Raw genomic sequence first — 57,671 nt, 5'->3', positions numbered from 1 at the left:
CGCTATCCGCCAGCAGCAGGGTCTTTCGCTGCACGGCGTCGAGCAGAAGTCAGGCGGGCGGTGGAAGGCCGTGGTCGTCGGGTCTTATGAACGAGGTGACCGCGCGGTCACCGTGCAGAAACTCGCCGAACTGGCCGACTTCTACGGAGTTCCGGTAGCCGAACTACTTCCGGAAGGCCGCGTCCCCTCCACCGCGGAACCGGCGACGAAGGTCGTCATCAATCTGGAGCGGCTGCAGCAGCTCCCCGCCGAAAAGGTCGGGCCGTTGGCGCGCTACGCGGCCACGATCCAGAGCCAGCGGGGTGACTACAACGGCAAGGTCCTGTCCATCCGGACCGAGGACCTGCGTTCCCTGGCCATCATCTACGACATGTCACCGGGCGAACTCACCGAGCAGCTCATCGACTGGGGAGTCCTTCCGCCGGAGGCCCGCCCGTCGCACGAGGAGTGAAGACCCGGTACCCGCATCCGCCCCGGCGGATGCGGGTCCACGCGGGAGAGGCGCCCGCCGTGAACCGCTCGCAGCACGTCCACGGACGGCCCGGCACCGGCGGACACGGCCTCGGGATCCGAGCGGGAGCAGCACCGCTTCGGCCCCGGACCCGGCGCGCAGCGGCAGAAACCCGCCGAAACGTTTCGGTCCCGCCTCCCGACGATCGGGAGGCGGGACCGAAACGTTTCCCCGCCACCGTGTCCGGACCCCGAGCGCGAACACGCGGGCGCGCGGCGCGGAGGGGCGTGAACGGAGGTCCGGGCGCGAAACGACGCCCCCGGACTCAGTCCTCCTCCTGGCCGCCACGCCCCGCTTCAGCACGGCGCTGACCGGATCCGTCCGCGGCGTCCTCGACGTCGGCGGAGTCGTCCGCGGCGGTCCCACCGTCGTGTTCCCGCTCCGCGGAGTCGTCCCGCGAACCGCGCATCGATTCGCGCTCGTTCTCGTCGATGCCGGACAGCCTGCCCAGCACACCGTTGATGAACCGGGGGGAGTCGTCCGTGGATAACGCCTTGCCGAGCTGAACGGCCTCGTCGATCACCACGGCGGGCGGGACTCCGTCCCCCCACAGCATCTCGAAGAAACCGAGGCGCAGTACCGACCGGTCCACGATCGGCATCCGCGACAGCGCCCAGCCCTCCGAATAATCGACGATCAGCTCGTCGATGCGCTCCCTGTGCTCGGCGACCCCCGAGACGAGCGTCACGGCGTAGTCGCTGACGGCGGGAGCCTCCGTCGAACCCACACGCTCCTTGAGCAGGGTCTCGGGATCCAGCTCCCTCAGGTCGGACTCGTACAGCACTTCCACCGCGCGTTTGCGGGCCTTACTACGTTCGCCCAACTCATACCCTCTTTCCGGCGCGCGGTCCTCGACGGAACGGCCGAACCGACGAGCTGTTCGAACTGCGGGACCCGGTCACTTGACACGCCCCAGGTAGCGACCGTCCCGCGGATCCACCTTGATCTTCTCGCCGGACTCGATGAACAGCGGCACCTGGACGGTGGCCCCCGTCTCGAGCTCCGCGGGCTTGCTTCCCCCTGTGGAGCGGTCCCCCTGCACCCCGGGATCGGTGTGCGCGATGCGCAGCTCGACGGAAGCGGGCAGTTCCACGTAGAGCGGCTCGCCCTCGTGACGGGCCAGCGTCACGGTGCTGTTCTCCAGCATGTATCCGGCGGAGTCGCCCACCGTCTCCGGCGAGACGCTGATCTGTTCGTAGGTATCGGGTTCCATGAACACGTAGTCGACGCCGTCGTTGTAGAGATAGGTCATCTCACTGCGGTCGACATTCGCGGTTTCCACTTTGACGCCGGCGTTGAAGGTCTTGTCCACGACCTTGCCGGAAAGCACGTTCTTCAGGGTGGTGCGCACGAAGGCGCTGCCCTTGCCCGGCTTCACGTGTTGGAAACTGGTGACGGTCCAGAGCTGACCGTCGATGTTGAGCACGATTCCGTTCTTCAGGTCGTTCGTGGTGGCCACGGTCGGAGTCTCTCCTGTGGTGCAGGCTGCAGATGTTTCGCCGATTCGAGCTGGCGCGCGACCGAGAAGCGGGTTCGAGCGCGCGTTGCCTCACCTAGAGAACGACGAGTTCCTTCGTCGTCAAGGTGAGCAACTCCGGCGTGTCCGCACGCGCGACCAGCGTGTCCTCGATGCGGACGCCGCCCCACCCCGGCAGATACACACCGGGCTCGGCGGTGACCGCCATTCCGGCCCCGATGGTACCTTCTCCTCTTTGGGACAAGGCCGGTGCCTCATGGATCTCCAGGCCAACACCGTGGCCGAGACCGTGCAGGAACTGTTCGCCGTACCCAGCCCCGGTGATCACGTCACGCGCCGCCGAATCGACGTCGCGCACGTCGGCGCCGGCCCGGATCGCCTCGCGCCCGGCCGCTTGCGCGGTCGCCACGAGATCGTAGATCTCGCGTTGCCAGCTCGCGGGCTCACCGAGCACGACGGTGCGCGTCATGTCCGAGTGGTACCCGTCGACGAGCGCTCCGAAATCCATCTTCACGAAGTCGCCCGCGGAAAGCCGGGTCGGTGTCGGCCGGTGGTGCGGCACGGCCGAGTTCGCACCGGCGGCCACGATCGTCTCGAAGGACGGCCCCGTGGCGCCGTTGTCCAGCATCCGGCTCTCGAGTTCCCGGGCCACTTCCAGTTCGGTCCGCCCCGGACGCAGCCCCCCGTGCTCGATCAGCTCCGCGAGTGCCCGATCCGCTGCCGCACAGGCCATCCGCAGCGCTTCGATCTCGCTCTCGTCCTTGACCAGACGCTCCCGCTCGACCCGGCCGGGAGTGCGGACCAGCTCGGCGGAGGGTGCCGCGTGCTCCAGGGCGTCCCTGCCGTCCACCGTGACGTGCTGGCTCTCGAAACCGACACGGCGGTACGAACCGACACGGGACTCGACGCGCTCGGCGAGCCGCTGCGCGCTGGCCCTGTCTATGAGGTGCTCCAGCTCGGGCACCTGCTCGGCGGCCTGGGTCTGGTAGCGGCCGTCGGTGCAGAACAGCGTGTTCCGCTCGGCCTCGACCGAGTCGGCTGCGTGCACCAGCAGGGCCGCGTTGGATCCCGTGAAGCCGGTGAGGTACCTGATGTTGAGCAGGTCGGTCACCAGCATCGCGTCCACCTCGCTGTCGCGCAGGTGGGCACGCAGGGCATCCCGGCGATGTACGTGCGTTTCGGGCATGCCTGGCAGCTTAAAACCCCGGCCCCCGGCCCCACCAATTCGGTCGACGCCCGAGCGGTGCTCCCGCCCTCGCCCCGCCGATCACGCAAAGTCCCGCCGCGGCTCCAGCGGGCGTTTCCACCTGCGCCACGGCGGTCCGGGGCAGGAACGAGCCCGCCGCGGCCGGAGCCAACGCGACCAGAGCACCACCCCCCTCTCGCCCGTGGCCCCTTCGTTCCGATCTCACGAAATCACGGACACGTGCCCGCCATCGCCCGTCTCCGGCCCCGAAGCCTCCTCTTCGACGATCCAGTTCGGCCCGGATCGACTCGGCCCCGAAGCGCCGAGCACGTGTTCTCCGGTCGCCATGCGAATTTCCTTCTCACCCGGTGAGCACCCGAAGAGCGAGAGTGCCGCGCTCCGTTCCGCGCGAACGGAGACGAACCGAATTCGTGCTCACAAAACCCGCGGTGCGCGTCGGTCGACCCCGTGCCGAATCCACCCGTCGATTTCCGGCCGATCGGCTCGATCGATCGACGGAAGCGCCGACCGGAGCGAGTGATCCGTGTCAGCGGTCGTTGGCGCTCCCCCGGATGACCGGAAGGGGAGAAGCGGGAAACCGCCCGTTCAGTCGCCCAGCCGCTCCCCCGTCAGGGCCGAGAAGGCGTGCACCTCGTCCGTGCGGAAACCGACCCGCACCCGCTCCCCCGCCCGCGGCGGGGTGCGGGAGTCGACGCGCACCACGAGCCGTTCCTCGTCGCCGTCCCCGGTGTCGACCACCCCGTGGCACAGCGCCTCGGCACCGAGTTCCTCGACCAGCTCCACCGTCAGCGGGATCCCCTCGGTGTCCAGGTACAGCGCTTCGGGGCGCAACCCCACCCGCAGGATTTCGGCCCCCTCCGCCTCGGCGGCCCGCAGCACCTCGCGCGGCAGCGGAACGGTCGTTCCTCCGAGCGAGGCCCCGTCCGCGTCGAAGGCGGCCGTGGGCAGGTTCATCGCGGGGGAACCGGTGAAACCCGCGACGAACGCGTTCGCCGGGCGATCGTAGAGCGCGCGGGGGGTGTCGCACTGCTGCAGCACACCCTCGTCCAGCACGGCTACGCGGTCGCCCATCGTCATCGCCTCGACCTGGTCGTGGGTGACGTAGACGGTGGTCACTCCGAGGCGGCGTTGCAGCGCGGCGATCTGGGCCCGGGTGGAGGAGCGCAGCTTCGCGTCCAGGTTCGACAGCGGCTCGTCCATCAGGAAGACCTGGGGCTCGCGCACGATGGCTCTCCCCATCGCGACACGCTGCCGCTGCCCCCCGGACAGCTCCTTCGGCTTGCGGTCCAGGAACTCCTCGATGCGCAGCAGTCGCGCCGCGTTGCGCACCCGGTCCGCGATCTCCGTCCTGTCCATCCCGGCCATGCGCAGCGCGAAACCCATGTTGCCCGCCACCGACATGTGCGGGTACAGCGCGTAGTTCTGGAAGACCATCGCGATGTCCCTGTCCCGCGGCGCCAGGTGCGTCACCTCGCGCGAGCCGATGTGTATGGCGCCGTCGTCGACGTCCTCCAGGCCGGCCAGCATTCGCAGGCTGGTGGACTTCCCGCATCCGGAGGGACCGACGAGCACCAGGAACTCCCCGTCGGCCACGTCGAGCCGTAAACCGTCCACGGCGGGGTGCTCGGCTCCCGGGTAGTGGCGGGTCGTCCGGTCGTAGGTGATCGTTGCCATCGTCGACTCCTCTCTCGTGCCTTTCCGAAGATCTCCGGTCGTGTTGACGACCGACGCGGTCCTTCCGGCGCCGCCGAACCCCCGTCCGGGCAGCCCGAGCCGCCCAAACCCCAGGCAGGAACTCCCGATCAAGAGGCCCGCTCCAGCGCAAGCGCTCTGAGCCCGAGCAGTCGGCACCGCCGACTCTCGCTCAACTCCCCGGAAGCACCTGGATCTTGCGGCCACTTCCCGCGCGGAATCCGCTGACGGCCTGCTCGTAGGATTCGAGCCCGAAGGCGTGGGTGATCATGGTGTCGGCGTCCACCACCCCCGCGCCCATGAGTTCGACCGCTCGCGCGTAGCTGTGCAGCACCGCCATGCTGCCGACGATGGTGATCTCGTCGTTGTAGACCCGGAAGGGGGAGAACGAGGCGGTGGCCTCGCCGGGGGCCACGCCGAACTGCTGGAAGGTCCCCCCGCGGCGCACCCGGGTGAGCCCGTCCTCGATGGCCGGGATCGCGCCGGTGCAGTCCACCACCACTTCCCAACCGTCCGAACGGTGCAGCCGGGCCGCGTCCGTGCTCGTCGCGTCGGCACCGAGCCGCTCGGCCACCCGGAGCCGCTCCTCGTTGAGGTCCACGACCGAGACCGAGACGGCACCGTTGCGTTTCGCGAGCTGGAGCATCAGCAGCCCCATCGTGCCCGCTCCGTAGACGAGGTAGTGCTCACCGAGCTCGCGGGGAAGCCGGTCGAAACCGCGCACCGCGCAGGAGAGCGGCTCGATCAGCGCGGCGTGCGCGGTGGTGACCCCTTCCGGCAACCGGTGGCAGTTGGCGGCCGGAGCCAGCGCGTACTGGGCGCAGGCACCGTCGCGGGTGACCCCGATGGCGTTCCAGTTCTCGCACAGGTTGCCGCGTCCCACCTCGCACTGGCGGCAGGATCCGCAGAACAGCGAGGGGTCCACGGCCACCTGGTCGCCGACCCGGGGGCCGGAGACCGCGCCGCCGGTCGCCACGACCGTTCCGGCGAACTCGTGGCCGGGAACGATCGGGTAAGGCGCCGGGGCGAAGTCCCCGTCGAGTATGTGGATGTCGGTGCCGCAGATACCGCAGGCGCCCACTTCGACGACGACCTGCTCGGCGCCGGGGGTCGGGTCCTCGACGGTGGTTACCGACAACTCGCCCGGCTTCTCGATGACTACCGCGCGCATGAGTTCAATCGCTCCTCTGGGACTGGGGGACGTCACCGGGAAAGTCCTCGGCCGCGGGCACGGGGGTGACCCGCACCTCGGTGCCGTGTTCCCGGATGGCCGCTATCTCCTCGGCCGGGGTGGCCTCGTCGGTCACCACCAGGTCGTAGGCGTCGACGCCACCGTGCGCGTAGGTGGCCGTCTTGCCGAACTTGGAGTGGTCGACCAGCAGCACCCTGCGTTCCGCTGCCGCGCACATGGCCTCTTTGATCTCGGCGAACTCCTGTATCGGGTGAAAGAGCCGCCCCTGCGCGACCGCGGTCGCCGAGGTCACGGCCAGGTCGGCGCGCAACCGCGAGAGCCCGCGCAGCACGTCCGGGCCGGTGCACGAGTCGAACTCCTCGCGGAAGCGCCCACCGATCATCAGCACCTCTCGCCTGCCTCCGGACAGGGCGCGGGCCACCCCGAACGAGTTGGTGGCAGCGGTCAGCCGCTCGATTCCCGTGAGTCTGCGGGCGAACGGCAGCAGCGTGCTGGAGTCGTCCAGGATCACCGTGCTGTCCGAACGCACCTCCCCCACGGACGCCGCTGCCATGGCCTCCTTCTCGGCCACGTGCAGCCCCACCCTGAACCGGGTGGCGGTCTCCATCGTCAGCGAGGGGAACGACTCCACCCGGCCGCGGAACTTGCGCAGCAGGTGTCTGGCGGCGAGATCGTCCAGATCGCGGTGCATCGTCATGAGACTCACCCCGAAGCGCGCTGCCAGTTCGTCTATGCGGGCTCGTCCGCTGTCGACGACGAAGCGCAGGACCTCCTGCCTGCGCTGTTCCACTGCTGCTTCCGACGGCCGGGCGGCGACCATGGGACCTCTGCCTTTCGCTCGCGGCTACTCCTGCGGATACACCACGGCCTTGACCACCGTCTCGTCCCGCGCGGACGCGGTGAGGGCCTCGGGAACCCCGTCCAGTCCGAAACGGTGCGTGACGAGCCTGTCCAGCTCCACCGCACCGGAGGCGGCGAGCGCTATGGCGGTCGGCCAGGTATTGGCGTACCGGAAGGTACCCGTCACCTCGATCTCCCTGGTCTGCACGTGGGACAACGGCAGCGGGAGCTCGTCACCGCCCATGCCGACGAAGACCACCCGTCCGGCACGACCGACGGTGCGCACCGCCTCCGCCGCCGCGGTGGGGTTGCCGGAGCACTCCAGCAGCACGTCGGGTTCGTAGCCGAACTCGGAGAGCGGGCGATGCCGGACGTTCACGGCCGTGCAGCAGACCAGCTCCTCGGCCGTGCGCAGCCTGTGGTCGACGACGTCGGTGACCACGATCTCGGTGGCTCCGAACGCGCGAGCGGCCTGGGCCGCGAGCAGCCCGACGGGTCCAGCTCCGGTGACCAGCACCCGCGCGCCCGGCGCTATTCGCGCCTTGCGGCAGGCCCACACGGCCACCGAGAGCGGTTCGATCAGCGCGGCGGCCTCGTCGGACAGGTCCTCGGGAACCGGGTGGACGAACTGCTCGTGCAGCGTGACGTACTCGCTGAAGGCCCCGTCCACCGGCGGGGTCGCGAAGAACCGCACCCCGGGGCACAGGTTGTAGCGCCCCGAACGGCACTCGTGGCAGGCCAGACAGGGCACCCCCGGTTCGAGGGACACCCTGGTCCCCGGCTCCCGCCCGGTGACCTCGGAACCGCGGGCCACGATCGTCCCGGAGGCCTCGTGCCCCAGGACCAACGGCTCGCGGACCACGAACTCACCGACCCTGCCCCGCTCGTAGTAGTGCGTGTCCGAACCGCAGGTCCCCACCGCCGACACCCGCACCAGCACCTCGTGCGGGCCCGGTTCCGGGACCGGACGCCGCTCGACGACGACGTCCTCGACCGCGCGCAGCACGGAGACACGCATCGATTCCGTTGATTCGGTCATTCTCCAGTCACCGCTCCAAGAGTCAGGCCGGTTACCAACCACCGGCGAACTGCCAGTCCCGCCAACATCATCGGGACCACGACGAAGGTGCCGATCGCGCAGAGCTGGCCCCAGTCGATTCCGGCCTGGGTGACCAGCTGGCTGGCCGCTATCGGCAGGGTTTGCGAGTCCGGACCGCTGAACACGAGGGCGAAGGCGTAGTCGTTCCACGCGAACACGAGGCAGAGCACGAAGGTGGTGACCAGGCCGGGTTTGGTCAGCGGCAGGGCGACGTGCCGGAACGCCTGCCACCTGGTGCAGCCCTCGACCAGCGCGGACTCCTCCAGGGCCGGGGGCAGGTCGGAGAAGAACGAGCTCAGCAGCCAGATCGCGAACGGGAGGTTGAACGTCATGTAGGCGAGCACCAGCCCGGGGATCGTGTCGATCAGCCCGAGCTGGCGGAACATCAGGAACAGCGGCAGCACCACGGCGGCGATGGGGGCCATTCGCGTGGAGATGATCCAGAAGGACAGGTGCCTCTTGCCGCGCATCTCGCTGCGGGCCAGCCCGTATCCCGCCGGTGCTCCCAGAACCACGGACAGCACGGCGGACAGCCCGGCCGCGGCCACGCTGTGCCACAGGTACGGGATCAGCTCGTTTCCCCCGGTGAACAGCCCCGCGTAGTGCTCTCCGGTCGGGGTGAACAACCAGCTCGGTTCGGCCGAGGTGATGGCCGTGGCCGGTTTGAACGAGGAAAGCACCATCCACACGAGCGGCACCAGGGTCCACAGCAGCGCGAGGCCGAGCACCACGAGGATCACGACCCGGGTGCCCGTGCCGGTCCGGTCCAGCGGGCTCGACCGCGAGCCCTCGCGGGGCGACCGCTTCGTGCTCGCGTGTCGTCTCTCCTGCTCAACGGCTTCCTGCTGCCCCGCCGATTCCGCCCGGCGGGGGTTCGGAGTGTCCAGCACGCTCATCTGGCGAGTCCCTTCCGGTCCAGCATCCGCACGAACAGCCGAGCCACCACTATGGACGCGAACAGCATCGCCAACCCGACGACGGCGGCGTAGCCGAAGTCGAAGAACCGGAAGGCCGTCTCGTACAACCGAACCGGGACGATCTTGGTCGCGTTGGCCGGACCGCCGTTGGTGGTGACCCAGATGATGTCGAAGTAGCGGATCGCGTCCATCGCGCGGATCAGCAGCGCGACCAGCAGCACGTTGGATATCGAGGGCAGCACTATGTGCCGCAGCGTCTGCCAGCGCCCGGCGCCGTCCAGCGCCGCCGCTTCGCGCAGGGTGGGCGGCACGGCGGAGAGCCCGGCCAGGGTGATCAGCGCGATCAGCGGTGTCCACTCCCAGACGTCCATGGCCACCACGGCGGCGAAAGCCGTGAAGGTGCCTCCCAACAGGTCACCGTCGTAACCGACCCGCTCCAGCAGCCAGGTGTAGAGCCCGAACGTCGGATCGGTGAGGAACCTGCCCAGCAGCCCCACTATCACCGGGGCGACGAACATGGGCAGCAGCAGCAGGCTCAGCACGAGATTGCGCCCGCGGACGAGACGCCACACGCACAGCGCCAGCACCACGCCGAGCACCATTTCCAGCCCCAGCGTCAGCGCGAAGTAGCCCGCCGTCCGCAGCCAGAACCACCCCATCTCGGGGTCGGTGAAGAAGCGCCCCCAGTTCTTCAGCCCGGCGAAGTCCAAGCGCATCCCGCCGAGCAGCCGGACATCGCTGAAGCTCATCACCACGATGGTGAGAAACGGCAGCACGGTCAGCGCGGCCAGCGGAACGATCCCGGGAAGCATCATGCGCCCGGTGAATCCGACACGACGCGGCGCCGCCCCCTTCCTCCTGCGCCTCACCGGCTCTCGCACGTCCTCGGAAGTGCTCATTCCGCTGCCACCCACCCTCGGGAGACGATGCGGTCGATGTGATCGCGCGCGTCACGCATCGCCCGGCGTGGCGCGGCGTCCCCGGCCAGCATCCTCGACAGTTCGGTGTATATCGCGGTGTCGCACTCGTTCCACATCGGAATCTTCGGGCGCAGGCCCGAGTACTCGGGTTTCCAGGCCTGCTGCACGGCGGGCGCGGTCAGCATGGTGGGCATCCCGGTCGGGCGCTGCTGCGCGCGCCGGATCTCGGGGGCCCGGTAGATGGAGCTCCGCGTCGGGGTGGCCCCTCCGACCTCTCCGGTGAGGTTGCGCAGCTGGGTTTTGCGGGAGGTGGCCCACTTCAGGAACAGCCAGGCCGCGTCCCGCTCGTTGGGGGCGGTGTTGCCGTTGATCGCGATCCCGGCCCCGCCGTACATGTTCGCCGACTTCGCCGGGCCGCTCGGCAACGTGGTGTAGCCGACCCTGCCGGGCAGGGACCGTTCGTTGTCCGCGGCGAACTCGTGCCAGTTCGGGCACATCGCGACTCTGCCCGCCGCGAACGCAGCGCCGAGACCCGTCCAGTCCCACGTGGTGGAGGCGGGGTCGGCCACGGAGAGCAGCCTGCGGTAGAACTCGGCTCCGGCCAGGGCCTCCTCCGAGCCGAGCGTGCTCGGCCCCGGATCGACCGCACCGAAGCGCCCGATGTGCTCCCCGTTCTCGAAGTACTGCCCACCGTGGGCGAACAGCACGTTGGAGAAGTCGCACATCAGGGAGTCGTGCTGCTTGGCCTGGTGTCCGGTGCCGTAGGAGACCTCGTCGACGTTGTCGTTGAACCACTCGGCGATCCGGTAGTACTCCTCCCAGCTCCGCTGTGGCCCCGGGGTCGGATCGAAGCCGAGATCGTTCGCCATCCGCTCGTGGTGGGCCTCGAACAGGTCCTCGCGGTACTGCCAGATCATCGTCGCGCAGTCGTAGGGCAGCGCGAGCACCCGGTCGCCCCGGCCGAACCGTCCCGAGACGTCCATCTGCAGCGGGAAGAAGTCGGCCAGGTCCGAGTCGTCACCCGGCAGCGAGTCGTCGGAGGCCGGTTCCCGCAGGTCGACCAACCCGTCCGCGTAGGGTGCCAGCACCTGGTAGGAGTCGGCGTAGATGATCTGGTACTGGGACTGCCCCGAGGCCAGGTCGAGCGCGACCTTCTGCACCAGCGCGGACAGTTCCAGGGTCACGATGTTGACGTGGATCCCGGTCAGCGCGGTGAAGCGTTCCGCGTCGGCCGCTATGGCACTGGTCGGGGCGGTGTTCTCGGAGACGAAGTTGAGCGTGCACCCCGCGAACCGCCTCCACGGATCGGCGGTGTCGCGTCGTCGCACGTCGCCGCGTGTGGCACAACCGTTCAGCAAACCTCCGGCCGCGAAGGCGGCTCCGCCCGCGAGCGCACCCCCGAGGGTGCGTCTCCTGCTGATCACGGACGGTTCCTGATCGACCATCAGCCCTCCCGACACTCACTCGTACGTGTGATGCGAGTCATTATTATCAAAGAAGAATCACTTTGTTAACACTTTCTGCGATATCTATTCGCCGACCACGGGAGGACCGATACCTGGCCGCACCTCCCTCCGCGACGCGGCACGCCCGGCACGTACCCGGGAGATGAGGCATCGTCACGGACGGGGAGGAGGGGGAATGGCACCGAGCCCGGCCTCGCGAGGAGGCGACGAAGCCGAGGCGGCGATCGTCGGAACGGGACCGAACGGGCTGGCCGCGGGCGTGCTGCTGGCCCGCAGCGGTCTGCGGGTTCATCTCCACGAGGCGGCGGACCAACCGGGCGGCGGACTGCGCTCGGCACAGCTCTTCGACAGCTCGGTGACCCACGACATCTGCTCGGCGGTGCACCCGATGACCGCCTCCCCCTTCTTCCACCGCTTCGGGCCGGTCCGGGACGGAGTCCGGATGCACACCCCCGCCCTCAGCTACGCGCACCCCCTGGAGGGGGGCGGCGCCGCACTGGCCTACCGCGATCTGTCCGCAACCAGCGCACGTCTGGGGACGGACGGACACAGGTGGGATCGACTCATGCGGCCGCTGCTGGAACACACCGGAGGAGTCACCGAAACCATGCTGTCCGACCTGCGGAGACCGCCGTCTCCCCGCGCGGCCCTGCTGATCGCGGAGCGGCTGCTGCGCCACGGCACTCCGCTGCCCTCCGGGTTCCGCGGGACGAAAGCACCGGCGCTCTTCGCCGGGGTGGCCGCGCACGCGGGCAGCCCACCGCCCGACCCCGCGGGAGCCGGCGTGGGACTGCTGCTGGGCCATCTCGCGCACACGAAGGGCTGGCCGGTCCCCGAGGGGGGAAGCCACCGCATAGCCGAAGCCATGCTCGACGACCTGCTGGCACACGGCGCCCGCGTGCACACCGGAGATCCGGTCGAGGACCTGCGGCGACTGCGCTCGGCGCGCGCGATCCTGCTCGACGTGGCCCCGCGCGGACTGCTGGCCTTGGCGGGAACGCTTCTTCCGGACGGCTATCGCAGGCGGCTGGAGCGCTACCGCTACGGAACGGCGGCGGCCAAGGCCGACTTCCTGGTCTCCGAACCGGTCCCGTGGCGGAACCCCGAGATCAAGCGGGCAGGCACAGTGCACCTCGGCGGGACCGCCGACAGGATTCGCGCGGTCGAGGGGTCCACCGCGCGCGGTGAACCGGTGCCGGACCCGTTCGTGCTGGTCTCCGAGCCGGGCAATGTGGACCCGACCAGGGCAGCCCCCGGCAAGTACCCGGTCTGGGCCTACTGCCACGTGCCCAACGGCGACACGCGCGACCCGGTGGAACTGATCCGGGGCCGGATCGAGCACTACGCTCCCGGATTCTCCGAAACCGTCCTGGAAAGCAGTGGAACCTCGGCGGCGCGGCTCGCGGAGTACGACGCGAACTACCCCGGAGGCGACATAAGCACCGGAGCCGTGGACCTGCTCCAGACCCTGGCCCGCCCGACGTTGCGGATCGTCCCCCACAGCACACCGCTGAGGGGGGTCTACCTGTGCTCCTCCGCCACCCCGCCGGGCCCCGGGGTGCACGGCATGTGCGGCTACTGGGCGGCCAGGGCCGCGCTGCGCCGGGAGTTCGGAGTCAAGGTCCCCCCACCACTCGACTGAGGCTTCCGGCGGCTCGGTTTGCCCGGGTGGTCACTTGGCGAAGCCTCTCGCGGTCCCTCGCTGCGCGACCTCCGCGGTAGCCCCGAACGAGCGGAGGGCGTCCCCGGCGCAGCCCTGCCGGGGGCTCCGGCGGGAACTGTTCAGCTCTGTTGCTCGGCCAGCCAGCGCAGGGACATCGCGTAGCCGAACACGCCGAAACCGGCGAGCACACCGGTGGCGATGTCCGAGAGGTAGCTGTGCCCCCGGAACTCCTCGCGGCGGTGGACGTTGGACAGGTGCACCTCGACCAGCGGGGCCCGCAGCTGGGCGCAGGCGTCCCGCACGGCCACCGAGTAGTGCGTCCAGGCCGCGGCGTTGAGCACGACGGGGCGCTGCTCGTCGGCCGCCTCGTGCAGCCAACCGACCATCTCTCCCTCGTGGTCGGTCTGGCGAACCTCGGCACCGATCCCGAGCTCGGCGGCCGTGCGCTCGCACAGGTCCACCAGATCGGCGTAGGTGGCGCGTCCGTACTTGTCCGGTTCGCGTTTGCCCAACCTGCCGAGGTTGGGCCCGTTGAGCACCAGCACGTTCAAAGGAACACCCCCCGGTCCGACGACTTGGCCCCGCCCTCGGCCAACGCGGAGTAGGCCGCCGCGAGCAGGGAGGGGTCGGGGGCCTCGAGCCTGCCCGGCTTGGCCAAGCCGTCCAGCACGACGAAGCGCAGCATCCCGGAACGGGTCTTCTTGTCCACCTTCATGAGTTCGAGCAGGTCGTTGAGCGCGTCCGGGTCGTAGGAGGTCGGCAGCCCCAACCGGTCCAGGACCGCGCGGTGCCGGTCGGCCGTCTCGTCGTCCAGCCTGCCCGCGAGACGCGCGAGCTCGGCCGCGAACACCAGACCGATGCTCACCGCGGCTCCGTGCCTCCAGCGGTAGCGCTCCCGGCGCTCTATCGCGTGCGCGAGGGTGTGCCCGTAGTTGAGGATCTCGCGGTGGTGCGACTCCCTCAGGTCCGCCCCGACCGCATCGGCCTTCACCTTGATCGCCCGCGCGACGAGGTCGGGCAGCACCGAACCGGTCGGGTCGAGCGCGGCCTCGACGTCCTGCTCGATGAGCCGCAGGATCTCCGGATCGCCCACGAACCCGCACTTGACGACCTCGGCCATCCCGGCGAGCAGTTCGTTGCCGTTGAGCTCCTCCAGCGTGGCCAGGTCCACGATCACCTTCGACGGCTCGTGGAACAGGCCGACCAGGTTCTTGCCCGCCTCGGTGTTGATCCCCGTCTTACCGCCGATCGCGGCGTCGACCATGCTCAGCATCGTGGTGGGCACGTGCACCACACGCACCCCGCGCATCCAGGTGGCCGCGACGAAGCCCGCCAGATCGTTGACCGCGCCTCCGCCGAAGGAGACCACGATGCCCTCGCGGTCCATGCCGACCTTGCCGAGCACCTCCCAGCAGAACCCCGCGACGGCCAGGGTCTTGCCGTCCTCCGCGTCGGGAACCTCCACCCGGTGGGCGTCCAGGCCCGCCTCGGCCAGTTCCTCGCGGACCGTCTCGACGGTCTCGGTGAGGGTCGGCTGGTGCACCAGGGCCACCACGGAGGCGTCTCCGAGGACTTCGACGAGCTCACCGAGAAGACCGCGCCCGACCAACACTTCGTAGGGTGTTTCGGCGTTGACTGGAATCCGGTCCGGCTCGCTCATCGTGTCCTCTCACTGAAGTGTTCCGTTCGGGCCCTCGGAGCTTCGCCGGAGCGGAACCACCCGCCGGGCCCCGCCGCGGGAGATCCGGCATCGAGCGGTCGCAGCGCTCAGCCTCCGAATAGTCTTCATATTGTCGCGCCGTCGCTCCGGGGAGCGGAGGGTGGGTGATCGACAGGAGCGCCGTCGCGGGCACCCCGCTACTCGGCGGGCACGCCGCCAGGGGCCGCGTCCTCCATGCGCAGGACGACCCGCTCGACCACCGTTTCCGGAGCGAGCTCGTCGGTGTCGACCTCCCAGTCCGCGACCTCGCGGTACAGCGGCAGCCTGTCCCGCAGCAGCGCCTGGAACGTCGCCCGCGGGTTCACTCCGGTCAGCAGCGGCCGCGGAGCGGACAAACCGGTCCTGCGCACCCCCTCGGCGAACCCGACGGACAGGAAGAGGACCGGACGATCGGCCAGCAGCTTCCGGGTGCCTTCCGCCACGACGGCGCCGCCTCCCAGGGCCAGCACTCCGGTGTGCTCCCCGAGCGCCTCGGCCACCGCGCGCTCCTCGATCTCGCGGAAGACGGACTCGCCGTCCACGGTGAAGATCTCCGGTATCGGTCTCCCGGCCAGCCGTTCCACGTCCGAGTCGGTGTCGCGGAACCCGACGCCGAACCGTTCCGCCAGCAGACGTCCGACAACCGTTTTGCCCGCCCCCGGAGGGCCGGCGATCACGAGCCGAGGGTTCATGCCTGTTCCTTCCAGCTCTCGGCGCGCCGACTCAGTGCCGCGAAGTACCCTTCCACGTTACGCCTGGTCTCGCCGAGGGAGTCGCCGCCGAACTTCTCGAGCGCCGCCTGGGCCAGCACCAGCGCCACCATGGTCTCGGCGACCACGGCCGCGCGCGGGACGGCGGTGACGTCCGAGCGCTGGTGCATCGCCTGGGCCCGCTCGCCGGTACGCACGTCCACCGTGGAGAGGGCACGCGGCAGGCTGGATATCGGTTTCTTGGCCGCGCGCACGATCAGGGGTTCACCGTTGGTGATGCCGCCTTCCAGGCCGCCCGCCCTGTTGCTGGAACGGCGCACCCACTCCGGCCCCGCCGTCGGGTGGAGCTCGTCGTGCGCGGCACTGCCGCGGCGCCGGGCGTTGGTGAACGCCTCGCCGATCTCCACCCCCTTGACCGCCTGGACGCTCATCAGGGCCTGGGCCAGCCGCGAGTCGAGCTTGCGGTCCCAGTGCACGTGCGATCCCAACCCCGGAGGAACTCCGTGGGCGATCACCTCGACCACCCCGCCCAGCGTGTCGCCGGAGGACTTGGCCGCCTCCACCTCCGCCATCATCCGCTCGGTGGCGCCGTCCCCGAAGGCGCGGACCGGGTTCTCGTCGATGGTGGGCAGATCCGCGGCGGTCGGGAGCGCGTCGCTCGCGGCGTCCACGTCCCCGAGCGAGACGACGTGGCTGACCAGCTCCACCCCCAGCAGCTGGCGCAGGAAGCACCGCGCCACCGTGCCGACCGCCACCCTGGCGGCCGTCTCCCGGGCGCTGGCCCGTTCCAGCACCGGCCGGGACTCGTCGAAGTCGTACTTCTGCATACCGGGCAGATCGGCGTGACCGGGTCGCGGACGGGTCAGCGGCTCGTTCCTGGCGAGCGAGGCCAGCACCTCCGGGTCCACGGGATCGGCGGCCATGACCTGCTCCCACTTGGGCCACTCCGTGTTGCCGATCCGCACGGCCACCGGGCTCCCCTGAGTGAGTCCGTGGCGAATCCCTCCGACGATTTCCAGCTCGTCGGACTCGAAATTCATCCGGGGGCTACGGCCGAACCCCAACTTCCGACGTTCGAGCTCGGCGAGGATGTCGGACGTGGTGACCTCCACTCCGGCCACCATCCCCTCCAGCACCCCCACCAAGGCAGGACCGTGTGATTCCCCGGCGGTCATCCAGCGCAGCACGCCTGTGATCCTGCCACGAAACGCCCCGCACCGAGTACCTCGGGGGCGAATCGGGCAGCGTACTTCGTCAGGACGGCCACCCGGGCACACCGACCACCAGCCACGCCGACAGCGCCATCGCCGGGCCGTGCGGCACCGTCCGCCTGCGGAGGATCCCGGCCGTCACGAGCGTCCCCACGGCGGCGCCGAGCATCACCACCGGGACGAGCAGCGGCGTCACCCCTCCGATCGCGAGTCCGAGCAGCACGGCGAACTTCACGTCACCCGGACCGAGCGAAGACGGCCCGATCAGGCGCACCGTCGCGTAGGCTCCCCCGAACACCGCCGCCCCGACCAGCCCCCACAACGGCAACCGGGCGGGGGCTCCGAGCACGGGGGCGACGAGCAGCGCACCGAGGACGAGCGCGCAACCGCCCAGGGTGAACACGTCCGGAAGCCGCCGGTGCCAGAGATCGCACCCGGTGAGCAGCACGATCAGCCATCCCGTGATCAACTGCGTCGGAAGCCACCACGGTGGGAAACCCCCGAACGACACCGACGACACCGCGCAGGCCCACACCACCGCCACCGCGAGGTGGCACCAGCGGGCCGGCACATCCAGCTCCGGGCACCGACGTCGTAGGATCCACCGCCCCATCCGACCGCAGGCCGGACCGGGCAACACCGCCATCGCGGCGGGAACCAGCACGGAAAGGATCATGCTCCGAGGGTTCCCGCCCCACTCCGACGACGCTGTCCAGCACACCCCTCCGCAGGGCGTGTCGGACACGGTGGAGCGCCGAGCACCCGGTTCCGGGCACCCGCCCCCGGGACCGGGCGGGAGGTTCCTCCGGAACGAGCGCCCGGCGACCGAAGCGGAAACCCCCGGTCAGGAATCCACCGTGAACAGCGGGTCCCCGCCGGAGACCTGCGCGTCCTCGGTCATGTCCGACAGCTCGTCCTGGCCGACCTCGAGCGCCACGACCGGGCACACCGCGGAGTACCCCTGTTCCTCGACCTCGGTCGGATTCCAGGTGACGATCTCCTGACCGGCCCGCACCCGGTCTCCCTTCGCCGCGTGCAGGGTGAACCCCGCGCCCTCGAGCTTGACGGTGTCGATCCCGAGGTGGACCAGTATCGCCCTGCCGTCCCCGGTGGACACCACGAAAGCGTGCGGATGCAGGGTGGAAAGCGTGCCGTCCACCGGGGCGACCGCCGCGGCGCTTCCCCCGTTCGGCTTGACGGCCACCCCCGGTCCCACCATCGCCTGGGAGAACACCGGGTCGGGCACCTCACCGAGCGGAGCCGCGAGCCCGGCCACCGGACTGACTACTCGAATGCTCACAACAAGTCCTCGATATCGCTCGCGATGGTGTCCGCCTCCGGGCCGACCACGACCTGCACGACGGTGCCCTGCTGCATGACACCGTGCGCGCCCGCGGTCTTCAGGGCGGCCTCGTCGACCTTGGAGCCGTCCTCGATCTCGCAACGCAGCCGTGTGATGCACGGTTCTATCTCGACGATGTTCCCCTGACCGCCCAGGGCGGCCAGAATCGCCGCTGCCTTGTCCTCGGCCACCGAACTCCTCCAATTCCGATCCTGCTCGCGCCGGAGCGCTCCCGCTCAGCCAACCATGCCGCCCCGCCTTCTTCCGATGTCGAACCGGCAACGAATCGACCATCCGCTTGACACTCGTTCGACCGGAGGCGCAAGGTTCCCTCCAACTGGTTTAGACCTTACCGTACCAATCTCGGGATACGGTACGAGCGACTCGACGGACGGTCGGTCCGCGGTGCCCTCCACCCCGAGGAGGAACACCGCGGCGAACCGTCCGCACATCAACGAAACCCGTCCCCCCAAAGCACCGGTGTGTCCAGGAGGTACTCGATGAGCACCAGCGCCAGCCCGTCCTCGGGCGGCAGTAAGACCTTCGCCCAGTTGCAGCGGCTGGGCAAGAGCCTGATGTTGCCGATCGCCGTGCTGCCTGCGGCGGCGCTGCTGCTGCGCCTCGGCCAGGACGACCTGATCGGCGCCATCCCCGGCATGGCCGACATCGGAGCCGTGATCAGCTCCGCCGGCGGGGCGCTGTTCGACAACCTGCCGCTGCTGTTCGCCATCGGTGTCGCGATCGGCTTCGCCAAGAAGGCCGACGGTTCCACGGCGCTGGCCGGGGCCGTCGGTTACCTGGTGCTCTCCGGAGTTCTCTGGGGGATGACCGACACCGAGGCCTCCACCGTCTACAACAAGGGCCCCTACGGGGTGCTCGGCGGAATCATCGCCGGTCTGGTCGCCGCGGGCCTGTGGCAGCGCTACCACCGGATCAAGCTCCCCTCCTACCTGGGCTTCTTCGGCGGGCGCCGCTTCGTCCCCATCGCCACCTCGGTCGCCATGCTGATCATCGGCGTGGTGCTCGGCCTGATATTCCCCTACTTCGACATGGTGCTCACCGGATTCGGCGAGGCGGTCACCGGAAGCGCCGTGGCGGGCGGTGGCATCTACGGGGTGGTCAACCGGATGCTGCTGCCCTTCGGGCTGCACCACATCCCCAACTCGGTGGTCTGGTTCCTCACCGGGAACTACCAGGGCGAACGAGGAGACATCAACCGCTTCTTCGCCGGCGACCCGACGGCGGGGACGTTCATGGCCGGTTTCTTCCCGATCTTCATGTTCGCCCTGCCCGCGGCCGCGCTGGCGATCTACCACTGCGCCAAACCGTCACAGCGCAAGGTCGTCGGGGGTATCATGTTCTCGACGGCGCTGACCGCCTTTCTGACCGGCGTCACCGAACCGCTGGAATTCTCGTTCATCTTCGTGGCCTGGCCACTGCTCATCGTGCACGCGGTCCTGACCGGAACCTCGATGGCACTGGTCAACTTGCTCGACATCCACCACGGATTCGGTTTCTCCGCCGGAGCCATCGACTACCTGCTCAACTTCGGGATCGCGCAGAAACCGCTGTGGCTGATCCCCATCGGGCTCGGCTACGCGGTCATCTACTACTTCCTCTTCCGCTTCATCATCACGAGAATGAACCTACCGACTCCCGGCCGGGAGGAGGACGAGGACACCGAAGGAGCCGATTCCGAGCCGAGCGCCACCCCCTCGGGCAGCAGCGGTGATTCCGGCACCCCGAAGACGGGCGGGACCTGAAGCACCGTCAGCGCACGGCCCGCGACATCGGAACAAGAGAACGGAAACGAACGGATGCCAGAACGACACGTCACCGTCGCGAGCAAGGTGGGGCTGCACGCACGCCCGGCCGCCATGCTGGCGAAGGCCGCTGCCGCTCAATCGGTGAAGATCACCATCCGCAAGCAGGAGACCGACCCCGTCGAAGCGGCCAGCATCCTGGGGCTGATGACACTGGGCGCCGCCCACGGCGACGAAGTCGTGCTGGCCGCCGACGGTGAAGGCGCCGAGGACGCGCTGGACCACATCGCGGAACTGGTCGGAAGCGAGCTCGACGGTTCCTGACCGAGCGCGGGGACCGGTTCGCGGTGAGCCGGTCCCCGCACGGCTCACTCCCCGAGCTCCCCGACCAGCGGCAACGGCAGCTCGCCTCCCGTCGCCGCGGAGAGCGCATCACGCATCACCGCTCTGGGCGCTCTCTCCCCGGTGAACTGCTCCACCTGGCCGAACGACTGGTGCAGCAGCATGTCCAGCCCGGTGGCCAGTCTTCCTCCCCCCTCGTGCACGGCGGTGGCCAGCGGGGTAGGCCACGGGTGGTAAACGACGTCGAGCACGAGACGGGCCCGGGCCAGCTCGTGCGCACGCTCGTCAACGGCCCCCGCGGGCAGGGTGGCGACCACGACATCCGACTCCGCGGCCGTGCGCGCCAGGTCCGTGGAGTCCAACCGCCGCGTGGTAACCCGCACGCCCAGCCGCTCGGCAGTGGCCAGCGCGTCCTCGGCCCGGGCCGGCTCACGGACGGCGAGGATCACCTCGGTGATCCCCAGTTCCGCGAACGCGGCCAGCGCGGCCAGCGCGGTGCCCCCCGCCCCCAGCAGCAGAGCACTACCACCTCCCGCGAAACCGCCCGCCGCGCGCAGCGCCCCGACGATCCCGTCCACATCGGTGCAGTCCGCCGCCCAACCGGCGTCCCGCGTCCGAACCAGCGTGTTGGCCGCCCCCACGGCACGTGCCCGTTCCGTGGCGCTGTCCGCCAGAGCCAGTGCCGCCTGCTTGCCCGGCATCGTCACGGAGAGACCGACCCAGTCCTCCTCCAGTTCCCCGGCCAGCCGGCCCAGTCCCTCCGCGTCCCGTTCGACGCGCTCGTACGACCAGTGGTCCAGCCCCAGCGCGCGGTAGGCGGCTCCGTGCAGCACGGGGGACAGGGAGTGTTCGACAGGGGAACCGACCACTCCCGCGCGGCGGGGCCGTGGTTCCTCGTCCCGCGAGACCCTCTCAGTCATCCTCACCACCTCGTTCCTCCTCTTCCCCGGAACCGCCCGCGTGGTCGGCGCCTCCGCTGAGTTCCGCTCATCAGAACCCGCCGAGCAAATCGAGTCCCCGGAAAATCCTCCACTCCGACGCGGGCGCTCTGAGCCCATGCAGGATGCTCGACCGCGGGTTCTCCCGCGGTGCTCTCGCGAGGAAGGCCCGACGTCGTGCAGGCCGCCACCCGATGTCGGCCCTCCCCGGAGCGAGAGCCCGCGAGAGGTTCCGCCACGAACCACCCACGCAGACCGGGGTGTCGCACTCTCCTGCTCAGTAGGCGCCGTTGCGTTTGGCCTTCTCCTTGGCCTTCTCGTGCTCCTCGATCGTCTTCGAAAAGCACGAGGTGCCGTCCTTCTGGCACTTGACGAAGTACATCCACTCCCCCGGAGGTGGATCGGCAGCCGCCTCGACGGCATCCGCGCTCGGCGCGGAGATCGGGGTCGGTGGCAACCCCTTGGTCCGGTAGGTGTTGTACGGTCCCTCCTCGGCCCGGTTCTCGTCCTCGGTCAGCAGCGAGGGCTCCTCCAGCAGGTAGTTGATCGTCGAGTCGAACTGCAGCCTCATGTCGATGTCCAGCCGGTTCTCGACGACCCTGGCCACCTTGCCGAAGTCCTTCCCGATGCCTTCGCTCTGCACCAACGAGGCCACTTTGACCAGCTCGTAGGGGGAGTGCTTCGTCCCGTCCGCGATCTCGGGGAAACCGATGGAGCGCATCTTCTCGAAGGAAGTGCTCAACACCGAACGCAGCACCTGGGGAGCGTCGGCCGAAGGCTCCACGTGGTAGATGCCGGGCAGGATCAGCCCTTCCAGCCTGCGCTTCGGGTCCGGCGCCTCGGCCGCTCCGGAGGCGGCCCACTCGGGAACGCCGAGCTCGGGCAACGGCGTCTCGGCGGCCGCCCTGGTCATGTCCTCCTCGCCCGCGCAGTCGGCGGAGTCCTCGCTCCCGCCGCAGGCGGCCTTCCCCAGCAGGGAGAGGACGCCGGGCACGACCTCGTCGTCCGGACCCACGTGGTCCGCGAGCCGCATCCCGCCGCGGATCTCCACCCGGCCCTCTCTGGCCTCGTCCGAGACGATCCGGCCCACGGCAGCCTCTCCGGACATCCTGGAGCGCATCGAGTAGAAGCCCGGCTGAATCCCGGTGATCTTCTTGTTCTCCTTGGCCGCTTCGACGAAGGCGGCGGGCGAGGCCACCACGTCCTTCTCCGCGAGCGTCCGTCCGATGGCGCTGGTGGTGTCCCCCTTCTCGACCCGGATGACCACCTCGCCGCTGCCGGAGCCCTCGTAGTCCTCGTAACCGCCGAGGCTCAGCAACTGCGACGTGCCGTAGACAGCGCCGCTGACGACGATCAGCAACACGAGCAACCCCGCCACTGCCGTGACGATCCTGCGCCGTCGTCGTCTGCGGAACCGTTCGCTTTCGGCGTCCTCCTGCCTGCGCAGCTCCGATTCGTCACCGGCTTCATCGGTGAACAGGCCGAGATCGTCGTTCACGCCAGCGTCCTCCCAGCGAGCCTTCCGAAAAGCCCCGTTTCCGTCGCTCGGTCGATCGGCCCGAGCGGAGCGCTCCGCCCCGGTGTTTCCGGTTCGACGGGTCGCACCGCGACGACCCGTTCGACCGGGCCCGTCAACCGCCTCCTCCCGCAGCACGACGGAACGCGCACCACGAAGCCGACTCGGCGGGCACGCCCCCGGTCATACCGAGAGCACCCCTCACTCGCCTCGGCCACGCGCGTCCAGCCAGGACTGCAGGATCTCCACCGCGGCGGCCTGATCCACCACGGCACGCTGACGCTTACCACGAATCCCGCGGTCGGAAAGCATCCGTGTGGCCGTCACGGTAGTGAGTCGCTCGTCACTCAAACGCACCGGCACCCCGCCTGCACGTGCTTCCAGGGCATCGGCGTAGGAGCGTGCGATGTCCGCCGACTGCCCGTGCCGCCCAGCCAGGGTGACCGGCAGGCCGACCACGATCTCGACGACCTCGTACTCGTTCACCAGCTCGACGAGCCTGCTCAGGTCGGTCTTACCGGACCGGTCCCTTTTGAGGGTGCTGAGCGGAGTGGCCAGCAGGGGCGCCGGGTCGCTCACCGCGACGCCCACTCTGGCCTCGCCCACATCCACACCGATGCGCCTGCCCGGACCGGGGTCGGCACGCCCCTTCTCCCCGCCGGCGCTCGTTTCGGACTCGGGTTGCTCGGCGCTCACGCCCGTGCCACCACCTGCTCCAGCTCTTTGCGCAGCGCGGCGACGGCGGTGTCGATCCCGGAGGGGTCGGACCCGCCTCCCTGGGCCATCTCGGCCTTGCCGCCACCGCGTCCACCGATGTGCGCGGCGAAGGAGGGCACCAGCTCTCCCGCGGCCACACCCCTGTCCTGCGCCTCCCGGTTCGCCGCGACGACGAAACCGACCTTGGAGGTCTCCGGGTCGCCGGAGAACAACGCCACGACGGAGGGGCGGGAACCGAGTTTGCCGCGCACCTCACCCGCCAGGGCCCGCAGGGAGTTGCCGTCCACACCGTCGGCGACCCGCTCGGCGGCCAGGCTCACACCGTCGATGTCGACGGCTCGCCCGGCGATCTCGCCGGCGGACTGCAGCACCTTGGAGATGCGGAGCTGCTTGAGCTCCTTCTCCGCGTCACGCAGCCGGGTGAGCACGCTGTCGATGCGGTCCGGCAGGTCCTCGGCCTTGACCTTGAACCTGTCGGCCAGCTCGTTGACGAGCATGTGCTCCTTGTTGATGTAGCGCATCGCGTCCATGCCCACCAGCGCCTCGACCCGGTGCACTCCCGAGCCGACGGAGGTGTCGTTGACGAGCTTGACGACGCCGAGCTGACCGATGGACCCCACGTGCGTCCCCCCGCACAGTTCCCTCGAGTAATCGCCCATGTCGATGACGCGGACCTGGTCGCCGTACTTCTCCCCGAACAGGGCGACGGCCCCCATTTCCATGGCCCGGTCCATCGAGGTGGTGTAGGAGCGCACCTCGACGTCGCTCTGCAGGTAGTCGTTGACCTCCTCCTCGACCCCCCCGAGCACCGAGCCGGAAACGGCGGAGGGCGCGGTGAAGTCGAAACGCATCCGTCCGGGCGAGTTCAACGAGCCCGCCTGGGCGGCACGTTTCCCGTAGGCGTTGCGCACCGCCGCGTGCACCAGGTGGGTGGCCGAGTGCGAGCGGGCGATCGCGTGCCTGCGTTCCGCGTCGACGCTGGCCTCCAGCCTGGTGTCCACCCCGACCTCGCCGCCGAGGACCTTGGCGCGGTGCACGAACAGCCCGGGCACGGCCTGCTGCACGTCGGTGATCTCCAGTTCGACGCCGGGACCGACGAGCCGCCCCGTGTCGGCTATCTGCCCACCGCCCTCGGCGTAGAACGGAGTGCGGTCGAGAACCAGCTCGACCTGGCTGCCCTCTCCCGCGGCCGGAACGGGGGCACCGTTCCGCAGCAGCCCGAGCACACGGCTGGTCCCCTGCAGGTCCGTGTAGCCGATGAACTCGGTGGATCCGTTCTCGTCCAGCAGGTTGCGGTAGGTGGACAGGTCCCCGTGGGCGGTCTTGCGCGACCGCGCGTCCTCCTTGGCGCGCTGACGCTGCTGCTCCATCAGGTCCCGGAAGCCCTGCTCGTCGACGGACAGCCCCTTCTCGGCCGCCATCTCCAGAGTGAGGTCGATCGGGAACCCGTAGGTGTCGTGCAGCTGGAACGCCTTCGTGCCGGGCAGCTGCTCGGAACCGGACTTGCGGGTCTGCTCCACCGCCGTGTCGAAGATCTTGGAACCGGCGGACAGCGTGGCCAGGAAGGCCTCTTCCTCGTTGCGGACCACCGAGTCGATCCGGTCGAAGTCGGAGTCGAGCTCGGGATAGCCCGGCGACATGGACTCCCGGACGACCTTGGTGAACTCCCCGAGCACCGGCTCGTGCACACCGAGCAGCCGCGTGGAGCGCACGACCCGGCGCAGCAGCCTGCGCAGCACGTAGCCGCGCGTCTCGTTGCTCGGGGTGACCCCGTCCGAGACCAGCATCATGCCGGAGCGCATGTGGTCGGCGATCACCCTGAACCGGACGTCGTCGGAGTGGTTGTCCCCGTAGCGCTTTCCGGAGAACTCCTCGGCCTTGGCGATCACGGGACGGACCAGGTCGGTCTCGTAGACGTTGTCCACTCCCTGCAGCAGGCAGGCGACCCGTTCCACTCCCATACCGGTGTCGATGTTCTTCGTCGGGAGCTCGCCGAGCACCGGGTGCCCGTCCTTGGGGCTGCCCTCGCCCCTGATGTCCTGCATGAACACCAGGTTCCAGATCTCGATGTAGCGGTCCTCGTCGACGACGGGGCCGCCCTCACGGCCGTACTCGGGACCGCGGTCGTAGTAGATCTCCGAGCACGGTCCTCCCGGGCCGGGCACCCCCATGTCCCAGTAGTTGTCGTGCGCGTCCCTGCGCTGGATGCGCTCCGGGGGCAGGCCGCTGACTTTCTGCCACAGCCGCTCCGCCTCCGCGTCGTGCTCGTAGACGGTGACCCAGATCCGGTCCGGGTCGAATCCGAAACCGCCGGAGTCCTGCGAGTTGGTGACCAGGCTCCAGGCGTGCTCGATGGCCCCCTCCTTGAAGTAGTCCCCGAAGGAGAAGTTGCCCGCCATCTGGAAGAACGTGTTGTGCCTCGTGGTCTTGCCCACCTCGTCGATGTCACCGGTGCGCACGCACTTCTGGATGCTCGTGGCACGCGGGTGGGGGGCGGGTGCGTCGCCGATGAAGTACGGCTTGAACTGCACCATCCCCGCGTTGACGAACAGCAGGTTCGGGTCGTCGAGGATCAGCGAGGCGCTGGGGACCACGGTATGGCCCCTACCTCGGAAGTGTTCGGTGAAACGTTTGTTGATCTCGTGGGTCTGCACGGTGAAGTCCTTCTACGCGGATGCGGCTGCCGGCGCGGAGCAGGCGGGGCGCCTGGTCGACGTGAGCACGACGGGCTCGCGTCGAGGGTCAACGCCCCGCCCGACGAGCTCGGCGCGCCCGCGAGTCCGCACCGTCGATGGTTCCGGCCATCCTGGTGACGGGCCTGGCCCCATTGTCGGGGCCGTCGACGGTCCGCTGTTCGCGGCCGCCGGTCACGATCCCGGTCCGCTCGCTCACGCTCTCGTGGAGTTCGTGTTCGCGCTCGGTCATTCCGGCGCGTACGTCCGCGCCGAACGAACCGACCGCTCCGGCCAGTTCCCGTACCGCGTCACCGAGTTGATCGGCCACACCGACCGGCGTGGCCTTGCGCGCGGTCTGGCCGACCTTGCGACTCAGCGCGACGCCCGCGGCGACACCGGCACCGAACAACAACAGACGACTCACTTACGCCCCCTTTTGCGCCTGCGGGAGTGCCTGCCCACGGGCTCTTCGCCGCGTTTGCGACGGGCGCGCAGGGCCTTGCTCACGCCGTAGGTGAAAGCGGCTGATTTCACCAGCGGGCTTCCCAGTGTAGCGGTGAACAGCGAGGACAGTGCGGACACGTTGCTGGAGACCGACTGGGCGTTGGCCGTTATGCCGTCGACGCGGTCCAGTTGGGTGTTCACATGGTCCAGAGTCGTGTTCGCGCCGGTGAACAGCGGATCGGAATTCTCCTGCGCCTTGCGGATCGCGTTGGTCGCCTCGTCCAACGTGCGGCCGAGCTTGACCAACGGGATCGCCAGCAGCACGACCAGCAGCACGAAAGCGCCTGCTGCGATCAGCGCGGCGATCTCGGTGGGCGTCACGTGTCCTCCCGGGTTCCAGCTGACTCGTGCGGCCGCCCCGCCGAAGAGCTCGGCACGGCGGCTGTGATCGCGGTCAGGCTATCGCGCCCGTCGTGCTGACACGCGCACGGCATTCCGCACACGTCGTTTTCGGCGAATCGCGACGGGTTCCGCGAGCAGCTCGGTTCCGGCCGGGCGAGGTCGCGTCCCGCAGGGTCCCCAGGGCACCCGAACAGCGGTGTGCCGGAACGGCGCCGTCCGCGCGGTTCACGCCCCCGGTTCCGAGCCGGTGATCCGCGGAGAGCCCCGGTGCCAGGTGGCAGGCGCAGGATCGGCCACCGCCACACGATAGATTGCACTGTCGTCCACACTTCCGGCGGCGACGGAACATCAAGGGGGAGCGCTCCGAATGGGCGGAGGGGCCGGTTCGGCCGGATCACCGAGAGAACTCATCAACCGCGGCACGCTGGCGGTCGTGCTGGTGTTCACCTTCCTGCTGAGCACCATCACCGGGGTCAGCTCGGGAATGCGGGCCGCCACCGAACGCGACGTGCTGCGCGCCGACGGCGCGGACCGCATCGTGGTCTCCTCGCTGCCGAGCATGACCACCAGGGGCAACCTCAACGCCCGGAAGCTGAACCTGATCGAGGCCGTCGCCGGGGTCGAGCAGGTCGTCCCCGACTATCCTTCCTCGCTGCGGGCTCCGGAGGGGGACAGCGCGCTTCCGGAGTTCTCGCTGGCGGTGCGCTCCTGGGGCAGTTACGTGCCGCCGCCGCTGACCGAGGGAACCGTGCAGGGCCCCCTGCCTCCGGACGCGATAGTGGTGCCTGCTCGTTCCCAGGGGACCGACTTCACCCGGTACCTCGGCCGGACGATCCGGATGAGCTACACCGTCGCCTCGCCCGATCCGCGGAAGCCACCTCGCGACGAGGGCGCCGACGAGAAGAGCGCGGCGGAGCAGGAGGCAGCCGAGCAGGAGGGCGACGCCCAGGAGGAGGGGGCTCAGGAAGAGGAGGCCCCGGCCGGGGGAGCTCCGGACGAGACGGCTCCGAGCTCTCCGCCCAGCTTCAGCGAGACCATCGAGCTCCGCGTCGCCGCGACCTACGATCCCCGCTGGCACGCGGACGGGTCCGACACGGCCTACGTCGCCCCGCGCACGGCCGCGATGCTCGCCGCCGCGGACACGGGGCAAACGCCGGAGGCACTGCACGGCGGTTCGGGGGCCGAGCGAGTCGGTGTCCTGGTCGACGAGGCGAGCGACGTGAACTCCGTCGCGGCGCGGCTGCGGGAGATGGGCATCGGCGCTTTCCCGCTGGTCGAGCGTGAGAAGAACCTGATCAGGACGGTCGAGCTCTGGCGCTACGTGGCCCTGTTCGGGGTGCTGATCAGCGCGGCCCTGCTCGGCGCCTCCGGAGTGCGGCGACTCACCCTCGGTGAACTCGACGGGCGCGGCGTGCTCGGCCGGGCTGCCGGCATCGGACTGGTTGCCGGGGTGCTGGCCACCGGACTGGGAGTGCTGGCCGCCCTGGCACTGCGCGCCCCGATGGAGGCGTTCCTGGGACTGCGGATCCAGTGGTTCACGCTGGTGCCCGGGGGTGTGCGGACCACGGTGTCCGTGCTCGCGCCCGCCCTGGCCGCGGTCGCGGGAGCCGCGATCGGCTCGATGCGCAAACCACGGACCGGGTGATCTCCGAGCGGCCGTGGCCCGGGGCGCCCCGGGCCACGGCCGTCGAGCCGCCCGGAGAGCTCCTCCACGGTGACCGTGCCGTGAAGGAGCTCCGAGGGCTCACCTCACCCGTTGACCGGGCTGACCGGCCCGCTGCCGTCGAGCACCCCGACCACGTTGCGGGCGGCCAGCATCGCCATGGCCGTCCTCGTCTCCGTGGTGGCCGATCCGAGGTGCGGCGCGAGCGCCACGTTGTCCAGCTCGAGCAGTTCCGGGTCCACCACGGGTTCGTTCTCGAAAACGTCCAGCCCGGCCCCGGCTATCGAACCTTCCCGCAGTGCCAGCGCCAGCGCGTGCTCGTCGACCACGGGACCGCGGCTGGTGTTGAGCAGCACAGCCGAGGGCTTCATCCGCGCCAGCGCCGAGCCGTCGATCAGATGACGGGTCTCCGCGGTGAGCGGGCAGTGCAGGGAAACCACGTCGGAACGCTCCAGCAGCTCCGACATGGGCAGGTACTCGGCGCCGACCTCGTTCTCCGCTTCCTCCGCGGCCCTGTGCCGCGCGGTGTAGACGATCTCCACGCCGAAGGCCCGCGCCCTGCGGGCCACCGCCCGGCCGATCTGGCCGAACCCCACGATCCCCAGCCTCTTGCCCTGCAACCCGGAACCGAGCATGAAGGAGAAGTGCCACGCCCAGGGCGTCCTGGAACGGAGCAGCCGCTCCCCCTCCCCCAGCCTGCGCGTGCACATCAGCAGAAGTCCGAAGGTCAGGTCCGCCGTGGCGTCGGTGAGCACGCCCGGGGTGTTCGTCAGCAGCACCCCGCGCGAGTCCAGCGCGGGCACGTCCACGTTGTCGTAGCCGACGGCGACGTTGGCCACCACGCGCAACGAGGGGCCGGCCGCGTCGAGCATCGCCCCGTCCACGCGGTCGTGCAGCATCGAGACGACCGCGTCAGCGCCGCTGACCGCCTCCGCCAGCTCGTCCGGAGTCATGGCCCGGTTCTGACTGCACAACCGGACCTCACCGACCGACTCCAGCAGCCGCACGGCCGAGTCGGGTATCCACCTGGTCACCACTGTTCGGGCGTTCACTCACTCGTCCCTTCAAGAGAGATCGGTCGCCATGCCCCGGAGGGGCCTCTCAGGAAGCGGCCAAGCCGCTCCGCGTCCGTGGTTCCGCACGGAGTCCGTGCAGGCAAGCCGATCCGCCGCGCAGCGCAGCCCGCGCGAAGCATCAGTCGTCGGGTTCTCCGCGCACTATCCCGCGCAGCTTCGGAAGCCGTTCGGCCAGCGTGCGCTCGCCGCCCCGTCCGCTCGGTTCGTAGTAGTCCGTTCCGACCAACCGGTCCGGCGGGTACTGCTGCGCCAGCACCCCCTCGGACCTGTCGTGCGGGTAGCGATACCCGACGGCATTGCCCTGCCGGTTCGCTCCCGCGTAGTGCCCGTCCCGCAGATGAGCCGGAACCGTACCCGCCTTCCCCGCGCGCACGTCGGCCAACGCGGCGTCCACGGCCGTGATGATCGCGTTGGACTTGGGGGCCGTGGCCAGATGCACGGTCGCCTGGGCCAGCGGGAGCCGCCCCTCCGGCATCCCGATGAACTGAACCGCCTGACTCGCGGCGACGGCGCTCTGCAGCGCCGTGGGGTCGGCCATCCCGACGTCCTCGCTCGCGTGCACCACGAGACGACGCGCTATGAAACGCGGATCCTCCCCCGCCTCGACCATGCGGGCCAGGTAGTGCAGCGCGGCGTCCACGTCCGAGCCGCGGATCGACTTGATGAAAGCGCTGATCACGTCGTAGTGCTGGTCACCGTCCCTGTCGTAGCGCACGGCGGCCTTGTCCACCGTGGTCTCGACGGTGTTCAGGTCGATCGTCGTCGCCCCGTTGGTCTCCGCGGCCTCGGCAGCGGCCTCGAGAGCGGTCAACGCCCTGCGGGCGTCCCCGTTGGCGAGCGCGACCAGGTGCTCCTCGGCCTCCTCCACGAGCCGGTACACCCCGGCCAGGCCACGCTGCTCGGACACGGCCCGGCGCACCAGATCCCGCACGGCCGCGTCGTCGAGCGGTTGCAGCCCCAGCACCAGGGAGCGGGACAGCAACGGCGACACCACGGAGAACGACGGGTTCTCGGTGGTGGCCGCCACCAGCAGCACGGTGCGGTCCTCCACGGCCGAGAGCAGCGCGTCCTGCTGGGTCTTGGAGAAGCGGTGCACCTCGTCGATGAACAGGACGGTGGCCTCCCCGGAGTGCCCCAGTCTGCGACGTGCCTCCTCGATCACGCCGCGGACTTCCTTCACACCCGCGGAGAGGGCGGAGAGCGCGACGAACCTGCGTCCGGTGGCCTGCGAGACCAGGCCGGCCAGCGTGGTCTTGCCCGTTCCGGGCGGCCCGTGCAGCAGCACGGACGCCGGGGCGGCCCCCTCCACCAGACGCCGCAGCGGAGCTCCCGGCCCGAGCAGGTGGTCCTGCCCGATCACCTCGTCCAGGCTCCGCGGACGCATCCGCACGGCCAGCGGTGCGTTGTCGGCAAGCCGTTGTTCCGCGCGCTCCTCGGCGTCGTTTCCGAACAACCCGTCATCGAGAAGCCGGTTGTCGAACGAACCGGTGTCGAACAGCCCCTCACTCACGCCTTCGACGCTACCCGCGTCCCCCCGCACCGGTGTCGCGGGACGACCGGCGCGGAGCTTCCGGATCCCGCGGAACACGGGAAGGCCCCGGACCGGCCCCGGCAGGAAGGCCCTCCTCGGGTGTCGTCCGTCCGGTCGTCCGAGCTCGGGCGTCCTTCGGCGCGGGCAGCGCCGAAGGACACCCGAGCGGCTGGTGCCGCCGCGGGAGGACCCGCCGTCCGAACACCTCCGACAATCGGGGCGAGGAAGTCCTACCGGGGCTCGGGGATCACTTGGCGTTCGGCATGGCGAGCTCGACGTCGCAGGCGCTCTTGCGTCGCTGCTCCGCCCAGTTCTCCACCGCCTGGTGGCAAGCCAGGTCGAGGTGCCGCACCGGGGTCAGGTCCACGTGCGCGCTGCGCGTTACCGGCAACTGCTCCAACCTGTCCTGCAGCTGGGGCAGCCGCAGGAAGGTCGCGTTGCCGTGCAGGCGGACCTGCGCGTGGTCCTCCTCGTGCTCGACCTCGACCGAAAGCCGGGAAACCTCCCAGGCGGTCTTGATCACGGCTGCCACCAGACCGGTCAGCGTGCCGATCATCAGGTCGGTGCCCACGATCATGCCCGCCGTCAGCACCAGGACGAACGCCTCGGCCCGCTGCTCACGAACCAGCTTGGCCACCTGGCGCACCCCGAGCAGTTTCCAACCCGCGTGCACGAGCAGCGCTCCGAGGGTCGCCAGGGGAATGTAGGAGAGCACCCCGGGAAGCAGCATCACGAACAGCAGCAGCCAGATCCCGTGCATCACCCGCGAGAACTTGGTCCGCGCCCCCGCGTGCAGGTTGGCCGTGCTGCGCACGATGACGGCGGTCATCGGCAGGGCACCGAGCAGTCCGCAGATCGTGTTCCCGACTCCCTGGGCCATCAACTCGGTGTTGAAGCGGGTCTTGGGACCGTCGTGCATCCGGTCGACAGCGGCCGCGCTGAACAGGCTCTCGGCCGAGGCGATCAACGCGAAGGTCAGTATCGACCCGAGCACGGCGAAACTGGTCGCGGCACCGAAGGCGTCCGGGGTGACGATGTTGACCGTTTCCAGCAGCGAGCCCACCTGGATCGTCTCCAGCGGCAGCCCGAGCACGGAAGTGAGCAGGGCCGCTATGCCGACACCGACCAGCGGGGCCGGAACGATGCGCAGCCGCTGGGGCAGCCTGCCCCACAACGCCATGGTCAGCAGGGTGACCACGGCGATGGCCAGCCCGGACCTACCGGTGGAAGTGGTCAGCACCGAGTTGAGCAGTTCCGGGAGCCCGGAGAACTTGGCGCTCGTCTCGGAGGGTTGTTCCATCCCTCCGACCGGGTAGATCTGGCCGAGGATGATCACGAGACCGATCCCGGCGAGCATCCCCTGCACCACGGAGGGGGATATCGCCCGGAACCACGTCCCTATGCCGATCAGCCCCAGCAGGATCTGCAGCAGGCCCGCGCCGAGCACGACCACACCGAGCACGGCCAGCCCGTGATCGGCGACGGTGGAGGCCACCAGCACGGTCAGGCCCGCGGCCGGGCCACTCACCTGCATGGTGCTCCCCGGCATGCAGCCGACCACGATCCCGCCGACGACACCGGTGATGATGCCCAGTTCGGCGGGGACCCCGGAGGCCACCGCGATACCCACGCAGAGCGGCAGCGCCACCAGGAAGACGACCAGGGAAGCGCCGAAGTCGAAACCGAACGTCTGTTTGTGCCGGTGAATTGGCCCCGCGGTGCTTTCCGATTCGGGGCGGGGCGATTCGAGCTGTGCAGTCACGTCTCACTCCGTGGAGGTCGTACAGGCCGCGTGCGTCCTCATCGGATACACGCGGTCCCGCAGGAGTCGTCAGTCGAAATACGTCGCTGGTACGAGCGGCAACCTTTCCGGACACGAAGCCCCCGCAGGAGTGACTCGTTTCCGGAAAAGAAGTTTGAATGAACTCGCGTCTTCGCGAGAGAGAATTCGGCGGGGACACCCGCGGACTTGGACAGGCAGTGTTTCGAATCCGGTTCGGGACCGAGGGATCCCGGCGCCCGGTGTCGAGCACCTAACGGGATCCTGTCGAGTGAAACCGACGGTTTCCGAAAAGGCCTGTCAGTGCCCGGCGGTGGAGCCGTCAGCGCCGCGCAGCCGGAAACGACTCCGCGGTCGCGCAACCCGTCCTGCCGGAGCAGTGGGCCATCACCTGCGATACACCTGAAGTCTGGCCTGCGAGTGGGTGGATTCGCACAAGCCGCGTCTGCTGCCCACGGCCCGCACTACCCTTGAACAGTTTTCATGTTTATCGCGCGTCAGGCTCACCCGCGCCTCGGAAGCCTTTCCGCGCAGGACCTGGTGGCCCCGTTCTCCGGTTCTGCGGCCGAGCACGGCAACACCGGAACGCTTGCGCAGTTTCTCCGTCTCGCAGGGAACGCTGTGCTCGGTTTTCTGCTCCGAGGACGCGGACCTGGTCACCTGAGTCGTCGCACCGGCGGCGTGCACGGGGGTGAACGCGACGAGCACCACCGCGAACAGCAGGAACAGCACCGTTCGCAGTGCCGCACCAAGCCTGGTGTCCACTGTCCCCCCCGGCGAACGCCCGGACGATTTCCTCGGCTGAGTCTGTCGAGTCGGCTCAATCGGCCGACACGACCAATACTACTGAAGAAATGTTTCCTCGAGGTGAACTCGCGCTGGTCCGAACCGGTACGAAAATGCCGCACCGATCCACGCGGACACAAGAAAGTGAGAATTTTTTCAGGTCAACCGAGGGGCGGCCACGTCCGACGACCACGAAAAGTGAAACACGTCTCATTTCGACGTCCGGCACACGCGAACGCGACGAAGCCGCACCCACCATTCCGGTGAGTAACAATTTTCTCATATGCCGGGAAGCGACTCACTCTTTCAGCGGAAAGCGGGATAGGGACGCAGTTCCAGAATCCCGGAGCCGAAGCGCTCGACCAGGGCCCGCACGACCCGATCCGCGTACTCGGCCACCTCGCTCAACCCCGCCGAGTCCGCGTCCTCGCCCAACCGACGCCAGCGGTCGGCCAGAGCCGTACTGCGTCGCGGTGAGGGCATGTGGGCGTCTATCGGACCGTCCGACTGACCGTCGCGCGGCAGGAACCACCAGGTCGAAACCCACACCCAGAGCAGCTGCGCGTCCAGCAGCCTGGGGCGCAGCACGGCGTCGTCGTCCAGGTCCGACCAGACCTCGACCACCTCCGAACGCCAGGTGGCCAGCATGTTCTCCGCCATCCCCTCGGGCAGGGCGTAGGAACACCACGAGGAGGGGAAGGGGAACAGCAGATAGGCCGCGTCCAGCGCGACGTCGCGCACACAGGCCCACTCGAAATCCAGGAAACGCACACCGTTGCCCGTGACCAGGCTGTTGTCCGGACAGATGTCCGAAGGGCTGAACGAGCGGTACTTGGTCGATCCGAGCAGCCCGGAGGCCGCCGACAGCCTCTCGCGCACCGCCTCCGGCGGCGAAACGCCCAGCGTCCGCTCCAGCAGCTCGGGGAGCTCGCTCAACGAGCGCCTGATGTCCACGGCGACGGGGTCGGCCCACGAGTCACCCCCGACCCTGCGCATCAGCGCGTCGAAGTCGGCCTCCCTGCCCGCCATCGAAGTGTGCAGCCTGCCGAGCGCACGCGCCCAGGCGAGCATGGACCTCTCGGCGGCCTTCGGGTCGTCGGCGAAGAGCACGTCGGCCAGGGTGGCTCCTCGGCCGAGGTCCTCGAGCACGAGCATCCGCTGCTCGATGTCCTGGGCGATCAGTTCCGGTCCCACGCGCAGCTCCGGCGGGAGCGCGGTGGCCAGCTGACAACTGGCCGCCTCGTGCGCGAACGGATCGGAGCACCCCTCGTCCGGTATCGCTCCGTAGTGCTTGATCACGAGCGTGCGCGGCAACTCGAAAGGCGTCTCGGCCACCCGCACCCTCATGACGACCGAGCGGCCACTACCCCCCAGATCCTCCGGATCGGCGAGCCGGACGGATGCCCCCGTTCTACGGGTGAGCACGGCTTCGGCAGTACCGATCGTATCGGTGACCTCCGCACTCGCGGGCACGCGAACCTCCGGCGGACCGGTGGTGATTTCCACGCTCATCGTCTCCAGACCCTACCGCCACCGCCCGTTTTTCCACGGGCCTGACCGGTCAAGTTGTCCCCGGATCGGGGGTCGGTCTCCGTACCGAACGGTACCGGAGAGAACACGACCATCTCCACCGTTACTCGGACGACAACGACTCGGCAACCCATGCCACCGTTGTGCACCGTCCGGAACGACAACGTCCCCGGAGCCATACTGGGTGCACGGATTACCGACTCGTCACGAAATGTCGTCCCCTCGGGGGACAACCGAACGGGTCACTCCGACTCCTGGCTCCGCTCGCCCTCGGCGTTCGCGGCCTCCTTGGAGCCACCGGCAGCGCGTGCGGCCGGTTTGGCGTCCACCCCGGCCTCCTTGCGCTGCGCGGCCGTGATCGGCGCGGGCGCGCCCGTGAGCGGGTCGAACCCACCGCCGCTCTTCGGGAAGGCGATCACGTCCCGCAGCGACTCGGCTCCCGTGAGCAGCATGCAGATCCGGTCCCAGCCGAACGCGACACCACCGTGCGGCGGCGGACCGTACCGGAACGCCTCCAGCAGGAAACCGAACTTCTCCTCGGCCTGCTCCCTGGAGATCCCCAGCACCTCGAACACGCGCTGTTGCATCTCCCAGCGGTGGATGCGAATCGACCCCCCGCCGATCTCGTTTCCGTTGCACACGAGATCGTAGGCGCTGGCCAGGGCGTCCTCGGGGCTCCGCTCGAACTCCTCCGCCCACTCCGGCTCCGGAGCCGTGAACGGATGGTGGACCGCGGTGAAACCGCCGCTTCCCACCGCCACGTCGTCGCTGTCGTCGACGGCCTCGAACATCGGGGCGTCGACGATCCAGACGAAGGACCACGCCTGCCTGTCGACCAGACCGCACAGCTCGGCGATCTCCAGGCGCACCGCTCCCAGCAGCGCGCGGGACGGAGCCGCCCGCCCCGCGGCGAAGAACACGCAGTCCCCCGGAGCAGCGCCCACCGCCTTGGCGAGTCCCTCGCGCTCCTCCGCGGACAGGTTCTTGGCCACCGGACCGGAGAGGGTGCCGTCCGAGCCCACGAGCACGTAGGCCAAGCCCTTGGCCCCCCGTTGTTTGGCCCACTCCTGCCAGGCGTCCAGCTGACGACGCGGCTGGTCGGCACCACCCGGCATCACGACGGCCCCGACGTAGGGGGACTGGAAGACCCTGAAGGGAGTCTCGCGGAAGTACTCCGTGAGATCGGTCAGCTCGACCCCGAACCGCAGATCCGGCTTGTCCGTACCGTAACGAGCCATCGCCTCGGCATAGCTCAGCTGCGGGATGGGAGTGGGGATTTCGTAGCCGGCCAGCTCGCTCCACAGCGCGGCCACGACCCGTTCGCTGATCTCGATCACGTCCGCCGCGTCGACGAAGCTCATCTCGATGTCGAGCTGGGTGAACTCGGGCTGACGGTCGGCGCGGAAGTCCTCGTCGCGGTAGCACCGGGCGATCTGGAAGTAACGCTCCAGCCCGCCGACCATCAGGAGCTGCTTGAAAAGCTGCGGCGACTGCGGGAGCGCGTACCAGCTGCCCGGCTGCAACCGCGCCGGGATCAGGAAGTCCCTGGCCCCCTCCGGAGTGGAACGGGTCATGGTGGGCGTCTCCACCTCGACGAAGTTCCGCTGGTGCAGCACATCGCGGGCGATGCGGTTGGCTTCGCTGCGCATCCTGATCGCGCGGGCGGGCTCGGCTCGCCGCAGATCCAGGTAGCGATGGCGCAACCGGACGTCCTCGCCGACCTCCAGGTGCTCGTCCAGCGGGAAGGGCAGCGGAGCGGACTCCGAGAGGACCTCCAGGTCGGTGACGGTCACCTCGATCGAGCCCGTCGGGATCTCCGGGTTCTCGTTGCCCTCGGGCCTGCGCACCACCTCACCGGTCACCCGGACGCAGAACTCGGCACGCAACCGGTGGGCCCGCTCGGCCATCTCCCCCTCGCGGAAGACCACCTGGGCGACGCCGGAGGCGTCACGCAGATCGCTGAAGATCACTCCTCCGTGATCCCGGCGACGCGCCACCCATCCCGCGAGGGTGACGGACTGCCCTGCGTGGTCGGCGCGAAGCGAGCCGGCCTCGTGCGTGCGCATCACGGGTGTTGATCTCCTCTTCGGTGTGAGTGCTGGCCGTTGTCGGCGCGGACCACTCCAGGTTAGCCAATGCCGCGCACGCCCCTCGCAGCAGGTTTCACCCGGCACGCCCGTCGCGATCACCGCCGGTTGACGGCCCCGTGCCGCCGATCGCGCGCCCTTCGGGGAGAAGCGAGGAAAGACCTTTCCGGCGCCGTCCTCCGGCCCCGCGGAACCGCACCTTCTTCTCTCGAAGAATTCTCGCCCGAAGAAGAGCGGACAACGGTCATCCCCCGGGGACGTCTATTTCTCGCAAGCTCGTTGCACGCCCGTGATCCATACAATTAGCGTTCCGCACGAGATCGGTCGGCACGAGGAGTGGTAATGGTCGTTCCCCGCACGCGAACACCCTCCACGCCGTCTTCGGCGGTCGGGCACGAGCAGCGACAACTGTCACCCGAACTCACGAACCTGCTGCGCACAGGCCCTTTCGACGTCGCGCTGCGCGCCGCCATCCGCACGAGCAGGCTCAGCCTGGAACGCATCCAGCACCGCCTCCACCTCCGGGGGGCTCCCGTGAGCATCACGGCGCTGAGCTACTGGCAGTCCGGCCGTCGCCGCCCGGAACGCCCCGACTCGCTGGCCGCGCTCCGCGAGCTGGAGGACGTGCTGGGGATCCCCGACGGCGCGCTCTCCGCGCTGCTCGGCCCGCCCAAACCACGCGGCAGAAGCAGAGTGGAGAGCTCCGCCCCTCCACTGACGAGTCTCTGGTCCGACAACGCTTCGGCCGCCGGGATGCTCAGCCGGTTGGACACCAGCGCGGACGGACACCTCACCAGGCTCAGCCAACACGACGTCCTCGACATCGACGGAGCGGGCAAGCAGCGCGGCCTGCGCGTACGGCAACTCGTGCAGGCCGAGCGCAACGGAGTGGATCGCTGGGTCACCGTCTTCGACAACTCCGGAACGAACATCGCACCCCCGACCATCCGGACGCTGAACGGCTGCGCCCTGGGGCAGGTCCTGTCCGACCACGAAAGCGGAGTGGTCGTGGCCGAGCTGCTGTTCGAACGCGCGCTGGAGAAGGGCGAAACCGCCCTGCTCGAGTACGAGGTCGCCCACGGTCCCGAAGGTCTGGTGGGGACGGACCAGGACCACACCTATTCGCGCAGGTTCCGACTTCCCGTGCGGGAGTATCTCGTCGAACTGCGTTTCGATCCCGAGAACCCTCCGGTTCACTGCGAGAACTTCACGGTGTGCTCCGACGGTTCGGAACGGGACTCGCCCAAACCGATGTCGTTGGACTCCCGTGGGCACACCCACGCCGTGGCACTCGACTTCGGCAGAGGAGCCTTCTACGTACGCTGGGAGCCCGCGCGGACCACCGCCGCGATTCCGACCGCGCGGTTTCCGCACGCCCCGAGCACCGAGAACCTGCGTGGCCACGCGCGGCGGTTCCGCTGATCCCGTCCCTCCGCGGGCTCGTCCGCGCCCAGCACCGGAGGCGGACCGCCCCGCGTCAGGAATCGCCGCTGCCCTGATCCAGCGCTTCCTGGACCCTGCGGCTCAGCGTGGGAGAGGGTTCCACGCCGAACTCGGCGACCAGCTCCGCGCGGAGCCTGCGGAACACGTTCGCCGCCTCGACCTTTCTCCCCGTCCTGCCCAGTGCCGTGATCAGCTGCTCGAACAGCCTCTCGCGGTGGGGATAACGCGCGGTCAGCGCTTTCAGCCGCCCTATCACCCCGTCGTAATTGCCCATTCTGATGTTGAGGGATATGAACTCCTCCAGCACCAGCGTGTGATGTTCCTCGGCACGCACCGCGGCGGCGTAAAGTCGCGGACTCCGTTCCCGCACGTCGGCCAGGGCGGGGCCTCTCCACAGTTCGAGAGCCCGAAGCAACATGTCGCTGGCCGTCGCGGGATCGGACTCGGACAGCTCGCGCGATTCCGCGCACAGCGAGTCGAAAACGTCCAGATCCAGCTCACCCGATTCGACACGCAGCGAGTATCCGAAACGATTTGTCCCTATGCGACGCTTCCCCTGGCCGACACCGAGTAATCGGTCCAGATCGTGCCGCAGCCGCACCACGTGCGCCTGCAGGGCGTTGACGCCGTGCTCGGGCGTTCCGTCGGGCCACATCTCCTCCGCGAGCTGCTCACGGGGAACGACTTTTCCCCCGTTCAGCAACAACATGGCCAGCATGACCCTGCGCAGCTCTCCCGGGACCTCCACCTGTTCACCCTCGGCGTCGAGAACGCCCACCGCGCCGAGAACCCGGAAACAGACCATCGGGAACCTCCAACCGAGAACAAGAAAAGACACGAAGAACGGTTCGCGCGTCACGCGACACCGAACGTCCGACGGTCGGAAGGAAACACAGCGCTCCGGCTGTGTTCATCTATTCGTCGTGAATTTATTCTACAGGTCGCCCCGAACGGACGCACTGAATAATAAACACGCCGAACACGCATTCCCATCCTCCAAATGAATGAACCGAGTTCTGGAATATTCCACTTCCGCGGAAACGACCCGGGGAAAACGCCGAAACCGCGCGCGTGACGCTCCGGAGGACGCGGGAACCAACGAGCTGCACCCCGTGGCCCTGCCGTTCAACCTCCGCGACGGAGTTCGTCGCCTTTCCGGCGGTGGGCGGAGCGGGTGCGACTGTGGCCGGTGGCCAGGATGCCTCCGACGCCGCACGCGGGCCGGAATGGGGCTGGCTGGTGGATCGGGGGCGTTCCCGGAGATACCGGAGATCGCGGTCCAGGGCCCGGGCGAGTCGGAGCTGCGTGTGACAACCCGGGCCAACCGCGACACCGTCGTCAGCGGCGTCGAGGCCGGACCTGCACGGTCAGACCGGTTCCTCGGCCCCGTCCCCGGTCAGGTGTTCGACCTCGAGGCAGGTCACGGCGCCTTCGGTGATCGGCGGCCACGCCGCACCGAGACTCCCCCGCTCCCGCTTCAGCAACCCTGCCCCGCCCGCGGCGCCGGAACCGCCCATACCATGATCCGGTGCCCGAAGACCGCAGTTCCGAGGGAATTCCGCAGCTGCCAGACCACGGCCACGGCCACGGCCACGACGCGCCACCGGCTTCCAACAGCACCAGACTGCTGCTGACAGCGGTGCTCGCACCGTTCTTGCTCGCCGCGCTGATCGGCGCGCTCGTGCTCTACCCCTTCGGGGAGCACCCGTCCCCGGCCAAGCCCACCGGGTTCGCCCGAACCCCCGTGAACGGGATGATCGTGGGCTCCGAATCCGGAGCCTGCACCCTGGGAGGGGCCGGAAACGGCTCGGCCGGGGCCGGTTCCTCGGGAAGCGGCTCCCGGGGGGACTGTCTGCGGTTGCGGATCGAGCTGCGGGACGGCCCCGCGGCCGGGGAGACCATCGAGCAGAACGTCCCGGTGGAACCCACCACTCCCGAGTTCGAGGTCGACGACGAGGTCGTGCTCGCCTACTCGGGAACAGCGCCCCGGAAGAGCACCTCCTACCAGATCGTGGACTACCAGCGGGGGCACTGGATGCTCCTGCTCTTCGGGCTGTTCGCGGGGGCCGTGGTGGTGCTGGGCCGCTGGAAGGGGGTGGCCTCCCTGCTGGCGCTCGGCGTGGCTTTCGCCGTGATAGCCGGCTTCGTCCTACCCGCCGTCCTGGCCGGACGGAGTCCGCTGCAGGTCGCCGTCGTGGGAGCCGGGCTGATCATGTTCTTCGTGCTCTACTTCACCCACGGGTTCTCGGCGCGCACTTCCACCGCCGTGCTGGGAACGCTGTCCAGTCTCACCCTGATCGGCCTGCTCAGCTCCGTCTTCGCCGCGCTGACCCAGCTGACCGGTTTGGACGATTCCACTTCTTCCCTGGTCGGTGCGCTGGGGCACGGCATCGATGCGAGAGGGCTGTTACTCGCGGGAATCGTCATCGGCGCTCTCGGAGTGCTCGACGACGTGACGGTCACCCAGACCAGCGCGGTGTGGGAACTGCACCGGGCCAATCCCGCCCTGCGGTGGAGGCAGCTGTACTCGGCCGCGCTCCGGATCGGCCGGGATCACGTGGCCTCCTCAGTGAACACCCTGGTACTCGCCTACGCGGGCACCGCACTGCCGTTGCTGCTCACCTACAGCCTGTCCGGGCGCTCGTTCGTGGACATCGTCACCACACAGGACGTGGCCCAGGAAGTGGTCCGCACCCTCGTCGGCAGCCTCGGGCTGATCGCGGCCGTTCCGCTGACCACCGCGATCGCCGCGCTGATCGTCATGCGGGAGAAGCGGAGCGACGGCCCCGCCGGGAAGGCGCACGGCACGGACGCGGCGGAGCTGATCGCGCACGGGGCTCGGCTGGGAGCCGCGCGGGCCACCTTCGGCGCCGGGAGCCCGCCCGCCGCGGGCATCGATCATCCGTTCCGCACCGATCCGGGCCTGGAGCTCCCCTTCACAGCGGTTCCGCCTCGATCGACGGGTGGTCCGCACACGCGGCGGTCCGGAAACGCCGAGTGAATCGGAGTCCCGCCTTCCGAGGGGCGAATTCCGCTCAGCGACCACCTGCGCACGCCGAACCGGAAGGGCTCTCATCCGAGAGTGGCCACGAACTTGGCCACGTCCTCGTTGGCCAGCCGCTGGGCCATGCTGCCGGAAGGGGCCACCGAGGCGAGCCGGTAGAGCGGACGGTCCGCGGCGGCGTCCCCACGCGCCTCGGACTTGAGCTGCGCCACGACCAGCTCCGACAGGACCAGGGCGCGCGTGTCCCCCGTGCTCGCCAGCGTGTCCGCCAACCGGCGGAGCTCGTAGACACCGAGCTCCTTTCCCCCGGTCCCCGCGTACATGGCCAACGCGAGGTTCAGCGCCCGGCTCTTCGGCGGCCCCGCGACGAGCAGGCTGATCGTCCGCGCCCCCCGCACGTCGGTGACGAGCACGTCGAGCCTGGTCGCCGAGCTCAGGTCCACTCTGCGGGTGCCGAAAGCCCGAGCCGCCACCTCGGTACCGCTCAACCAGTAGGTCTTCCGCGCCTCGCCGAGCGCCATCAACAGCAGTGGCAGGGCCAGCACCGCGAAGACGACGAAGAAGCCCGCCGGACCCGCGAACAGCCCGGCGATGCCACCTGTGGCCGCGCCGACCAGCACAGCCGCGATCGCGACGCTGATCGCGCGCTTGCGCACGACGCGACGGTCGAGCAGATCCAGCGATACGACGTCCTCCTGTCCGCTCATCGGGACAGCACCGTCCGCACCTGCTCGACCACGTCATCCAGCGGAACGCTCCGCTGCTCCCCCGTGGCCAACTCCTTCAGCTGCACCGAGTCCGCTTCCAGGTCACGGTCGCCGAGCACGAGCGCGTAACGGGCCCCGGAACGGTCGGCAGCCTTCATCGCACCCTTGAGCCCCTTGCCGCCGTAGGAGACGTCGACCCGCAGACCGGCCGCCCTCAGCTCTCCCGCGACCGAGACCAGTCGCCGCTTGCCCTGCTCACCGAGCGGCACGCAGTACACATCGCACCGCGACTCGTCCCCGACGTCGACCCCCTCGACCTCGCAGGCGAGCACGGTCCGATCCAGCCCGAGCCCGAAGCCAACGCCGGACAGCTCCGAACCGCCCAGATCGGCCATCAACCCGTCGTACCGGCCACCGCCGCCGATCCCGGACTGCGCGCCGAGACCGTCGTGCACGAACTCGAAAGTGGTCTTGGTGTAGTAGTCGAGCCCCCGGACCAGACGCGGGTTCTCCACGAACGGGACCCCCAGGTCGCGCAGGTGCGCCTTGACCGACTCGTAGTGCTCGGCGGCCTGCTCGGACAGGTGGTCGGCCATCAGCGGGGCGTCGGCGACCATCTCCTGGACCTCGGGGCGCTTGTCGTCGAGCACCCGCAGCGGATTGAGCTCCACCCGACGGCGCGTTTCCTCGTCCAGCGGAAGTCCGCGCAGGAACTCCTGCAGCTTGGCGCGGTACTCCGGGCGGCAGGTGCTGTCCCCGAGGGAAGTGAGCTCGACGCGGTGCCCGGTCAGCCCGAGCCTGCGGTAGCCCTCGTCCGCGACCGCGATCACCTCGGCGTCCAGCGCCGGGTCGTCGACACCGATGGCCTCGACACCGACCTGCTGCAGCTGGCGGTACCTTCCGGCCTGCGGCCGCTCGTACCGGAAGAACGCGCCGCTGTAGTACAGCTTCAGCGGCAGCTGCCCCTTGTCGAGTCCGTGCTCGATGACCGAGCGGATCACCCCGGCCGTCCCCTCGGGACGAAGTGTGATCGAACGTCCTCCCTGATCGGGGAACGTGTACATCTCCTTGCTGACCACATCGGTCGACTCGCCGACCCCCCGCGCGAACAAGGCGGTGTCCTCGAACAGGGGAAGCTCGATGTAGCCGTACCCGGCCCTGCGCGCGGCCTCGCCCAGGGTGTCCCGCACGGCGAGGAAACGCGCTGATTCCGGAGGGTAGTACTCGGGGATGCCCTTGGGGGCGTTGAACATGCTCATTGCCGGCTTCTTCCGGGTTCGGTGGTTCCTGTTGTGCTCGCGAGCGGGTCAGCTCGCCGCGTCGTCGGGGGCGCGCAGGTCCTGCAGGAACGGGTTTCCCGCACGCTCGCGGCCGACGGTGGTCGTGGGGCCGTGGCCGGGAAGCACGGCCGTCTCGTCCTCCAGCGGCAGGACTTCGGAGCTCAGCGTCCCCAGTATCCTCTCATGATCGCCTCCCGGCAGATCGGTGCGTCCGATCGCCCCCGCGAACAACGTGTCCCCGGTGAGCAGCAACCGCCCGCCCTCCTCGGTGACGGCCTCGAACAGCATCGAGCCGCCCGTGTGGCCGGGAGCGTGGTGCACCGTGAAACGAATTCCCGCGATCTCCAGCGTCGTGTCCCCGGACAGCGCGCGCAGATCCTCCGGCACCGTCACGGAGACCCCGTCGAAGAGCTGACGCCCCTCCGGCCCCAGGGCGGCGCCGGGGTCGGCGATCATGTACTCGTCGGCGGGGTGCACCCAGGCCGGTATCCCGTGCGCCCGGCACAGCTCCCCCGCCGAGAAGACGTGGTCGAAATGGCCGTGCGTGAGCAGCACACCCTCCGGGGTGAGCTCGTGCTTGTCCAACTGGCCGTTCACGGCGTCGACGGCGTCCTGCCCCGGGTCCACCACGACGCAGGGACCGCCCTCGTGGGGCGCCAGAACATAGCAGTTGGCCTGGAGCTGTCCGACCGGGAAACCGACAACAAGCACGGAGTGCTTCCCCTTCGTCTTCGGGTACGAGCGTACGACCGGGGTGCGCACCGCTCACCACTCGCGGAGCGGACCCCCGGATCACTCAAGTACATCCAGCTTAGAGGGTCGGCGGATCGATTCGCGTGGCGGTGCGGGTGGCGGCATGAGGATCGGCGGCTCGGTTGGCGTAGGTGGTTCCGTGGCGGAACCTCTCGCGGGCTCTCGCTCCGGCCAGGCCCGACATCGAGTAGCCACACGCCACGTCGGGCCTTCCTCGCGAGAGCACCACGAGAGAACCCGCGGTCGGTCGGGTTGCGCAGGCTCGTAAGCACTCGCGTTGGACGGTGTCCTTCTTCCGGCAGCTCGGCGCTGCCCGCGCCGCAGGAGAACGCTGCGCACTTCCGGCGAAAGGCCTCGGTCGACGCGAGCGCTTCAACCTACCTGGAACGAGAAGCTCCGGTGCGCGAGTCGGATGCATCGCAAGGCCGGGCCGCTCGCCGCGTAGGCCGCCACTCAAGAGCGGCCCAACGCAGCAAGGCGCCGACTCACGCGACGGCTAAGCAATCACGCAAGCAACCGGCACCGCCGACCTTCCTGGCGTGCGGTCTCACGGTTTTCGCACACCGGGCCGTTCTACACTCCCCGAAGGCGTGATCCGCGCGGTGCCCCCTCCGGAACGGGCTCCGCACGGATCGGGTCCGTGCGTGCTCGACGACCGCACCCGAACGGGGGCGGGAGTCGTTCATCCACACGCCGGTGCTCCGCACCCCGCGGACTTTCCGGCCCCGGCCCGTGAGCGCGACCGGCACGTGGTGCGGGGTCCGCACTCCGGATCCCCGTCCCGAGCGGGTATGGCTCACGTACCGGAACCGACAGCCCACGAAACATCTACACGAGGACTGCCCAGCCGACCGACCGCGACCACGGAGTGGGAACAGGTGTCCAGCAACGAACAACGCCGTCAAGCCGCCAAGAGCAAGCTCGAACGCCAGCTCGCTCGCAGGGAGGAGCAGGCACGCAAACGCAGAACCATCGCAGTGACCACGACCATCGTGGTGGTGATAGCCGCCGTGGTGGGGGTGTACTTCCTGACCCGCTCGGGCGGTGGTCAGAACGCGGCGGGCACTCCCTCCGAGAGCGGCACGGAACAACCCACGAGCTCCCGGGAATCGACGGTCTCCATACCGAGTGAGCGCGCTCCGTCCCCCTCCCGGCCGGAACCGCTGCCCGCGCAGGTCTCCTGCGAGTACCGGTCCGCGGGCGAACCCGCGAAACCGGTGGATCCCCCGGAGAACGGAGAGGTGAGTTCCGAGGGGGCCGTCGACGCCACGATCGAGACGAACCGCGGCAGCATCCCGGTCACCCTCGACCGCTCCCTGGCCCCGTGCACGGTCAACAGCTTCGTCCACCTCGCCGAGGCCGACTTCTACGACGACGCCCCGTGCCACCGGCTCTCCACGCAGCAGCTGCAGATGCTGCAGTGCGGCGACCCGAAGGGCACCGGCGAGAACGGGCCCGGCTACCAGTTCGACGACGAGACCTACTCGAACATCGACTACGGGCGCGGTTACCTCGCCATGGCCAACTCCGGGCCGAACACCAACGGCAGCCAGTTCTTCATCGTCTACGGCGAGGCGCCGCTGCAGTCCGACTACACGGTTTTCGGAACCGTCTCGGACGAGGGACTGAAGGTGGTCGACGAGGTGGCCCGCGCGGGCCACGACGGCTCCTTCTCCAGAGCGGGCGGTGGTCACCCGAACGAGAAAATCAACTTCGAGGACGTCAAGATCTCGTCCTGAGCACGGCGTGCCGGGGGCGCGCCCCCGGCACGCGCCGCGCCCCCGGCACGCACGGGAGCGGTGCGCAGCGGCCCGATCACGCCGCCGAGGTCATGCGGTAGACGTCGTAGACCCCTTCGATGTTGCGCACCGCCTTGAGCACGTGGCCGAGGTGCTTGGGATCGCCCATCTCGAAGGAGAACCGGCTCACCGCGACGCGGTCCTTCGACGTGGTCACCGAGGCCGACAGGATGTTGACCTTCTCGTCGGCGAGCACCTTCGTCACGTCCGAGAGCAGCCGGTGCCGGTCCAGTGCCTCCACCTGGATCGCCACGAGGAAGACCGAGGAGTTCGAGGGGGCCCAGTAGACCTCGACCAGGCGCTCGGGCTTGTTGCGCAGGTTACCGGCGTTGTTGCAGTCGGTGCGGTGCACGCTGACCCCGCCGCCCCTGGTGACGAAGCCGAGGATCTCGTCGCCGGGAACCGGGGTGCAGCAACGCGCCAGCTTGGCCCACACCTCGCCGGCGCCTGCTCCCTCCACGCGCACACCGGAGTCGCCGGAGGACCGGCGCTGCTGCTGGACCGTGGACGGGGTGGACCTCTCGGCGATCTCGTCCTCGGCCTGCTCCACACCTCCGAGGGAGGCGACCAACCGCTGCACCACGTGGTGCGCGGAAACCTGACGTTCCCCCACGGCCGCGTAGAGCGCCGTGACGTCCGTGTAGTGCAGTTCCTTGGCCACCGAGCCGATCGAGTCGGCCGAGACCAACCGCTGCACCGGCAGACCGAGCCTGCGCAGCTCCTTGGCTATCGCCTGCTTTCCGGACTCGATCGCCTCTTCGCGGCGTTCCTTGGCGAACCACTGCTTGATCTTGGTCTTGGCCCGCGGCGAGGCCACGAAGGACAGCCAGTCGCGGCTGGGCCCCGAGCCCTCCGCCTTCGAGGTGAAGATCTCCACGACCTCGCCGTTCTCCAGCTTGCGTTCCAGAGCGACGAGCCTGCCGTTCACCCTGGAACCGATGCACCGGTGCCCGACCTCGGTGTGGACCGCGTAGGCGAAGTCGACGGGGGTGGAGCCCGCGGGCAGCGTGATCACGTCGCCCTTCGGGGTGAACACGAAGATCTCCCTCGTGTTGAGGTCGTAGCGCAGCGACTCCAGGAACTCGCCCGGATCGGCCGCCTCGCGCTGCCAGTCCAGCAGCTGGCGCATCCACGCCATCTCGTCGATCTCGACGCCCGCGCCGCCCCGACCGCGGCCCTTGGACTCCTTGTACCGCCAGTGCGCGGCGATGCCGTACTCGGCCGTCCGGTGCATCTCCTCGGTACGGATCTGGATCTCGAGAGGTTTGCCCTCCGGTCCGATCACGGTGGTGTGCAGCGACTGGTACACGCCGAACTTCGGCTGCGCGATGTAGTCCTTGAAGCGCCCCGGCATCGGCTGCCACAGCGCGTGGACCACCCCCATGGCCGCGTAGCAGTCCCGCACCTGGTCGACGAGGATCCGCACGCCCACCAGATCGTGGATGTCGTCGAAGTCCCGGCCCCGCACGATCATCTTCTGGTGGATCGAGTAGTAGTGCTTCGGCCTGCCCTCCACCTTCGCCGACAGCCGCGCGGCGTCCAGGTTGCCGGAGATCTCGTCGACGACCTGACGCAGGTAGATGTCCCTGGAGGGAGCCCGGTTGGCGACCAGCCGCACGATCTCGTCGTACTTCTTCGGCTGCAGGATGGCGAAGGCCAGGTCCTCCAGCTCCCACTTGATCGTGGCCATGCCGAGCCGATGCGCCAGCGGAGCCAGGACTTCGAGGGTCTCGCGCGCCTTGCGCACCTGCTTCTCGGGCGGCAGGAAACGCATGGTCCGCATGTTGTGCAACCGGTCGGCCAGCTTGATCACGACCACGCGCGGGTCGCGGGCCATCGCGATGACCATCTTGCGGATGGTCTCGGCCTCGGCGGCCGTTCCGAGCTTGACCTTGTCCAGCTTGGTGACCCCGTCGACCAGGTGCGAGACCTCCTCGCCGAAGTCGGCGCGCAACTGGTCCAGCGGGTAGTCGGTGTCCTCGACCGTGTCGTGCAGCAGCGCCGCGACGAGCGTGGTCGTGTCCATTCCCAGCTCGGCGAGGATGGTCGCGACGGCCAGCGGGTGCGTGATGTAGGGATCGCCCGACTTGCGCTGCTGCGTGCTGTGCTGCTCCTCGGCGACGTCGTAGGCCCGCTGGAGCAGCCCCAGGTCGGCCTGGGGATGCAGCTCGCGGTGCACCGAGGCAAGCGGTTCGAGGACCTGCTTGACCTGGGTGGGTCGCTGCGCGGTTATCCGCCGGGCCAACCGCGCGCGAACCCGTCGGGTCGCCGAGGCCGGTCGCTGCCCGGAGGACTCGGTCGCAGGGGACTCGGCTTCTTGGCTCACAGCACGCTCCCGGGCACTCGAGGATCCGCTCTCGCCCCGGGTCCACTTCGTCACGGCACACCCGAGGTGTCCGGTGTATGACCCGGACATCGAGCATAACGCTGCACCGGCCGATCGAACTTCCCCGTCGCCCCCGTGCCGCGCTCGGCGGTCGCAAAGTGCTGCGGATCACCCGGCGGGGCAGCGGCCGAACCGATCTGAACCGATCCCGTGACCCGTCCGGCCGATCACTTCGCGAGCAGGTCCCACCGGCTCACGAGCAGGACGGTCCCACGAAAAATCCGCCGCGCGACCCGGCAAGGGCCGCACGGCGGATCGCTGCGGGGACCGAGAAACCCGTGCGGGTTGAGCGAGTGCTCGCTCGGGCCGGGTGTCGGTCGAGCGGCGCGGCCGCTTTTCACCACCCGCGCAATCGGCGCCGCCGGGGGTTCTCAGTCTCGGGTCTCGCGAGGACGGTCCCGACGTTGTGCAGAACCGCTACCCGATGTCGGGGCACCCGCAGCGAGACCCCGACCGAGGTTCCCCCACGGAACCACCCAAGCAGACCAAGCCGCGCACTCTCTAAGAAGGTCACCTGCGCCTTCGCTCCCCGGCTCGGCGTTGAGCCTTGCCGGACGGGCGTGCCTGCTCCGAGGGTCCGGATCCCTTCGCGGCCCCGGCCCCGGCCATCCGGGCCGCGGAGCCGTTGCGCCTCGGCCGCTCGCCGGTTCCCCCCGCGGGGGCGTCCTCGCCCGTGTCCGGCTGCTCGCTCGTCTCACTGCGGTTCTCCCTGCGCTGCACGACCTTGTCCCGCTGCGCGCGGTACTTGGGGTCGCGCATCTTCAGGTCGACCAGCAGCGGAGTGGCCAGCAGCAGCGAGGAGAACACACCCGCGATCATGCCGATCCCCTGGACGAGCGCCAGGTCGCGCAGCACGCCGACACCGAGCAGTCCCGCACCGACGAACAACAGCCCCAGCACGGGCAGCAGGGCGATCACCGAAGTGTTGATCGAACGCATCAGGGACTGGTTGACCGCGAGGTTCGCCGCCTCCGGATAGGTGCGACGGGTCACGCTCAACAGACCGGAGGTGTTCTCCTTGACCTTGTCGAAGACCACGACCGTGTCGTAGAGCGAGAACCCGAGGATGGTCAGCAGGCCGATCACCGTGCTCGGGCTGACCTCGAAGCCGGTCATCGAGTAGATCCCCGCCGTGACCAGCACGTCGTGGACCAGCGCTACCAGCGCGCCCACGGCCATCCAGCGCTCGAAGTAGAAGACGAGGAACACGGTGACCAGCGCGAGGAACACGCCCAGCGCGATCAACGCCTGCCTGGTGATCTCGTTGCCCCAGGTCCCGCTGACGGCGCTGTCACTGATGGCCTCCGCGCTCGGCTGACCGTTCGCCCCGAGCGGGCGCAGATCCTCGTAGAGCGCCGTTTTGACCTCGCCGACCTGCTGGACGCTGAGCTTCTCGGTGCTGATCTGCACCGTCTGCGAGCCACCGCTGCCGACCAGCTGAACCGAGGAGGGGTCCTCGTCGAGCGTGTCCCGGAACGTGCTCTCGACCTGCTCGGTGGTGATCTGCCCGGAGGCTCCCTGGGCGGGCATCGAGATGCTGGTCCCGCCCTCGAACTCGAGGCTGAGGTTGAACCCCTTGATGCCGATCGAGGCGGCCGAGGCCAACATCAGCAGCCCGAGGATCACGTACCAGTACTTGCGCTTGCCGACGATGTCGAAGGCACCGGTGCCCGTGTAGAGGCGGTGCAGCACCCCGCTCTTGCGACCCGCCGTGTTCGCACCGCTGTCCGCGGCCGGAGCGTTCCCGTTGCTTCCGGTGGTGTCCACGCCTCAAGCCTCCTTCGGAGTGCCGCCCGAAGCACTCTGCTGCTGGTTGCCCTGCCGTTGTCTCCTGGCACGCTCACCCATCCGCTGGACGGCGCCGAGCCCCGAGAGCCCGGGGCGCGAGAGGAACTTGTTGCGGGAGGCCAGGGCGACCAGGGGATGGGTCACCAGGAACACGACGATCAGGTCCAGCACCGTCGACATCCCGAGCGTGAACGCGAAGCCCTTCACCTGTCCGACCGCCAGCAGGTACAGCACCCCGGCGGCGAGGAAACTGACCGTGTCCGCGGAGAGGATGGTTCTGCGCGCTCGTGCCCAGGAGCGCGGCACCGCGGACCGGAAGGTCCTGCCCTCGCGGATCTCGTCCTTGAGGCGTTCGAAGAACACGATGAACGAGTCCGCGGTGATTCCGATCGCGATGATGAATCCGGCCATGCCGGGCAGGTCGAGCGTGAAGCCGATCCAACGCCCGAACAGCACCAGCACGCCGTAGACGACCGCGCCGGACAGCACCAGCGAGAGGATGGTCAGCAGTCCGAGCAGTCGGTAGTAGACCAGGCAGTAGCCCGCGACCAGGATCAGCCCGATGCCGCCCGCGAGCAGGGCCGCCTCCAGGGAGGCTATGCCCAGGGTGGGCGAGACCGTCTCGGCCGTCGACTGGTCGAAGGCCAGCGGCAGGGAGCCGTACTTGAGGGTGTTGGCCAGGTTCTCGGCCTCCTCCTGGTTGAAGTCACCCGTGATCTGCGTGTTGCCGCCGACGATCGCACTGTTGATCGACGGGGCCGAGACCACCTGGTTGTCCAGGACGAAGCCGACCTGCTGGCCGACGTTCTGGGACGTGAAGTCGGCCCAGGTCCCGCTGCCCTGCTGCTTGAAGTTCAGGTTCACGGTCCACTCGGGCTTGCGCTCACCCGGCGGGGCGGAGTTCGCGTCGGCGATCTGGGTGCCGGGGATCAGCACCGGCTCGAGGATGTACTTGCGCTCTCCGTCCTGGCCGCAGGTCACCAGCGGCTTCTTCGGATCGGCGTGGCCGCGCAGCGGGTCGGGGGCGCTGCAGTCCAGCGCCATGACCGCCTGACGCTGTATCGCTGGGTTCTCGCTCTGCCGCAGCTTCTTCGCCTGCTCGATGCGCTCGGCCCTGGAGGCGTCGTCGCCGTTCTGGCCGGGTGCCTGCTCCCCGGAGGAGTCCCCCTGCTGGCCCGGGTCCTGCTGCTGGGCCTGGGCCCGCTGGGCGGCAGCCTGCGGAGCCGTGTTCGCCGGATCTTCCTGGCCCGAGGCGCCGGAGCCGTCACCCTGCTGGGGAGCTTGGCCGCCCTGACCGCCCTGGGTGGCCGAGACGGGAACGGCCTGCTTGACCTGGCGGAGGTTCAGCTCCGCGGTCTGGCCGAGCCGCTTGGCCTGCTCCCCGTCCTTGCCGGGCACGGTGATGACCAGGTTCGTCCCGTCGATGGTCACCTCGGAGCCGCTCACCCCGAGCCCGTTGACCCGTTGTTCGATGATCTGCCGAGCCTGCTTCAGCGACTCGTCGCTCGGTGGCTTCCCGTTGGGAGTGCGGGCCGTCAACGTGACCCGGGTGCCACCCTGTAGATCGATTCCCAGCTCCGGGGTGGGTTTGCGGTCGCCGGTGAAGAACACCAGGCTGTATATACCCAGGAGAATCACCACGAAGGCCAGCAAGTAGCGTGCCGGCCGGATCTGCCCGCGTGGAGGTGCCACGTTAGGTCTGTCTCCTCGTCCGAGGTCGGTGCCGAAGGTCCAGCAGTCGTCCAGAGCCACGCCGTCGCACCGGTCCGGCACGACGCGACGCGCCGCACGGTAACTGCGCGACAGCGCTGTTCAGTTTGACAGGTCACATGTTCGCCCCCTCCCGTCGGGAGGGGACGTCGGCAACATATCCGCGGACCCGCGTGCTTGCCACCATGATCCGTGTCGCTTTCCGCGCGGATCACCTCGGCGCGCGGTGTTCCGCGTGTTCAGCCGGGGAGAATCGCACACGTCGATGGCGAGAACCCGCCACCGGACACGAACCGTCTCGCGCACACGTGTCCGGTGCGGCATTCGATCCTCAGCGCGCCACGCGGTCCGACGGACCGACGAGCGCGCCCGTCAGCTGGTCTTCTGCTTCTCGGTGCTGTCGACCGTCTCCTCGTCACCGGAATCGGCCAGCTCGTCGTCGTCCGAGTCCTCGTCGCTGTCGTCCTCGTCGGCCTCGGAGTTGACCTTCTCCCTGATCGCCTGACGCAACCAGGTGGTGACGACACCATCGGCGATTTCGAGATCGAGGGAATCGTCGTTCGTCTCCACGACGGTGCCGAAAAGCCCCGAGGTGGTCATGACGCGGTCACCGACCGTCAACGAGTTCTGCAGCTTCTGCTGTTCGCTCATCGCCTTCCGCTGCTTGCGCATCTGGAAGAACAGCATCGCGGCGATGCCGACGAGCAGAATCGGAAAAATCAGGCCTTCCATCTTGCTCCATCCACGGACGTCTCCCGGACAGCGCGGCGACCGCGACAACGGAGCCGTGCACCACCGGCGCCCGGACTGTTCGGATGTACCGCCTCCAGTGTGCCAGGCTCACCTGCGGTGAAACGGGCCTACCCGGAACCCTTCACCTCGACGGGCTGTGTCCCAGCGCACAGGGCCGAGCGGCGCGCACGCCCCGGCTTCCCCCGCGGAGAGCGCGCAAACGTGCGCAAGCCCACCCGCCCTCTCTCGGCGAGGCTTCGTCGTCCCGGTCGCGCGAACGCTCGCTGCTGCGCCGAGATCCCGTCAGAACTCCCGACCAAGGGGCTCTCCTCCGACGCAAGCGCTTACGAGCCCGGGCAGTCGGCACCGCCGCGGGTTCTCTCGTGGTGCTCTCGCGAGGAAGGCCCGACGTTGTGCAGGTGGCTACCCGATGTCGGGCCTGGCCGGAGCGAGAGCCCGCGAGAGGTTCCGCCACCCGAACCGCCAAGCGAAAAGACCCGCCGACCCTACTCCTCGAACAGCGTCGGTTCGGCCTCCTCCGGGGGAGCCGTTCCCACACCGAAGGCGTTCGCGGGGGGCACCAGCCCCAGGTGCTGCCACGCCGCCGCCGTGGCCACCCGCCCCCGCGGGGTGCGCGCCAGCATCCCCGCCCGGACCAGGTAGGGCTCGCAGACCTCCTCGATGGTGCTCTGCTCCTCCCCGACCGCCACGGCCAGCGTGGAGATCCCGACCGGTCCGCCGTTGAAGGAACGGGCCAGCGCACCGAGCACCGCCCTGTCCAGCCGGTCCAGCCCGAGCTCGTCCACGTCGTAGACCTCGAGGGCCGCGCGGGCCACCTCCACCGTGACGGTGCCGTCGGAGCGGACCTCGGCGTAGTCCCGGACCCGTCGCAGCAGGCGGTTGGCGATGCGCGGGGTGCCGCGGCACCGCCGGGCTATCTCGTGCGCCCCGTCCTCGCGCAACCGCACCCCGAGGATTCCCGCCGACCTCCGGATCACCTCGCCGAGTTCGGAGGGCTCGTAGAACTCCATGTTGGCCGTGAAACCGAACCGGTCGCGCAGCGGCCCGGTGAGCGAGCCGGAGCGGGTGGTGGCCCCCACCAGGGTGAACGGAGCTATGTCCAGGGGGATGCTCGTGGCGCCCGGCCCCTTGCCCACGACGACGTCCACCCGGTAGTCCTCCATCGCGAGGTAGAGCATCTCCTCGGCCGGGCGGGCCATCCGGTGTATCTCGTCGATGAACAGCACGTCGCCCGCGGTCAGGTTGGACAGCATCGCCGCCAGGTCCCCGGGACGTTCCAGCGCGGGGCCCGAAGTGACCCGGATCGAGGCCGAGAGCTCGGAGGCCAGAATCATCGCGAGGCTGGTCTTGCCCAGCCCGGGCGGTCCCGCGAACAGCACGTGATCGGGCTGCTCACCGCGCCCCAGCGCACCGTGCAGCACGAGCTTCAACTGCTCGCGCACCCGCGGCTGCCCGACGAAGTCGGCGAGCTTGCGCGGACGCAGACTCGCCTCTATCTCCTGCTCACCACTGCTCTGGTGCGGTGACAGCTCCTCCTGCTGCCCCGCGTCCTCGGCCGGTGGAGCACCGGAGCTCTCCCCCCACTCGTCCTCGTGCATCGGTCTCCTCGAAGCCTCGTCCGTGCTGACCTGGAACCCGCGAGGCTGCCTCGGCGGGCTCTCCGCGTCCCCGGCGCCGCGAACGGAGCGGATCGCCGAGCGACCGGTCCGCGCGCCCGTTCACCCCCAGTGTTCCAGGGATTCCCTCATGAACTCTTGGGACCGAGCGTCGCCAGCGCCCTGCGCAGCAGGGTCGAGGTGTCGAGCCGGTCCTCCCCGCCCTCCGCGAGCACCGCGTCCACGCTCTGCTCGGCCTGCTTGGCGGAAAAACCGAGCCCGACCAGGGCCTCGCCGACCTCGGAACGAAGCCGCGCGGTGGGGACCGGGCCGGGCTCGTCCGCGGCCCGCGTTCCGTCCACCGACTCGCCCTGAGGACCGGCCGGTTCGCCTCCCGGGACAGCCTGGTTCCCGGGCAACGCGTTGACCTTGTCCCGCAGTTCGAGGGTCAGCCTTTCCGCGTTCTTCTTGCCGATGCCGGGGACCCTGGTCAGCACACCGATGTCGCCCTCGGCGAGGGCGTCGCGCAACTGCCACGGTTCGAGCACGGCCAACGCGGCCAGCGCCAGCCGGGGGCCCACCCCGGAAGCGGTCTGCAGCAGGGTGAACAGGTCACGTGCCTGGGCGTCGGCGAAGCCGTAGAGCGTGAGCGAGTCCTCGCGGACCACCAGCGAGGTGGCCAGCCTGGCCTCTTCCCCGCGCCGGATCCCGCCCAGGGTGGCCGGGGTCGCGTACACGGCCATCCCCACACCGCCGACCTCGATCACGGCGTGGTCCAGCCCGACGGACAGCACCTCGCCCCGGACCGAAGCGATCATCGTTGTTGCCCTCCCGTCCCGGACGAGTCACGAGCGGCCCGGCGCAGCCGCTGCCGGTGGTTGCGGGCGAGCTCGGCGGCCCGCTGCTCGGCCTCGGCCAACCTCCCCGTCATCGGCGCGCGCCACAGGTGGCACAGTGCCAGCGCCAGCGCGTCGGCGGCGTCGGCGGGTTTGGGTGGTGTGCTCAGCCCGAGGACCTTGCTCACCATCGAGGTCACCTGGCGCTTGTCGGCCTTGCCCGAACCGCTGATGGCCGCCTTGACGGAGCTGGGGGTGTGGAAGGCGACCTGAATGTCCCTGCGCGCCGCCGCCAGCGCCACCACCCCCGAGACCTGGGCGGTCCCCATGACCGAGCGCACGTTCTGCTGGCTGAACACCCGTTCTATCGCCACCACTTCCGGCTCGTGCTCACGGATCCACTCCTCGACCCCGTCACCGACGGTCAGCAGGCGCTGCGGCAGCTCGTCCTCGACGGGACTGCGCACGACACCGACGCCGAGGCAGTTCACACCCCGCTGGTGTCCTCCTTCGATGACGCCGACCCCGCAGCGTGTCAGCCCCGGGTCGACTCCGAGTACGCGCACCCCGTCATCCTCTCGCGCGAGCCTTCGTTGAACAGACGTTCGAATCCTATCGCCCGCCCGAGCGGTCCGGCACGGACGACACACCGAAGGCCCCGGAGGACGGCGCCGCCCCGGAAGGTCAAACCCCGTCGCGGCCGGGGACCCAGCTCTCGGGCAGTCCGGAGTCGGTCAGCACCGGCTGGTACTCGGGAAACCCCTTCGGCGCCCGGTCGGACCAGGGGAAGACGCCGGTGTCGGGAGTGGGCAGCAACAACTGAACGGCGGGGAAGTCCTCGTCTCCGTACAGGAGCATCGCACTGCCGAGGTACTCCGGGTAGTACCTGCCGGACACCCGCTCGAAGGTGACCGGCTGCTCGGCCAGGAAGCCCTCGTAGAGCCACCCCGGGACGAAGCGCTCTCCCCGGCCGGCCCGGGCCGTGTAGGTGTTCACGACGGTCTGCGCGACCTCCTGGGGGAGCCCGACCACCACGACCTCGGGCTTGCCGAACCGTCTCCAGGCGCCCACCGAGAACGCGTACGGCGGGTGTTGTTCCTCCTCGTCGACGTGCACGACGGCGGCACCGTGGCGTTCGGAGGTGCGTAACAGCCAGTCGCGCAGCTCGTCGGTGGCGTCCGGGGTGGCGGTCATCGCGCTTCGCCTCTCCGTCGGGTGGTACGCGTTCGCGGCCGCCGCGGGCGGTGTCCGGGCGCGCGGCGTCGGGGCGAAGCCTAGTTCACCGTGTCACCACCCCACCGGGGTGCTCCGCGGAATCCGCACTTGACTTCGAGTCAGATCGAACCAGCACAGTTCGCGGAACCGAACCGTTCCGAGGGCACACCGCCCCCGGAAGCGGAAAGCACGGACGAGACGAGGAGCACCGATGGACGCTTCGCTCCCGCGCGACAGCTTCGAGAGCGCCTACGCGGAAGGCACACCCCCCTGGGTGATCGGAGAACCCCAACCCGCGCTGGTCGAGCTGGAACGGGCCGGGCACGTGTCCGGTTCGGTGCTCGACGCCGGGTGCGGTACCGGGGAGAACACGATCCTGCTCACCGAGCTCGGCTACGAGGTCCTCGGCATCGACGGTTCGGGGACCGCCGTCGCCACGGCACGGCGGAACGCCTCCGAGCGCGGGACTCCTGCCCGGTTCGAGGTCGCCGACGCCCTGGACCTCGGCACACCGCCCCGTTTCGACACGGTGGTGGACAGCGCGCTGCTGCACGTCTTCGGGGAGCGGGACCGCCTGGTCTACACGCGGAGCCTGCACGCGGTGTGCCACCCCGGCGCGGTGCTGCACGTGCTGGCACTGGCGGACACCCGGGACGCGGGAGGTCCCCGGCTCAGCGCGGAGGCGGTTCGGGGCTCCTTCGGTCCCGGCTGGGAGCTGGAGGAGCTCCGGGAGGACCGCTACCGGGGAACCGCGGGCGAGGAGTACGCCGGACAGCTGAACGTCCGGGCGGGCGAGGTGGTGGACACGGCGGCCTGGCTGGCGCGGGCCCGCAGGCTGTGACGAGCGGAGCCGTTCGGAAAACGTGCCCACTGCCGCTCGTGGAGAACTCTCGGGGCCGGCAGCGAGCCGCCCCCGAGAGTTCTCCGCCTCAAGCGGAGAGCTGCGCCATGATCTCGTCGCTGACGTCGAAGTTCGAGTACACGTTCTGCACGTCGTCGCAGTCCTCGAGCGAGTCGATCAGCTTGAAGACCTTGCGCGCGCCGTCGCTGTCCAGCGGAACGTTCACCGAGGGGAGGAAGCTCGGTTCGGCCGAGTCGTACTCGTACCCCTCGGCCTGCAGGGCCTTGCGCACCGGGACGAGGTCGCCGGGCTCGCAGAGCACCTCGTACTTCTCCCCGAGGTCCTCGATCTCCTCGGCTCCCGCG

52 protein-coding genes and 1 pseudogene (2 of these 53 running past the window's edge) are annotated in these 57,671 nt (G+C 69.3%); 9 read left to right on the top strand and 44 right to left on the bottom strand.

Annotation, left to right across the window (positions count from 1 at the left end; translation table 11 throughout):
* Positions 1-451, top strand: the 3' portion of a protein-coding gene (gene bldD, locus FHR84_RS01265; protein WP_017975994.1) for a transcriptional regulator BldD. Its footprint begins 38 nt before the window's first position; 451 of the gene's 489 nt are visible here — the last part of the coding sequence; the start codon falls outside the window, past its left edge; the stop codon is at positions 449-451.
* Positions 452-908: 457 nt separating this feature from the next.
* Here the strand turns inward: bldD and nusB are convergent.
* The 11 genes and pseudogenes from nusB to FHR84_RS01215 form a co-directional block, all read right to left on the bottom strand.
* Positions 909-1,334 (bottom strand): annotated as a pseudogene (nusB, locus tag FHR84_RS01260) (transcription antitermination factor NusB); the annotation flags it as partial.
* A gap of 75 nt (positions 1,335-1,409) precedes the next feature.
* Positions 1,410-1,970: an elongation factor P gene (gene efp, locus FHR84_RS01255; protein WP_179533565.1), complete on the bottom strand. Its 561-nt coding sequence runs from the start codon at positions 1,968-1,970 to the stop codon at positions 1,410-1,412.
* A 94-nt stretch (positions 1,971-2,064) separates the two neighbouring features.
* Complete coding sequence (locus tag FHR84_RS01250; protein WP_179533564.1) at positions 2,065-3,174, bottom strand: M24 family metallopeptidase; 1,110 nt, start codon at positions 3,172-3,174, stop codon at positions 2,065-2,067.
* Between the two features lie 222 nt (positions 3,175-3,396).
* On the bottom strand, positions 3,397-3,522 hold the full coding sequence (locus FHR84_RS22685) for a hypothetical protein (RefSeq protein ID WP_281361172.1): 126 nt from the start codon (positions 3,520-3,522) through the stop codon (positions 3,397-3,399).
* Positions 3,523-3,780: 258 nt separating this feature from the next.
* Entirely contained in the window at positions 3,781-4,869 is a 1,089-nt protein-coding gene (locus tag FHR84_RS01245) for an ABC transporter ATP-binding protein (RefSeq protein ID WP_179533563.1), read from the bottom strand.
* Positions 4,870-5,059: 190 nt separating this feature from the next.
* Positions 5,060-6,058, bottom strand: coding sequence for a zinc-dependent alcohol dehydrogenase family protein (locus FHR84_RS01240; RefSeq protein ID WP_179533562.1), 999 nt, complete (start codon positions 6,056-6,058; stop codon positions 5,060-5,062).
* Between the two features lie 4 nt (positions 6,059-6,062).
* Positions 6,063-6,899: a DeoR/GlpR family DNA-binding transcription regulator gene (locus FHR84_RS01235; RefSeq protein WP_179533561.1), complete on the bottom strand. Its 837-nt coding sequence runs from the start codon at positions 6,897-6,899 to the stop codon at positions 6,063-6,065.
* Positions 6,900-6,923: 24 nt separating this feature from the next.
* Entirely contained in the window at positions 6,924-7,958 is a 1,035-nt protein-coding gene (locus FHR84_RS01230; RefSeq protein ID WP_179533560.1) for an NAD(P)-dependent alcohol dehydrogenase, read from the bottom strand.
* Positions 7,955-8,914 carry a carbohydrate ABC transporter permease gene (locus FHR84_RS01225; RefSeq protein ID WP_218861861.1) on the bottom strand — a complete coding sequence of 320 codons (960 nt, stop codon included), beginning with the start codon at positions 8,912-8,914 and terminating at the stop codon, positions 7,955-7,957. The genes FHR84_RS01230 and FHR84_RS01225 overlap by 4 nt, the downstream gene beginning before the upstream one ends.
* Positions 8,911-9,834 (bottom strand): carbohydrate ABC transporter permease, encoded by a 924-nt coding sequence (locus tag FHR84_RS01220; RefSeq protein ID WP_179533559.1) that lies wholly within the window; start codon positions 9,832-9,834, stop codon positions 8,911-8,913. The genes FHR84_RS01225 and FHR84_RS01220 overlap by 4 nt, the downstream gene beginning before the upstream one ends.
* The gene (locus FHR84_RS01215) at positions 9,831-11,300 is read right to left on the bottom strand and encodes an extracellular solute-binding protein (protein ID WP_179533558.1); all 1,470 of its coding nucleotides are present in this window, start codon (positions 11,298-11,300) and stop codon (positions 9,831-9,833) included. Before FHR84_RS01215 ends, FHR84_RS01220 begins: the two co-directional genes overlap by 4 nt.
* 196 nt (positions 11,301-11,496) lie before the next feature.
* On the opposite strand from FHR84_RS01215, the gene FHR84_RS01210 reads away from it, so the two are divergent.
* Positions 11,497-12,963: a phytoene desaturase family protein gene (locus FHR84_RS01210; RefSeq protein ID WP_179533557.1), complete on the top strand. Its 1,467-nt coding sequence runs from the start codon at positions 11,497-11,499 to the stop codon at positions 12,961-12,963.
* A 140-nt stretch (positions 12,964-13,103) separates the two neighbouring features.
* Here the strand turns inward: FHR84_RS01210 and aroQ are convergent, their stop codons facing one another.
* The 7 genes from aroQ to FHR84_RS01175 all read right to left on the bottom strand — a co-directional run bounded on the left by aroQ (position 13,104) and on the right by FHR84_RS01175 (position 18,137).
* Entirely contained in the window at positions 13,104-13,535 is a 432-nt protein-coding gene (gene aroQ, locus FHR84_RS01205; RefSeq protein WP_179533556.1) for a type II 3-dehydroquinate dehydratase, read from the bottom strand.
* Positions 13,532-14,644, bottom strand: a complete 1,113-nt coding sequence (aroB, locus tag FHR84_RS01200; protein WP_179533555.1) for a 3-dehydroquinate synthase — start codon at positions 14,642-14,644, stop codon at positions 13,532-13,534. Before aroB ends, aroQ begins: the two co-directional genes overlap by 4 nt.
* A 197-nt stretch (positions 14,645-14,841) precedes the next feature.
* Entirely contained in the window at positions 14,842-15,375 is a 534-nt protein-coding gene (locus tag FHR84_RS01195; RefSeq protein WP_179533554.1) for a shikimate kinase, read from the bottom strand.
* Positions 15,372-16,580, bottom strand: a complete 1,209-nt coding sequence (aroC, locus tag FHR84_RS01190; protein ID WP_179533553.1) for a chorismate synthase — start codon at positions 16,578-16,580, stop codon at positions 15,372-15,374. Before aroC ends, FHR84_RS01195 begins: the two co-directional genes overlap by 4 nt.
* A gap of 67 nt (positions 16,581-16,647) precedes the next feature.
* Positions 16,648-17,280, bottom strand: coding sequence for a prepilin peptidase (locus FHR84_RS01185; RefSeq protein ID WP_218861860.1), 633 nt, complete (start codon positions 17,278-17,280; stop codon positions 16,648-16,650).
* A 168-nt stretch (positions 17,281-17,448) separates the two neighbouring features.
* Positions 17,449-17,904 (bottom strand): glucose PTS transporter subunit IIA, encoded by a 456-nt coding sequence (locus FHR84_RS01180; RefSeq protein WP_179533552.1) that lies wholly within the window; start codon positions 17,902-17,904, stop codon positions 17,449-17,451.
* Entirely contained in the window at positions 17,901-18,137 is a 237-nt protein-coding gene (locus FHR84_RS01175; RefSeq protein ID WP_179533551.1) for a glucose PTS transporter subunit EIIB, read from the bottom strand. The genes FHR84_RS01180 and FHR84_RS01175 overlap by 4 nt, the downstream gene beginning before the upstream one ends.
* A 309-nt stretch (positions 18,138-18,446) precedes the next feature.
* On the opposite strand from FHR84_RS01175, the gene FHR84_RS01170 reads away from it, so the two are divergent.
* Both FHR84_RS01170 and FHR84_RS01165 read left to right on the top strand, forming a co-directional pair.
* The gene (locus tag FHR84_RS01170; RefSeq protein WP_179533550.1) at positions 18,447-19,709 is read left to right on the top strand and encodes a PTS transporter subunit EIIC; all 1,263 of its coding nucleotides are present in this window, start codon (positions 18,447-18,449) and stop codon (positions 19,707-19,709) included.
* Positions 19,710-19,763: 54 nt separating this feature from the next.
* Positions 19,764-20,033, top strand: coding sequence for an HPr family phosphocarrier protein (locus FHR84_RS01165; protein WP_142077581.1), 270 nt, complete (start codon positions 19,764-19,766; stop codon positions 20,031-20,033).
* A 44-nt stretch (positions 20,034-20,077) separates the two neighbouring features.
* Here the strand turns inward: FHR84_RS01165 and FHR84_RS01160 are convergent, their stop codons facing one another.
* The 6 genes from FHR84_RS01160 to FHR84_RS01135 all read right to left on the bottom strand — a co-directional run bounded on the left by FHR84_RS01160 (position 20,078) and on the right by FHR84_RS01135 (position 26,722).
* A complete protein-coding gene (locus FHR84_RS01160; RefSeq protein ID WP_179533549.1) occupies positions 20,078-20,971 on the bottom strand; it encodes a shikimate dehydrogenase in 894 nt (297 codons plus the stop codon).
* A gap of 295 nt (positions 20,972-21,266) precedes the next feature.
* Positions 21,267-22,487 (bottom strand): endolytic transglycosylase MltG, encoded by a 1,221-nt coding sequence (gene mltG, locus FHR84_RS01155; RefSeq protein ID WP_179533548.1) that lies wholly within the window; start codon positions 22,485-22,487, stop codon positions 21,267-21,269.
* Between the two features lie 219 nt (positions 22,488-22,706).
* Positions 22,707-23,201 (bottom strand): Holliday junction resolvase RuvX, encoded by a 495-nt coding sequence (gene ruvX / locus FHR84_RS01150; protein ID WP_179533547.1) that lies wholly within the window; start codon positions 23,199-23,201, stop codon positions 22,707-22,709.
* Entirely contained in the window at positions 23,198-25,876 is a 2,679-nt protein-coding gene (alaS, locus tag FHR84_RS01145) for an alanine--tRNA ligase (RefSeq protein WP_179533546.1), read from the bottom strand. Before alaS ends, ruvX begins: the two co-directional genes overlap by 4 nt.
* A gap of 88 nt (positions 25,877-25,964) precedes the next feature.
* On the bottom strand, positions 25,965-26,321 hold the full coding sequence (locus FHR84_RS01140; RefSeq protein WP_179533545.1) for a hypothetical protein: 357 nt from the start codon (positions 26,319-26,321) through the stop codon (positions 25,965-25,967).
* Positions 26,318-26,722, bottom strand: a complete 405-nt coding sequence (locus FHR84_RS01135; protein ID WP_092520399.1) for a DUF948 domain-containing protein — start codon at positions 26,720-26,722, stop codon at positions 26,318-26,320. The genes FHR84_RS01140 and FHR84_RS01135 overlap by 4 nt, the downstream gene beginning before the upstream one ends.
* Before the next feature lie 388 nt (positions 26,723-27,110).
* Here FHR84_RS01135 and FHR84_RS01130 point away from each other — a divergent pair, with 388 nt between their 5' ends.
* Complete coding sequence (locus tag FHR84_RS01130) at positions 27,111-28,388, top strand: ABC transporter permease family protein (protein WP_179533544.1); 1,278 nt, start codon at positions 27,111-27,113, stop codon at positions 28,386-28,388.
* Between the two features lie 104 nt (positions 28,389-28,492).
* Here the strand turns inward: FHR84_RS01130 and FHR84_RS01125 are convergent, their stop codons facing one another.
* The 6 genes from FHR84_RS01125 to aspS form a co-directional block, all read right to left on the bottom strand.
* Entirely contained in the window at positions 28,493-29,458 is a 966-nt protein-coding gene (locus FHR84_RS01125) for an NAD(P)-dependent oxidoreductase (RefSeq protein ID WP_179533543.1), read from the bottom strand.
* A 142-nt stretch (positions 29,459-29,600) separates the two neighbouring features.
* Positions 29,601-30,992: a replication-associated recombination protein A gene (locus FHR84_RS01120; protein WP_179533542.1), complete on the bottom strand. Its 1,392-nt coding sequence runs from the start codon at positions 30,990-30,992 to the stop codon at positions 29,601-29,603.
* 268 nt (positions 30,993-31,260) lie between these two features.
* The gene (locus FHR84_RS01115) at positions 31,261-32,775 is read right to left on the bottom strand and encodes a SulP family inorganic anion transporter (RefSeq protein ID WP_179533541.1); all 1,515 of its coding nucleotides are present in this window, start codon (positions 32,773-32,775) and stop codon (positions 31,261-31,263) included.
* Positions 32,776-33,180: 405 nt separating this feature from the next.
* A complete protein-coding gene (locus tag FHR84_RS01110) occupies positions 33,181-33,558 on the bottom strand; it encodes a hypothetical protein (RefSeq protein WP_179533540.1) in 378 nt (125 codons plus the stop codon).
* Between the two features lie 327 nt (positions 33,559-33,885).
* Entirely contained in the window at positions 33,886-35,091 is a 1,206-nt protein-coding gene (locus tag FHR84_RS01105) for a phosphotransferase family protein (RefSeq protein ID WP_179533539.1), read from the bottom strand.
* A 260-nt stretch (positions 35,092-35,351) separates the two neighbouring features.
* Positions 35,352-37,178 (bottom strand): aspartate--tRNA ligase, encoded by a 1,827-nt coding sequence (gene aspS, locus FHR84_RS01100; RefSeq protein WP_179533538.1) that lies wholly within the window; start codon positions 37,176-37,178, stop codon positions 35,352-35,354.
* Positions 37,179-37,538: 360 nt separating this feature from the next.
* On the opposite strand from aspS, the gene FHR84_RS01095 reads away from it, so the two are divergent.
* The gene (locus FHR84_RS01095; protein WP_179533537.1) at positions 37,539-38,618 is read left to right on the top strand and encodes a hypothetical protein; all 1,080 of its coding nucleotides are present in this window, start codon (positions 37,539-37,541) and stop codon (positions 38,616-38,618) included.
* A gap of 55 nt (positions 38,619-38,673) precedes the next feature.
* Here the strand turns inward: FHR84_RS01095 and FHR84_RS01090 are convergent, their stop codons facing one another.
* The gene (locus tag FHR84_RS01090) at positions 38,674-39,444 is read right to left on the bottom strand and encodes an AfsR/SARP family transcriptional regulator (protein ID WP_218861858.1); all 771 of its coding nucleotides are present in this window, start codon (positions 39,442-39,444) and stop codon (positions 38,674-38,676) included.
* A 562-nt stretch (positions 39,445-40,006) separates the two neighbouring features.
* On the bottom strand, positions 40,007-40,156 hold the full coding sequence (locus tag FHR84_RS01085) for a hypothetical protein (RefSeq protein WP_179533536.1): 150 nt from the start codon (positions 40,154-40,156) through the stop codon (positions 40,007-40,009).
* Positions 40,157-40,167: 11 nt separating this feature from the next.
* Between FHR84_RS01085 and FHR84_RS01080 the strand changes: the two genes are divergently transcribed.
* Positions 40,168-41,640 carry a YibE/F family protein gene (locus FHR84_RS01080; protein WP_179533535.1) on the top strand — a complete coding sequence of 491 codons (1,473 nt, stop codon included), beginning with the start codon at positions 40,168-40,170 and terminating at the stop codon, positions 41,638-41,640.
* Between the two features lie 71 nt (positions 41,641-41,711).
* Here FHR84_RS01080 and FHR84_RS01075 read toward each other — a convergent pair whose 3' ends face one another.
* From FHR84_RS01075 to FHR84_RS01065, 3 genes are read right to left on the bottom strand one after another with little or no spacing between them, the layout of a single operon-like run.
* On the bottom strand, positions 41,712-42,350 hold the full coding sequence (locus tag FHR84_RS01075) for a hypothetical protein (protein ID WP_179533534.1): 639 nt from the start codon (positions 42,348-42,350) through the stop codon (positions 41,712-41,714).
* Positions 42,347-43,609, bottom strand: a complete 1,263-nt coding sequence (gene hisS / locus FHR84_RS01070) for a histidine--tRNA ligase (RefSeq protein ID WP_179533533.1) — start codon at positions 43,607-43,609, stop codon at positions 42,347-42,349. The genes FHR84_RS01075 and hisS overlap by 4 nt, the downstream gene beginning before the upstream one ends.
* A 48-nt stretch (positions 43,610-43,657) precedes the next feature.
* On the bottom strand, positions 43,658-44,341 hold the full coding sequence (locus FHR84_RS01065; RefSeq protein ID WP_179533532.1) for an MBL fold metallo-hydrolase: 684 nt from the start codon (positions 44,339-44,341) through the stop codon (positions 43,658-43,660).
* Between the two features lie 920 nt (positions 44,342-45,261).
* On the opposite strand from FHR84_RS01065, the gene FHR84_RS01060 reads away from it, so the two are divergent.
* On the top strand, positions 45,262-46,122 hold the full coding sequence (locus FHR84_RS01060; protein WP_179533531.1) for a peptidylprolyl isomerase: 861 nt from the start codon (positions 45,262-45,264) through the stop codon (positions 46,120-46,122).
* A 76-nt stretch (positions 46,123-46,198) separates the two neighbouring features.
* On the opposite strand, the gene FHR84_RS01055 is transcribed toward FHR84_RS01060, so the two are convergent.
* From FHR84_RS01055 to FHR84_RS01020, 8 genes are all read right to left on the bottom strand, one after another.
* Positions 46,199-48,508, bottom strand: coding sequence for a RelA/SpoT family protein (locus FHR84_RS01055; protein WP_179533530.1), 2,310 nt, complete (start codon positions 48,506-48,508; stop codon positions 46,199-46,201).
* A gap of 570 nt (positions 48,509-49,078) precedes the next feature.
* Complete coding sequence (secF, locus tag FHR84_RS01050; protein WP_179533529.1) at positions 49,079-50,335, bottom strand: protein translocase subunit SecF; 1,257 nt, start codon at positions 50,333-50,335, stop codon at positions 49,079-49,081.
* A 3-nt stretch (positions 50,336-50,338) separates the two neighbouring features.
* On the bottom strand, positions 50,339-52,048 hold the full coding sequence (gene secD, locus FHR84_RS01045; protein ID WP_179533528.1) for a protein translocase subunit SecD: 1,710 nt from the start codon (positions 52,046-52,048) through the stop codon (positions 50,339-50,341).
* A gap of 390 nt (positions 52,049-52,438) precedes the next feature.
* A complete protein-coding gene (gene yajC, locus FHR84_RS01040; protein WP_179533527.1) occupies positions 52,439-52,798 on the bottom strand; it encodes a preprotein translocase subunit YajC in 360 nt (119 codons plus the stop codon).
* A 506-nt stretch (positions 52,799-53,304) separates the two neighbouring features.
* Positions 53,305-54,417, bottom strand: a complete 1,113-nt coding sequence (gene ruvB / locus FHR84_RS01035; RefSeq protein ID WP_179533526.1) for a Holliday junction branch migration DNA helicase RuvB — start codon at positions 54,415-54,417, stop codon at positions 53,305-53,307.
* A 146-nt stretch (positions 54,418-54,563) separates the two neighbouring features.
* On the bottom strand, positions 54,564-55,232 hold the full coding sequence (gene ruvA / locus FHR84_RS01030) for a Holliday junction branch migration protein RuvA (RefSeq protein ID WP_179533525.1): 669 nt from the start codon (positions 55,230-55,232) through the stop codon (positions 54,564-54,566).
* Entirely contained in the window at positions 55,229-55,816 is a 588-nt protein-coding gene (ruvC, locus tag FHR84_RS01025; protein WP_179533524.1) for a crossover junction endodeoxyribonuclease RuvC, read from the bottom strand. Before ruvC ends, ruvA begins: the two co-directional genes overlap by 4 nt.
* A gap of 118 nt (positions 55,817-55,934) precedes the next feature.
* Positions 55,935-56,444 (bottom strand): DUF4262 domain-containing protein, encoded by a 510-nt coding sequence (locus FHR84_RS01020; RefSeq protein WP_179533523.1) that lies wholly within the window; start codon positions 56,442-56,444, stop codon positions 55,935-55,937.
* 232 nt (positions 56,445-56,676) lie between these two features.
* Here FHR84_RS01020 and FHR84_RS01015 point away from each other — a divergent pair, with 232 nt between their 5' ends.
* Positions 56,677-57,306 carry a class I SAM-dependent methyltransferase gene (locus FHR84_RS01015; protein ID WP_179533522.1) on the top strand — a complete coding sequence of 210 codons (630 nt, stop codon included), beginning with the start codon at positions 56,677-56,679 and terminating at the stop codon, positions 57,304-57,306.
* Positions 57,307-57,394: 88 nt separating this feature from the next.
* On the opposite strand, the gene FHR84_RS01010 is transcribed toward FHR84_RS01015, so the two are convergent.
* Positions 57,395-57,671, bottom strand: the 3' end of a protein-coding gene (locus FHR84_RS01010; RefSeq protein WP_179533521.1) for a YebC/PmpR family DNA-binding transcriptional regulator. It continues 476 nt past the right edge of the window; 277 of the gene's 753 nt are visible here — the last part of the coding sequence; its start codon lies off the right edge, out of view; the stop codon is at positions 57,395-57,397.

This window comes from Actinopolyspora biskrensis (assembly GCF_013408175.1).
GTDB lineage: Bacteria > Actinomycetota > Actinomycetes > Mycobacteriales > Pseudonocardiaceae > Actinopolyspora > Actinopolyspora biskrensis.
The sequence above is the reverse complement of the archived record's forward strand: the minus strand, read 5'-3'. Positions and strand labels throughout refer to the sequence as shown.

Excerpts from the sequence above, each read along its gene's own strand:
- aroB (WP_179533555.1), bottom strand. The coding sequence starts at position 14,644 with ATGAGCGAGCCGGACCGGATTCCAGTCAACGCCGAAACACCCTACGAA.
- FHR84_RS01250 (WP_179533564.1), bottom strand. The coding sequence starts at position 3,174 with ATGCCCGAAACGCACGTACATCGCCGGGATGCCCTGCGTGCCCACCTG.
- FHR84_RS01020 (WP_179533523.1), bottom strand. The coding sequence starts at position 56,444 with ATGACCGCCACCCCGGACGCCACCGACGAGCTGCGCGACTGGCTGTTA.
- FHR84_RS22685 (WP_281361172.1), bottom strand. The coding sequence starts at position 3,522 with ATGGCGACCGGAGAACACGTGCTCGGCGCTTCGGGGCCGAGTCGATCC.
- FHR84_RS01105 (WP_179533539.1), bottom strand. The coding sequence starts at position 35,091 with ATGAGCGTGGAAATCACCACCGGTCCGCCGGAGGTTCGCGTGCCCGCG.
- hisS (WP_179533533.1), bottom strand. The coding sequence starts at position 43,609 with ATGAGCATGTTCAACGCCCCCAAGGGCATCCCCGAGTACTACCCTCCG.
- FHR84_RS01235 (WP_179533561.1), bottom strand. The coding sequence starts at position 6,899 with ATGGTCGCCGCCCGGCCGTCGGAAGCAGCAGTGGAACAGCGCAGGCAG.
- FHR84_RS01015 (WP_179533522.1), top strand. The coding sequence starts at position 56,677 with ATGGACGCTTCGCTCCCGCGCGACAGCTTCGAGAGCGCCTACGCGGAA.
- FHR84_RS01230 (WP_179533560.1), bottom strand. The coding sequence starts at position 7,958 with ATGACCGAATCAACGGAATCGATGCGTGTCTCCGTGCTGCGCGCGGTC.
- yajC (WP_179533527.1), bottom strand. The coding sequence starts at position 52,798 with ATGGAAGGCCTGATTTTTCCGATTCTGCTCGTCGGCATCGCCGCGATG.
- FHR84_RS01085 (WP_179533536.1), bottom strand. The coding sequence starts at position 40,156 with ATGGGCGGTTCCGGCGCCGCGGGCGGGGCAGGGTTGCTGAAGCGGGAG.
- FHR84_RS01165 (WP_142077581.1), top strand. The coding sequence starts at position 19,764 with ATGCCAGAACGACACGTCACCGTCGCGAGCAAGGTGGGGCTGCACGCA.
- ruvA (WP_179533525.1), bottom strand. The coding sequence starts at position 55,232 with ATGATCGCTTCGGTCCGGGGCGAGGTGCTGTCCGTCGGGCTGGACCAC.
- FHR84_RS01240 (WP_179533562.1), bottom strand. The coding sequence starts at position 6,058 with ATGCGCGCGGTAGTCATCGAGAAGCCGGGCGAGTTGTCGGTAACCACC.
- FHR84_RS01215 (WP_179533558.1), bottom strand. The coding sequence starts at position 11,300 with ATGGTCGATCAGGAACCGTCCGTGATCAGCAGGAGACGCACCCTCGGG.
- FHR84_RS01195 (WP_179533554.1), bottom strand. The coding sequence starts at position 15,375 with ATGAACCCTCGGCTCGTGATCGCCGGCCCTCCGGGGGCGGGCAAAACG.
- FHR84_RS01245 (WP_179533563.1), bottom strand. The coding sequence starts at position 4,869 with ATGGCAACGATCACCTACGACCGGACGACCCGCCACTACCCGGGAGCC.
- FHR84_RS01095 (WP_179533537.1), top strand. The coding sequence starts at position 37,539 with ATGGTCGTTCCCCGCACGCGAACACCCTCCACGCCGTCTTCGGCGGTC.
- FHR84_RS01220 (WP_179533559.1), bottom strand. The coding sequence starts at position 9,834 with ATGAGCACTTCCGAGGACGTGCGAGAGCCGGTGAGGCGCAGGAGGAAG.
- FHR84_RS01225 (WP_218861861.1), bottom strand. The coding sequence starts at position 8,914 with ATGAGCGTGCTGGACACTCCGAACCCCCGCCGGGCGGAATCGGCGGGG.
- FHR84_RS01075 (WP_179533534.1), bottom strand. The coding sequence starts at position 42,350 with ATGAGCGGACAGGAGGACGTCGTATCGCTGGATCTGCTCGACCGTCGC.
- FHR84_RS01090 (WP_218861858.1), bottom strand. The coding sequence starts at position 39,444 with ATGGTCTGTTTCCGGGTTCTCGGCGCGGTGGGCGTTCTCGACGCCGAG.
- FHR84_RS01130 (WP_179533544.1), top strand. The coding sequence starts at position 27,111 with ATGGGCGGAGGGGCCGGTTCGGCCGGATCACCGAGAGAACTCATCAAC.
- ruvB (WP_179533526.1), bottom strand. The coding sequence starts at position 54,417 with ATGCACGAGGACGAGTGGGGGGAGAGCTCCGGTGCTCCACCGGCCGAG.
- FHR84_RS01160 (WP_179533549.1), bottom strand. The coding sequence starts at position 20,971 with ATGACTGAGAGGGTCTCGCGGGACGAGGAACCACGGCCCCGCCGCGCG.
- FHR84_RS01185 (WP_218861860.1), bottom strand. The coding sequence starts at position 17,280 with ATGATCCTTTCCGTGCTGGTTCCCGCCGCGATGGCGGTGTTGCCCGGT.
- FHR84_RS01170 (WP_179533550.1), top strand. The coding sequence starts at position 18,447 with ATGAGCACCAGCGCCAGCCCGTCCTCGGGCGGCAGTAAGACCTTCGCC.
- FHR84_RS01210 (WP_179533557.1), top strand. The coding sequence starts at position 11,497 with ATGGCACCGAGCCCGGCCTCGCGAGGAGGCGACGAAGCCGAGGCGGCG.